Source organism: Bariatricus sp. TF06-38A (genome assembly GCF_027690675.1).
In the GTDB taxonomy this organism is placed as follows: Bacteria; Bacillota; Clostridia; order Lachnospirales; family Lachnospiraceae; genus Allocoprococcus; species Allocoprococcus comes.
The window spans coordinates 57,672-110,737 of the sequence record NZ_JAQFCE010000008.1 but is presented as its reverse complement, the minus strand read 5'-3'; the positions used below and the strand labels follow the sequence as shown (position 1 = coordinate 110,737).

Sequence of the window (53,066 nt, the reverse complement as noted above, 5' to 3'; positions counted from 1 at the left end):
CCTTACTGGCTGTAAGGGATATTAACCATAAATATATTGTAGTAGAATGGAGAATACAAAAAATGAACTTATTAGAAGAATTCAAAAAAAATCCCGGATTCGTCTATCGAATCGGGAATGATTACTATTATATAGGAAAATGGATCTGCAAGCCATGCACAGACGAAGCCGTTACAGACTGCCATGCCATGTATGAAATGTGCATCCAGGCAAAAGAACAGGCAAACGCAGCCCTTTATTTTCAGAAGCTGCGTGCCTACAGTGAATTTGCCCTGGACATTCCATACAATCCGGCAAAGATCCTTCAGTACCAGACCGCTCTTATCGAAGCACTTTCCGATGCTGATATCCAGTCTCTTACCGACCAACTTCGGCATTTTCACGATCAAGCATCTTAATCACATCCAGAAGTGTAGGATACACATACCGGCATAATCCTCTCACTTCTTCATCCGGCTGTGCAAGATCCGGGATCATCACCGGAATCATACCCGCAGCCGAAGCCGAGCGGATTCCTGCCGGTGCATCTTCAAGCGCAATACTATGTACCGGCTCGGTGCCGATCGCCTCGCACGCTTTGAGGTAAATTTCCGGATCCGGCTTTGCATGTTTCACCGAATCGCCAAAAACCCCGCCATCAAAATATTTCCACAAACCGACTTTCTCAAGAGATGCCTTTGCGTGGATCTCTCTGGAGGACGTCGCAAGTCCGACCTTGTATCCGTGTTCCTTCGCATAGATAAGAAGCTCCCTTGCTCCCTCTTTTACGCCGATCCCTTCTTTGTCACAAATGCCGTAATACTTCTCCCGTGTCTGCTCATTAAACTTGTCCATCGGAAAATCTTCGCCATATACACTTTTAAAATATGCTTCTCTGCGGACTACATTGAATCCCAGCGTATGATAAATATGCTCCCCGATCCGTCCGTATCCAAGCTTTTCTCCTGCATAATTCCAGGATCTCTGCACAACACGTTCCGAATCAAGGAGCAGTCCGTCCATATCAAATACCAGTGCTTCTACCTTCATCAGAATTCAATTCCCTTTCCGAGGGCATCTTTTAAATACGTGGTTACGTCTTCCAGTTTTTCCAGAATTTCTTCACGTTCTTCCCACTCTTCGCCGGTCATATCTTTGCTGACCAGTGCCTGCTTGACGTCTTTTAATTTCTTGATCAAATCTTCTGTCATAATAAATCCCCCTTTTCTTATCAATTACTGTTTTTCTATAAATTTATTTTACCGATATTGTCAGCAAATTTCAACAGTTCATCCGAAAATGTAAACAAATCTTAACATTCGCCGCTATAAAAAACTCTTAGCTAACTTCCATTTTTCTACTTCCATTATATAACAAATGTGCTATAATAATTCAGTATGTAAAAAAGTGTTATAATCATAAGGGGATTAAGAAATTGGATGACAACAAATTAGAAGCAAAACTGCTGAAGATTAAAGCGCTTGCCGAACGGGGAGAAGGTGGCGAGAAAGAGGCCGCCATCAAAATGTATCATAAGCTTCTGAAGAAGTATGATATTGATGAAAAAGCATTACAAAAAGACAAGCTCAGCAAGCACTGGTTTACATATGAGACAGATATCGAGGAAAATCTTCTGGTCCAGATTTTTTACATGGTGACCGGAGATCCCGAATATTTCCGCCGGACAAGCCGTACACGCGGAACCCAGTGCGGATGCATATGTACCGATTTTGAAAAAACTGAAATTCGTTTTTATTTTGAATTTTACAAAGATGCACTCAATCAGGAACTGGAAGCCTTTTTGATGGCTTTCAAATTAAAAAATCATCTGTTTCCGGATGAAAGTGCAAGATGCTTTGTTCCTGAGGAAGAGGAAGAGATATCAGAAATGCTGTTAAAAGCGCAGAAATTTGCAGAAGATATTGATAAGTCCAACCCGGTTCGCCGGATTGCATCTGCCGATCTTTCTGCTGATCCGGATGCACTGGAATCATAGGTATATACGCCGTTCTTTTGCGATATGCATTATAGCAAAAAAGCTGTTCTTAAAACAGGAGGGTATGACTCATATTAAATCATACCCTCCTGTTTTGATTTCTTGCGCTGTATCTGTGATAAAACTTATCTTCTGTACAATCTATAGCCTGCCGATACCGCCTTAACAACTCTTTTCCATCTGTCTGACCACCTAGGCAAGATCCCGAAGCCTTGCAATTTCTTCTTTATGCCCCGCATCATCCAGTGGCGTTTCCAGATAAAACGGCAGATCTTTTAATTTCGGGTGACGCATGACATTTAAAAGTGCCTCCATCCCGATCTCTCCGCCGCCGATCACCGCATGCCGGTCTTTTCTTGAACCAAATGGCATCATACTGTCATTTAAATGAATCGCTCTCAAAAGCTCAAGTCCAAGTACTTTGTCAAACTCTTCCAGCACCCCGTCCAGATCATTTACAATATCATATCCTGCTGCAAACACATGACAGGTATCCAGACAGATTCCGATCCGCTCCGGATGTGATACCCCGTCGCGGATTGCTTTCAGCTCTTCAAATCTCCAGCCAATCTCTGTTCCTTTTCCGCTCATTGTCTCAAGCAGAACCGTAATATTCTCTTTTCCGGTAATCGCCTGGTCAAGCCCCGCAATGATATTCTGAATTCCTGCTTCTGCGCCAATTCCGGTATGGCTTCCCGGATGAAACACCAGATTCTCAATCCCCAGTTTGTCCATCCGCGTCACATCTTCCCGGATTACCGTGCAGGCGAATTCATACACCTCCGGCTTCGCACTCGCCAGATTCATCGTATAAGGTGCATGCGCCAGAATCGCTCCAAAACCGGCCTCTCTCCTGATCCTCTGAAACTCCTCCGCTTCCTTCACCGTCGGATCCTTATAATTCGATCCCCGCGGATTCCTGCTGAAAATCTGCATCGTATCTGCATTCATCTTCACCACATTCTCTGCAGTCTTCACAATCCCTTTCGCAATCGACATATGTGTTCCTATTACCATATTTATTAGATCGCTCTCGTATACTTCTTCAGCCATTCTTTCTCTTCATCATTCAGATAAGGAGACACCTTCTCATATACAGTTGCATGATAAGTATTCAGACGTTCCTTGTCTTCTGCATTCATGATATCCGGATTGATCGCATCCAGGTCAAATGGCACATAAGTAATCGGTTCAAAATACAGGAATTCTCCATACTCATTCTTCTCGCCTTCACAGACAAGCAATTCATTTTCCAGACGCACACCGTGAGATCCTTCGATGTAGATTCCCGGTTCATCCGTAATGACCATACCTGGCTGGAATGCATCAGACTCACCGGCTCTGTAAGTATAACGGAAGCCTGCCGGTCCCTCGTGGATGTTCAGAAGATATCCAACCCCATGTCCTGTTCCGTGATTGAAGTCCAGTCCTCTGTCCCAAAACGGCTTTCTTGCCAGATAATCAAAGTTCATTCCGCAGCAGCCTTTCTTGAAGATCGGACTTGCAAGGTTCAGGTTACTGATCGCAACCAGTGTAAAATGATCTTTCATGATCTGTGAAACTTCTCCAAAAGCATATGTTCTGGTGATATCAGTAGATCCTTCGTAGAATCCTGCTCCTGTATCCGTCATCAGGAAAGTTCCCTCATGAAGCTCTACATTGGTCTCCGGTGAAGAAGAATAGTGTACGATCGCACTGTGCTCCCCGAATGCAGAGATCGGTCCGAAGCTTGGACGGATAAATCCACCCATCTCGGCACGGAACTCATCCAATTTGTCAGAAGCGCTCATCTCTGTGATCGTCTCTTTGCCAACATTTTCTTTCAGCCATTTCATAAATCTGACATGAGCCACGCTATCCTTGATCTCAGCGATACGGATATTTTCGACCTCTGTCGGATTCTTTACACATTTGAATAAGATCGCCGGATTTCTCTCTTCCACTTTCTTCACATTCTCCGGAATGTTCTTGTAAAGTGCAAAGTTCAGTCTTCCCGGATCTACCATCAGGACTTCTTCTGCTGCAACCTTCTTGATGTCCTCATAAATATCATTGTATGGGTGCAGAATAACCCCATCTGCTGCAAGATGTGCTTTGATCTCATCGCTTAATTTTTTCTCATTCACAAAAAGATCCACCTTGTCCATTCTGATCACTGCATAGGTCAGAACCAACGGAAAATATTCTACGTCATTTCCACGAATGTTCAGTGTCCAGCAGATGTCATCCAGTGTGGTAAGAACGTGTGCTGTCGCACCTGCTTCTTTCATTGCCGCACGTGTACGTGCAAGCTTGCTCTCCACAGTCTCTCCTGTGTATTTCTGTTCCAGTTCAAATACCGGCTCTTCTGAAAGAATCGGACGGTCTTCCCATACTTCATCGATCAGATCATATGCATAAACGACCTTTCCGTTCTTCTCAGATGCGATCTTCTCGTATTCTTCTCCTTCTGTTACAGAAACAACACGTCCATCAAATCCTACAGTTTCGCCTTCTGCCAGAGCTGTTTCCAAATATTCCCCAATCTTCGGAACGCCCGGCTGTCCCATCTTCATCAGTTCTACTGTTGTTCCCTCCAGCTGCTTTGCCGCCTGGATAAAGTATCTTCCGTCTGTCCACAGGCGTGCTTCTGTCTTCGAAACCACTGCTGTTCCTGCAGATCCCGTAAATCCGGTAATATACTCTCTTGCTTTAAAATGCTCCCCCACATATTCGCTCTGATGAAAATCTGCAGTCGGAATAATATAAATATCTATTCCCTTTTCCTGCATTTTTGCACGCAATTTTTCAAGTCTTTCCGGTATTGTAGACATTTTAAAAAACCTCCTTTAATTTTTCCATTCTCTGACCATTATAACCCGTAAACTTTTGAAAAGCAACCTAAGAAAAGGAGTCGGATTCGGCAAGAACATCATTTTCATTCAGATCCTGTGCACTGCCTGTAAGTCCGGCCGCAAGTACCGCTACACATCCGATTATCTTCACCTTTTTTGACATCTCCCATCACCTTTCGCAAATTTTCACAAATGGTAGTCTACCCGAAAAATTTGTTCTGTCTATGGGAAAAATGTGATTTTTCTTGAAATCAGGACTGATGCATTGCTGCATGCTCCTTTTCCAGTTCTTTAAAAAGTTCCGGCACAGTCCACTGACTGTTTGTGTCTGTCAGAACCGCTTTATAATCAATACGTTTCATACCCTTCTTTCGCATCATAAATAAAATCTGATCCAGATGGCTGCCTGTCACTCCGGCAAATACCATCATCTCATCTGCCAGCTCTTCACCCTCATAAATCCTGTCTGTCTCTGACGCTTCTTTCATTCCGGCAAGTACACCAACCGTCTGAAAATACTCTTCTTTTTTTATCAGCCGCACCCGAATCCTGAGTGACATACAGATCATCTGCAGCTCCTGCGCACGCTTCTTATCTTTTATATTAAATAATAATACTGTTTCTCTCATAAATTTCCTCGACTACTCCGCTTTTCTCAAACGGTTCTTTTTATGTTTATTCCACTCTCCGATTACCTCACTGACAGTTGATACCGTAACAAACGCACTCTGGTCTGTCTCATGGATAAATGCAAGAAGCTTTGCATATTCACTCTTTTCCAGAATTGTAACCACTTCTGTCTGTTCCTGATTGCCCAGTCCTCCGACTGCCGGATAAAGAGTCGCCCCTCTGTGCAGCTCATGTACAACAAACTGCTGGATCTCCGGATATTTCTTTGACAGGATACACACCCTCTTACGGATACTGAAACCATCGATAAAATTATCCAGAACAATCCCATAAAGATAAGTTCCCAGAAGGCTCACTACCAGTGTCTTTCTGTCGTAGACAAGGATAGACGTCGCAGCGGTCACAAATCCTGCGATCGTAAGACTCTTTCCAATTTCAAAATGCAAATATTTATTTAAAACTTTTGCAACAACATCAAGCCCACCAGAAGATGCATTGACATTAAACAAAATCGCCTGTCCGATGCTGATCACCAGAATATGGCACAGCATATTGATAAACATATCATCCGTGAGCGGCGGAACATCTGGTGTCACTGTTTCAAAAATACGCAGATAAACCGGGAGCATTAAAGATGTAATGACCGTCTTACCTCCGAATTCTTTTCCGACAAACACAATCCCTATGATCAGAAGTGCTACATTTAGAATCATCGTCATCGTCGAAACCTTCAGCAGAATAAAATTTGCCAGAACCATGACAAGTCCCGAAATACTTCCCACAACAAAGGAATTCGGCATCATCAGATAATACACTGATGCCGATACAATAAACATTCCTACCGTGATCGTTGCATACTCTTTCAATATGTTTTTTGCTTTGTTCTTCTCTTTCAATTTTCTTTCCTCTCTTTCATACCGGTGCCTCTTATTTCCCCAAATATGCGGCACACTATATTTCCCAACATAGCATGTTCATCATAACATACTTCTCATCAAACTTCTACGCTATGTTTCTCATTAAAAACATGAAATCTTCTTTCCATTTATAGTAGTTTCAATTATAATAAAGGAAGAGTGAAATTTTTAACAATTTAGAGAAGAGAGGGTTAATTATGAATGCTGATGGAAACGTAATCAAAATCAAACATGACGTACTGTTCGAAGTAGCAAAGCTTGCTTTTGCAGGTGAACTTGAAGAACAGCGTGATCACCTCCCGCTGAAGCTTATTCCGGGACCGACACCGCAGTTCCGCTGCTGTATCTACAAAGAGCGTGAGATCATCCGCCAGAGAATCCGCCTCGCAGAAGGCAAAGCTCCGGGACCGGAAGATGATGGCAATATCATTCAGGTTATTTCTTCTGCCTGCGAAGACTGTCCGATCTCCAGCTACACAGTAACAGAGAACTGTCAGAACTGTCTTGGAAAGGCATGTATCAATGCCTGTAAGTTTGGAGCAATTGAACCGGGACATTACCGTTCCCACATTGACGCATCCAAATGTAAAGAATGTGGTCAGTGCGCCAAAGCCTGTCCGTACAATGCCATTGCACATTTAAAACGTCCGTGTAAATTCAGTTGTCCGGTCGATGCGATCACCTACGACGAGCATGGCATTTCCATAATCGACAAAAACAAATGTATACGCTGCGGTAAATGTATCCACAGCTGTCCATTCGGTGCAATTGCTTCCAAAACATTTATTGTTCCGGTAATCAATGCTTTAAGAGAAGGCAAACACATCTACGCAATGGCTGCTCCTGCCACAGAAGGTCAGTTTGGTGCTGACATTACCATGGAAAGCTGGCGCAAAGCAATGAAAGAGCTCGGATTCGTAGATTTCTACGATGTAGGACTCGGTGGAGATATGACTGCTGCTTACGAAGCTGAAGAATGGGCCGAAGCTTACAAAGAAGGACAGAAAAAAGTAACCTCCTGCTGCCCTGCATTTGTAAATATGGTTCGCCTGCATTACCCACAGCTTGCTGACAATATTTCAACAACTGTTTCTCCGATGTGTGCAATTTCCCGTATGATCAAAGCACAGGATCCGGAAGCGATCACTGTATTTATCGGACCTTGCCTTGCTAAGAAATCTGAAGTTGTCGATCAGCAGATCGAAGGAAATGCAGATTATGTTCTTACATACAGCGAGATCCGTGCGATCATGAAAGCAAAAGACGTTGAACTCGAGGCCTGTCCGAACGACAACCAGACCGCTTCTACCTTCGGAAAACGCTTTGCAAATTCCGGTGGTGTAACAGCAGCTGTTCTGGAAAGTCTGAAAGAATCTGACAACTGCATCGATGCGAAAGTCTGTCGTGCAAATGGTTCTCAGGAATGTAAGAAAGCCCTCCTTCTCATGAAGGTTGGACGTCTTCCGGAAGACTTCATCGAAGGTATGGCATGTGACGGCGGATGTGTCGGCGGTCCAAGTTCATTCAATGACCAGATGACTTCCAAGAAGAACCGTGATGCCTTGATCTCTCAGGCTGACGATCGTGGAATTCTTGATAATCTGAAGAATTACGATATGGATAAGTTCTCTATGCATAGAGACTAAAATTATAAGGGCGTATGAAAAATGAGAAATCATTTTTCATACGCCCTTTTTAACAAAAATTCTTATTCAAATGCATCAAAAATCGTGCAGGCATCTATTTATTATCCCCTATACCACGGCAGCCTGTCCCGCAGCATCATCTTTTCCATCTGCTCCAGATTCTTATCAGAATGCTCAATCTCCCGCGAATACCGGTACACCAGCTCTACGATCTCTTCTGGTGTAAGCTCTCCTTCATTTTTTATCCACCGTGCTTTCCACAGCTCATAAATATGGAAAGTACTTATTACTGCCATCTGCACCTTCGCATAAATCCTTCCATCATAAACTGCGCCACAGAAATAAGTGAAAATGAAATACACCAGCAGCTGCTCTGCCTGGATCTGGATATTGCTCTCTTCCTTCGCCCACCGCTTAAAGTCAGACGAGATTCCTTTATACGCATCTGCTCCATGTGAATACAGAAGTTCTTCGCTCTCCATCAGAAGCATATCCCAGTCCTCACGTAGAAGTTCCAATTCATAAAGTTCCCGGAACATCTTATGCGCCATCTCCCATCTTTCCTGCACAGACGGCTTTTCTTCTTTCCAAAGTTTCCGTACAAACTTTCTGGCACTCTTTGTCTGATAACGTTCAATGACTTCCTCGCAGGAAAATAACTGTTCCCGGTTAAATCTGCCCTGCAGATCATGCGCCATTCCAAGAATCAGTCCCACTCTTATTTTTAATGAATGCTCCCGCTCCTGCAGAATTCCAAGCATTGCATCTCTCGCATCTACAAGCATAGAATACAGAAACGGATCAAATTCCTCGTATTCCTCTTCTCCTTCTTTTTCATAAGTAAGAAAACGGACCGGCTCTTTCTTCTCCATCAAAATCCTTGCCACCTCCGGACAGGATACCGACAGGGTAATCTCCCGTACATCCTCAAACTCCTCGACATGTCTCGGATACAGGCGGCAGGTTTTACACAGACTTTTCTCTCCGAGATTCGCATACATCTCACACAGATTACAGTCATTTAAAAATGCACATCTCTTTTCTTTATCCTGCCTGAAAATGCCACGGATCCAGTCCACGGATTTCAACATCGTAAACCGGAATTTTCCTTTCACATGCTTATATTTATTCAGTGATTTTTTGTCAATTACAATCTTCCACCCTGCACAACAGGTATCTTCACATTTGTCTGCTATGCAGGTGAACTCTTTATAATAATCCGGAATTGTATATTGCATTTATTTTTCTACCCCAACCTTCTTACAGATATCCGCCAGACAGCATCTGTCACAGTGCGGCTTCGTCCTTGCCGTACAAACTTCTCTTCCGTGGTACACCAGTCTGTGACAGAAATCGCTTCCTTCCTCCGGCGGAACCAGCTTCCAGAGTTCCATCTCTACTTTCTTCGGATCCTTAATCCCGTCTACCAGTCCAATACGGTTCACCAGACGGATACAATGGGTATCCGTTACGATCGCAGGCTCACCAAATACATCTCCCATGATCAGGTTCGCGCTCTTTCTCCCAACACCTGGCAGCTTTAAGATCGCATTAAAATCCTTCGGAATCTTTCCGCCATACTCATCCCGAAGCATCTTCATACAGGCACTGATATCCCGTGCCTTACTTTTCCCAAGCCCACAAGGACGTACAATCTCTTCGATATTATTTACATCTGCTTCTGCAAGTGCCTCTACTGTCGGATATTTTGCAAATAAACCTTCTACGACTACATTTACCCTTGCATCCGTACACTGTGCCGCAAGACGCACACTGACCAGAAGTTTCCATGCCTGATCATAATCCAGAGTACAGTCTGCATCCGGATATTCCTTTCTTAAGCGTTCTATTACTTCCAATGTTCTCTGTTTCTTTGTCATCTTTTTTATCCTTCTTTATCTCATATTTTGTATAGTAAGATAATTCATCTGCTTCATTAGTTTAAGATCTTCTTTGTTAAATGCAAGAAGATTCATAAGCTTTTCTTTATTTACAATTTCTTTTTCCGAAATCACTGCTTTAAAGGTCACCGGAAGCATCGTATAATTAGAGAGACCGGACACCAGTGCCAGCTGCTGTCCCGGATTCACCAGATTATTTACACAGGAGATCATGATATGTTCTGATTTCAGAGCCTGGTTATGAAGCATATAGGTTCCGATAAATCCTTCCTTTTCATACTCACCAGTATAAAGTCCGCCACATTCCCCCGGTTCTTTGACCTCACTTACATCATTAAACAAATGCACTTTATATTTGTTATTCTTTCCTTCCACCGCCTGCTGTTCAATCAAACTTTTGACAATTACTTTTCCAATCCCGTCATAGCTGTACATGTACAATTTTTCAATTGTCTCCGCATAAGTACATTCTTCCTCTTCCTCAGCAATCTCATCTCCGATAATTGCAAGAGGTGACACCTTAAAAATCTTAGACAATTCAAGAAATGTCGAAATATCCAATGAAATATCCCCTTTTTCGTATTTAGAAACTGTCGACACACTCTTATGCAGTCTTACAGCAAGTTCTTTCAGCGTCATATTATATGCCATCCGGTATTTTCTAATATTACGCCCTACCTTCTCATCTACATTCATACCAATTTTCTTTCCTTTAAATCAATTTTTTTATGATATGTGCATAAATTTTAACGCATTTCCCCAATTTTCTAGTATGCACCATATTTTTTCTCTTTTTTCAATAATAACACGTCTGATTTTTTCGTGTCAATAAAACGCACCTCTTTTGTCTTTTCTGATTTACCCGGATAAAATGATAGCATAAAAACACAAGCCACGGAGTCATCCGTATGACAAATATGTGGAAGGAGAATACAAATGAAAGTAGAAAAAAGGTTACTCAAATACATCGCAATCAAAACACCATGCGATGAAAACAGCGATACAGTTCCAACCTCTCAGTGTCAGTTTGATCTTGCAAGAATCCTTGCTGATGAACTGAAAGAACTCGGACTTGACAAGGTTGTTCTGGACGATAAATGCTTCGTTTATGGAATCCTTGCAGCAACACCAGGATATGAAAATAAGAAAAAGCTTGGACTTATCGCACATATGGATACTGTACCAGAATTTTGCGAGGCAGAAATCCATCCGGTCTGTACACCAGATTATGACGGATGTGATCTCGTTCTCGGAGACAGTGGACGGGTTCTTACAACCAAAGATTTCCCGCATCTGAAAGGATTAAAGGGACGTACACTCATCACTTCCGATGGAAATACCATCCTCGGAGTTGACGACAAAGCCGGTATTGCTGAGATCATGCAGCTTCTTGAGATCCTGATCACAGAAAAGATTCCACACGGACAGATCAGTGTCGCATTTACACCGGACGAAGAATGTGGCAGCGGCGCTGCACATTTTGATTTTGATACTTTTGACGCGGAGGTTGCCTATACGCTGGACGGGGACGGCGAAGGCGAGATCCAGTATCAGAACTTCAATGCATGCGAAGCAAAATTTGAGATCAATGGCAAAAATGTACATCCGGGTTCTGCAAAAGATGTGATGATCAATGCCGTTCTCATTGCCGCAGATATCAACAATATGCTCCCAAGATTCGAGATTCCGCGTCATACCGAACAGTATGAAGGATTCTACCATCTTCTGAGCATACACGGAGATGAAGGACATGCCGTATCCGAATACATCATCCGCGACCACGACAGCGCAAGCTTTGAAGCCCGCCGCAATACGCTCCGCCATATCGAAAAGATCTTAAATGAGCTCTGGGGCGAGGGTACAGTCACACTGACACTTACCGATGAATACCAGAACATGGAATGTATCATCAAAGATCACATGTATCTGATTGATTATGCTAGAGAGGCCTGTGCGAAAGCAAATGTTCCGGAGGATATTTCTCCAATCCGCGGAGGTACAGACGGCTGCAAGCTTTCCTTTAAAGGTCTTCCTTGCCCGAACCTTGGAACAGGCGGACACGGATATCACGGACCACTGGAGCACGTCACCATCGAAGGTATGGAAGCAGCTGTCCGTGTCATTGTAGAACTTGTAAAAATCTTTGCAAATGAGTAAATACCAAATAGGAAACGGAGATACTGATTATGAAAAAGAAAAAAATATCTTTCCCTTCTGCGCTCACTGTATTATTTATCGTCCTTATTTTCGCTGCAATTTTAACTGCAGTGGTACCGGCAGGGCTTTATTCCAAATTAACGTACAACGCAGACTATGATGTATTTGAAATCACAACACCGGAAGGTGAAGTGACAGAAATGGCTCCTACCCAGGAATCCTTGGACGAGCTGGGTGTTACCGGAAACTTAAATAAATTCCTTGATGGAAGTATCAGCAAACCGATCGCTGTTCCTGGAACCTACGAGAGAGTCGATCAGGAACCGCAGGGCGTATTTAAAATCCTCCTTGCAGCAATCAGTGGTGTTTACGATACCATTGATATCATCCTTTTTGTATTTATCCTCGGCGGATGTATCGGTGTCCTGAATTATATGGGTGCATTCAATGCGGCAATCGCGGCACTTTCCAAAGTCACCAAGGGCAAAGAATATATCCTGATCATCCTGATCACGATTATTATCGCAGCCGGTGGAACTACCTTCGGTCTTGCAGAAGAAACCATTGCACTTTACCCGATCCTTGTACCGGTATTCCTTGCAGCCGGATATGATGTTATGGTTTGTATCGCTGCAATTTACATGGGATCTTCTATCGGAACCATGTTCCCGACCATCAACCCGTTCTCTGTCGGAAACGCATCCAATGCAGCCGGAATCAGCCTTGCTGACGGTATGGGAATCCGTGGTGTTGCTCTGGTACTCGGCACTCTGATCACTTTGATCTACATCCTTCGCTATGCAAAGAAGGTAAAAGAAGATCCTACAAAATCAATCTGTTACGACCAGTATGAACATCATATGCAGAAATTCGGTCATCAGGGCGAGGTTCCTGAATTTACCGGAAAAATGAAGCTTTCCCTCCTCGTATTCGGCGTATCCTTCGGTGTGCTTGTATGGGGACTTGTAGCTCAGGGCTGGTGGTTCGACAACATGACTGCCCTCTTCCTTGCCTGCGCGATCCTGCTTGCATTTACTTCAGGAATCGGCGAAAAGAACTTTATGGATCAGTTTATCGGTGGTGCCGCTGACCTGATGGGCGTAGCTCTGGTAGTCGGTGTGGCACGTGGTATCAACATCATTCTGGAAGACGGTATGATTTCTGACACCATCCTGGAATTCTTCTCAGGTGCGATCAGTGGAATGAATCCGATCGTATTCATCATCTTGATGATGCTTGTATTTATCGTACTCGGATTCTTTATTTCCTCTTCCTCAGGGCTTGCAGTTCTGTCCATCCCGATCATGGCTCCGCTTGCCGACACCGTAGGTGTTTCAAGATCAGCAATCGTATCTGCTTATGCATACGGTCTTGGTCTGATTTCTTTCATCACACCAACCGGTCTGATCCTTGCATCCCTTGCGATGGTGGATGTTACTTATGATAAATGGCTGAAATTCATCATGCCGCTGATGGGTATGACTACCGTCTTCAGTGCGATCATGCTGATCATTCAGTTATATGTATAAGCTTCTTGCATAAGGAGGTAAACTCTTATGGATTTTGAAAAACAAATACAGACAGACCGTGAAAGTCTGATCCAGGATATTATGAAACTGGTGTCCATAGACAGCGTGGAAGCCGCACCGGATGCAGGAATGCCTTTCGGTGCAGGCGCTGCCAAAGCACTTGACTGCTTTCTCGAAACGGCAGAATCCATTGGTCTTAAAACAGAAAATTTTGATCACTATGCCGGACACGCAGATTATGGGGATCAGGAAGAAACTCTCGGAATCCTCGGTCATGTGGACGTGGTTCCATGCAGTGGCAGCTGGGTATGTGATCCGTTTAAACCGGAAATCATTGACGGAAAGCTGTATGGTCGTGGCGTACTTGATGATAAAGGTCCTCTTCTTGCCTGCCTCCATGCAGTCAAGATTTTAAAAGAAATGGGTGTGCCACTCAGCAAAAAAATCCGTTTTATTGTAGGTGCGAATGAAGAGACAGACTGGAAATGCATGGACTATTATTTCAACAAGAAAAAGATCCCTGCTCCACAGATGTCCTTCACACCGGATGCAGTATTCCCACTTATTTACGCTGAAAAAGGCGTCTTTCAGTATCAGCTTGTAACCGATGTCTCAGAGGATATCACTTTATCCGGTGGAAATGCATTTAACGCAGTCGCAGACCATGCTTCCGTCCTGCTTCCTCTCGAACTGGAAACCGTGATCCGCAAGAGCCTGCTCTCCTGGGAGACACAGACCAGATGCCATTTCACAGTAGAAAATGCGGGTGCATCCCTCCGGCTGACCGCAGAAGGTTTTGCCGCACACGCAGCACATCCTTCTACCGGAATCAATGCGATCAGCGGACTGATGTCAGCTTTATCTGAGCTTTCTCCGGAAAATGAGTTGGCAAGGATTGCCACATTTTACATGGAGCACATCGGTTTTGACCTGACCGGAAAGGGACTTGGAATCGATCTTACAGATGAGATCTCCGGCAGATTAAGTTTCAATGTCGGAAAGGTCGAAGTATGCGATCATAAGGTGATTTTCTCCATCGACAACCGTGTACCGGTTACTTACCGGTGCGCCCAGGTTCACGAGCTCATTCAGAAACAGCTTATCGGTTCCGGATTCCGTTTTGAGAACCCATATGCAACTGAATCTATCCACGTACCTGAGGATTCTTTCCTGGTTCAGACTCTGATGGAATCCTACCGCAATGTCACCGGTGATATGTCCGCAAAACCTCTGGTAGACGGTGCCTGCTCTTACGCAAGAGCACTGGATAACTGTGTCGCTTTCGGCGCACTCCTCCCAGACCAGCCTGATCTGATGCATCAGACAAATGAATGTCTGGAGCTGGATAAACTGGATCTCTGGATGAAGATTTATCTGGATGCAATCTACCGGCTTGCAAAATAAACAATAACGTATAACTAAGAGAGAATAACGTAATGCTTTTGTTATTTTTTACGTTATTCTCTCTTTTTTTGTTCATTTTTTGTTTATTATGTATATTTCCTATCCATTTCACATACAAATTCGATGACATCCCAGAACATTTATGGTATAATTTAGAAAATCTAATTACTTATTTGTTAACGCACAATATGAGGGGGATTTTACATGAAAAAATTATCACGTCATGAACTGATGCAATACGGAACGGCTATCATTTCGTTCCTTATTGTAATGACGTTCACACTTCTGATTTTTTTCTGGTTTGTACAACAGAGCGTTGATAAAAGTGTACAGAATGTTCTTCAAAAAAACACACTGCAGCAAAAGGATCACCTGGAACTGGTCCTGGAAAAAGAATATGAATTTCTGGAGAGTCCTGCTGCATACTTCGGAACAACTTCCGATCTGTTCAGCAACGATAATCTTCAGCTTCTTGCTGAACTGGCTTCTTCCAGCTCCTATCATCGGCTTATGCTTTTTTCTACAGACGGTATCGGGCGCTCCAGCGATGGAAAGAAGACCGATGCAAGTTCACGGAACTATTTTCAAAAGACATTGGAAGGCAGACGCGTCATTAGTTCTCCTCTGTCAAGCAGCGTAGACAACGAAACCCTTGTTGTCCTCACAGTTCCTGTTTATGACAAAGATCAGAATATTATCGGTGTCTTTGGAGGCTCCATCGATGTTACGGAACTGACTACCATGCTCTTTGAGGATCTGTATTCCGGTTCCGGCTACTCATTTATCACAGACTCGGATGGCAACATCATTTCCATTGAATCTACACACAACGAAATCCGAGAGAACTTTTTTACTTCTTCCTCTGACTGGGTATTTCAGACTTCGGAAGATGGCACTACCCTTCAGGAAGATTTTAAGCAAGGACACGCAAACTGCCGCAAGATTACAGCAGATTTATCACATGCACGCTATATTTCCTACCAGCCATTAAAGTACAACGGCTGGATGCTCTGCTATATCATTCCTGCTGTCGATGCCCGTCAACCCTTTGCTTTTATCAACAACTTTGAAATCATTCTGTTCGCCTTTTTTATCTGCAATGTGCTGCTTCTGATCTTCGCACTCTGGAAGATCAACCAGAAGAATCAGACTTTGCTTCTTCGCCAGGCGCATACAGATGCTCTGACCGGACTTCTGAACAAAGTTTATGCAGAACACACGATTTCCGAATGGCTGCGCGAAAAAGATTTTGAAGATTTACAGGCTTTAATGATGATCGATATGGATTATTTCAAGCAGATCAATGATACTTATGGACATGCAACCGGTGACCAGGTACTGAAAATATTTGCCGGATTTCTGAAAGAACAGTTCCGGACAACCGATATCATCGGTCGTGTCGGTGGTGACGAATTTATGATCCTGATGAAAAATGTACGTCTGGATTACAGTATCCATCTGCATTTGCAAAAGCTCTATACAAATCTTCAAAATATAAATATCCCGGAACTAAATGGCCAGAAACTTTCCTGCAGTATCGGCTGTGCTGTTGCTCCAACGGATGCTGAATCTTTCAGCCAGTTATACCGCCTTGCTGATCATGCTCTGTACACAGCTAAGCACAACGGACGTGGACGTTTTGTTATTTACCACGATATCAAGAACCAGCAGGAAACCGTTTTATCCTGATCAACGTCAGGAATTCTGGTATAGGTCAATATTCCTGTCATTTAATCTCAAAATTCCCGCCGGGCAGATCCTGTACCTGTCCGGCGGGAATTTCATTCTTCTTTATATCTCAGATATACCACCGGCACATCCAGTCATTTTTAATCATCGTAAGTATCCAAGAAATTGTGTCTTACACCTTTTGCCTTGTAACCGACAACCGTATCCAGATTGACATTTTCCACACTCTTGAAAATATTGCCCTCCACAAACGGGTTCGTCTTCTTAAGCTCTGCAATCAGTTTTTTGATTTCCATACGCTTTGACTGATTTTCTTCATTGTTGCAGGTTGTACAGGTATCGGTAAACTTACATGCACACTGGATAAAATGCAGATCATTGTAATCTCTCCATGCCTTGATGTCATCCTCACGGATCAGATACATCGGGCGGATCAGTTCCATCCCTTCAAAATTTGTACTGTGAAGCTTCGGCATCATAGTCTGCACCTGTGCACTGTAGAGCATTCCCATCAGGATCGTTTCGATCACATCATCATAATGATGTCCCAGTGCGATTTTGTTGCAGCCCATCTGCTGTGCAAAATTATAAAGATATCCACGTCTCATCCTTGCACAGATATAACACGGTGATTTTTCAATCTCAAATACCGATTCAAAAATATTGGATTCAAAGATCTGGATCGGAATCTTCATCTTCCTTGCATTTTCTTCAATGACCTTCCGGTTCTCCGGACTGTATCCCGGATCCATCACCAGGAACTTTACTTCAAAGTTAAATTTGTTGTGACGCTTTAATTCCTGGAAAAGCTTTGCCATCAGCATTGAATCTTTTCCACCGGAAATACATACTGCGATCCGGTCACCTTCTTTGACCAGTTCATATTCTCTGACAGCTTTTGTAAATTTGGACCAGATCTTCTTTTTGAACTTCTTGCGGATACTAAGCTCCACATGTTCACAGACATCATCTGCTTCCTTTTTCTTCATATCTGCCATCAGCCATCCAACATAACCGCCCTTCAGGCTGTATGCTTCATATCCCTGCTCCTGCAGTTCTTCTGCGATATCCCTGCTGATCTGTCCTCTGCTGCAGCAGATAATGATCTTCTTTTCCTTATCTTCCGGCGGATTCTCCATCAGTACATCTGCTGAGCTTGCCGTCGAATTCGGCAGGATTCCATGGGCGCGCTCAATCTCGCCACGGATATCAAAAAGCTCGTAGGATTCTGCAGGAAGCGCTTCCATTTCCTCGATTGTAATATCTATACTCATTGATTTTCTCCTTGTAAAAAGAATGTCCCCTGACACATAATCCTCTTTATTGAACAGAAAGTTCCATCTGGATTGTTGTCAAATAAAAAATGCGCATGTATCGGTACATATCATAGCATAATCTGTGCATCTGGTCAAAGGGAGATCCATCCGAAAATACTGGATTTCCGCTTATTTCCGCTTATCGCACAGCATTTTCAACACTTCTGACTGCCGCAATTCCTTTCGGAAATGTAGCTGCACATGATCGGAATGGATTTCAGAAAAGCATTTTTTCTGATCTGTGCCTTTGTCATAGTGTTTTCTCCTTAAAATTTTCTGTGCACATCGAAAAAGACGAAGGTTTCGAAAAACCTCCGTCCAAAATTCCTGTGTGTATAATATTTATTTGCCCTGAACTGCTGCAAATCCACCTTCAAGATCTGCGATGATATCATCGATATGTTCTGTACCGATAGAAAGACGGATTGTGTTCGGTTTGATTCCCTGATCAAGCAGTTCTTCTTCTGTCAGCTGAGAATGTGTTGTTGTTGCCGGATGGATAACAAGGCTCTTAACATCTGCAACATTTGCAAGCAGCGAAAAGATCTTCAGGTTGTCGATGAACTTGTGAGCTTCTTCCTGTCCGCCTTTGATCTCGAATGTGAAGATAGATGCTCCACCATTCGGGAAATATTTTTCATAAAGTGCATGATCCGGATGATTCGGCAGTGACGGATGGTTCACATGCTCTACCATTGGATGATTAGAGAGGTATTCTACTACTTTCTTTGTATTTTCTACATGACGGTCAATTCTAAGTGACAGTGTCTCTGTTCCCTGCAGAAGAAGGAATGCGTTAAATGGAGAAATTGTTGCTCCCATATCACGAAGAAGGATTGCACGGATGTAAGTTACAAATGCTGCCGGACCTGCTGCATCTACGAAAGATACTCCGTGGTAGCTTGGGTTTGCATCTGCGATTGCCGGGTATTTTCCACTTGCTTTCCAGTCAAATTTACCGGAATCTACGATGATTCCACCAAGAGTTGTTCCGTGTCCACCGATGAATTTGGTAGCAGAATGTACAACGATGTCTGCTCCGTGTTCGATCGGACGGATCAAATATGGTGTTCCGAATGTGTTGTCGATTACAAGCGGAAGTCCATGCTTGTGTGCAATTTCAGCGATTGCATCGATATCCGGGATATCACTGTTCGGATTACCAAGAGTTTCAAGATAGATGGCTCTTGTGTTATCCTGAATTGCATCTTCTACTTCTTTCAGGTTATGTGCATCTACAAATGTAGTTGTGATTCCGTAATGTGTCAGTGTGTGTTCAAGAAGGTTGAAGCTTCCACCGTAGATTGTCTTCTGCGCTACGATATGTCCGCCATCTGCTGCAAGTGCTTCGATGGTATATGTAATTGCAGCTGCTCCGGATGCTGTTGCAAGAGCTGCCACACCACCTTCAAGTGCTGCGATTCTCTTTTCAAATACGTCCTGTGTAGAGTTTGTCAGACGTCCGTAAATGTTACCTGCATCTGCAAGTCCGAATCTTGCTGCTGCATGTGCAGAGTTCTTAAATACATAAGATGTTGTCTGGTAAATCGGTACTGCTCTGGCATCAGATGCCGGATCTGGTTCTTCCTGTCCTACGTGAAGCTGAAGTGTTTCAAATTTATAATCGCTCATATTTTTCTACCTCTCTTTTCTACTGTCTGATGTATCGTGATCTCTATAGTGATCTTTCAAATTTGATAGTTGCATTATATCTACTTTTACCTACTTTGTCAATAGGTTAATAGGGAATTATTTTAAAAACATTTAATTTCAATATGTTTTATCTGTTTTTCTTCTATCAATATAAAAAAGACGCTTTTGGCGTCTTTTCTGTATAATAACATCCACTACTGTTCATCGGTGATCAGCCCGGCGATCAGTTCTGCTCCTGTCACAAGATCTTTGATTGTCGTATATTCATTTACCGAATGTGCCTGGTACATTCCATTTGACAACACCAGTCCAGGAATCCCGTTCTTCGCAAAGCTGTTGTTATCACTTCCGCCAAATGTCTCTACAAGATTTCCTGCAAGTCCCAGCTCTTTGCTTACTCTTTCAAACCGTTTTACCGGCACACTGTCTTTTGCTGTCTCATAAGCGATCAGATGAACTTCGCAAGTAAGTTCTGATTCAGCTCCGTGTTTTTCAGCCACCTTTTTGAAGGTATTTCCCACTTCTTCTACACAACGAGTCGCTTTTTCATGAGAATAGCTCCGGATTTCTCCCTTTACAATACATTTTTCCGGAACAATGTTCGTTCCGCTCCCACCTTCGATCAATCCGATATTGCAGGTTGTCTCTTCATCCACATGTCCCTGACTGATCTGCGTGATCGCTTCGGATGCAATAGCGATCGCATGAACGCCGTGCTCCGGATCAAATCCGGCGTGTGATGCCTTCCCGGTTACTACCACCTGATAAGAAATCAGAGACGGTGCTTTATATGCCGCGCTTCCAACCAGTCCGCTGATATCCAGTACATAGGCTTCTTTTGCACGAACCTTTGAAAAATCAAATACGCTGCTGCCCTTGATATAAAGCTCTTCTGCAATTGCAAAAAGAATCTCGATATCCCGGTGTGGTACTCCCGCTTCTTTTACACTGCGGATTCCTTCCAGAATCTCCACAAGTCCTGCCACATCATCAGCTCCAAGAACTGCTTTTCCTGCGGAACGGATCACACCGTCTTCTCCGATGATCCCTTTCTTGCCTTTGGACGGCTCAACCGTATCCATATGGCCGGACAAAAGGACCGGATCTCCCGGAAGATCTCCCGGAAGATATGCATATAAGTTTCCGGCATTTCCTCCGAAATGTTCTCCGGCATTGTCTTCCTCTACTTCAAAACCAAGTTCTTTTAATTTCACGATCAGCCGGTCTGCCATCTGACGCTCCCCAAAGCTTGGTGCATCGATCGCAGTCAGTTCCTGAAATTCATCGACTGCCCGCTGTTCATTTACCTTTATTTCACTCATTTCTGCCACTTCCTTATCTGCACGGTCATTTTCCATCTGCCGGCTATCTGTCCGGTAATACACCTTCGGTCACAGATATCTTCCGCTTTATACACAATTCTATTTGATTTACTTTAATACAGCTTCCAGATCTGCGATCAGATCCTCTGCTCCCTCAATTCCAACAGATAATCTCAGAATCCTGTCTGTAATTCCGTTCCGGTCAAGCTCTTCTCTGGAAAGATCCGCATGCGTCTGGGTAATCGGATAAGTGATCAGAGTCTCAGTTCCTCCGAGGCTTTCCGCAAACTGGATCAGTTTTACATTTTCCAGAATGTGATATGCTCTCTCTTTGGAATCTACTTCAAAGGTCAGGATCGAACCAAATCCTCTTGCCTGCTTTTTCATCAGTTCGTAGCCCGGATGTGATTCAAGTCCCGGATAAAGCACCCTTGTCACATACTCCTGCTTCTCCAGAAAATGTGCGATCTTCAGTGCATTTTCCTGTGCCCTGTCCATACGGACTCCAAGCGTCTTGATCCCTCTGAGGATCAGCCAGCTGTCCATCGGTGCAAGGGTTGCTCCTGTCGTCTTGATGATAAAACGGAGCTGTTCCTGAATGTCCTCGCGGTTTGTTATCAGAAAACCTGCAAGTGTGTCATTATGTCCACCCAGATATTTTGTCCCGCTATGCACAACAATGTCAGCACCAAGCTTCAGCGGATTCTGGAAATATGGTGATAAAAAGGTATTGTCCACGATCAGAAGAAGTTCATGTTTTTTTGCTATCTTTGAAAGTTCTTTCAGATCGGATACACGCATCATCGGATTGGTCGGTGTCTCTGCATAAATTGCTTTTGTGTTATCCTGGATATAATCCTCTACATCCACGCTGCTTAAATCCACGCTGGTAAATGTCAGTCCATTTTTCACATTAATGCTGTGGAACAGACGGACGCTTCCTCCATAAAGATCCTCATCAATGATGATGTGATCGCCCGGTTTGAAAATCTCCATCAGAGCTGTGATTGCTGCCATTCCTGTCGAAAATGCCAGTGCATCGATTCCTTCTTCCAGCGATGCTACGATCTTCTCAAGATGTTCTCTCGTCGGATTCTGTAATCTGGAATAGTCATAACCGCTTCCTCCGCCTACTCTGTCTCTTGCAAATGTTGCAGACTGATAGATTGGATAACTGATCGCCCCATATATTTCATCCTTATTATCGTCAGCCAAATGCTGACATCGTGTATCAATTCCGTACTTCATTCTTGTCTATCTCTCCTGTTTCTATAAATCAATGTCGCTATTTACTGTACAATATCTTTCTGCCAAAATCCAGTTTTCTTTTCATAAATTTACGCAAGTTCTTTCTCCGTCATCACACATTCAAACTCTCCGGAGCCGCTTACCTGTGAAAAATCTGCGGTATAGCCGAGCTTTTCATAGAATCCAAGTGCCGCTTTTCTGGAATTGATATAGATTTTTGTCACACCTTTTTCGCGCATCCAGTTTTCCGCCTCAATGATTCCTGCCTGTCCGTAATGTTTTCCCCTATAGGATTCCAGTGTTGCCACGCGCTCAATTTTTCCGGTATGTTCATCCAGATAATGCAGCCTGCAGGTGGATACCGGATAAATTCCGTCCATCACCAGAATATATTCATCTTCCGGTGTGTCATCTGAAAATTCTCCCTCAAGCGGGATCTTAAATCCCAGGCACATTGCCTGTGTCCGCACATAGTGTACCCCGGCTCTCTGCCATTCTTCTGTCACTCTGACTGCTTTCATCATTCATTCCCCGCTTTCTTTATTTTCCAGATAATTTTTCTCTTCCGTGTGGTGTCAGCCATAAGGATTCATCCGGTCCGTTCGGCACGATCGCAAACTCATTGGATGGGCAGCAATCGATATGATAATGCTTCTTGATCGCCGCAAAATTCGTTGTGTCGCCAAATCCCGGTGTCTGATACAAATCTCTTGCATATGCCCACAGATTCGGATAATCGCGGAGAAGCTTTTTATTCAGACGAAATACCGGATAATATGCACAGTCAAATCGTACCAGTGTCACATAAAGACGCACATCAGATTCAGTCAGTCTGTCACCAAATAAGTATCTCTGGTTTGCAAGCCTTTCTTCCAGCCAGTCCAGACGGTTAAATACCATATTGTAAGCACGGTCATAAGCCTTCTGTTTTCTTGCAAATCCGGCTTTATAGACACCATTATTTACCTCACGGAAAATGATATCATTCAGCTTATCGATCTCTTCTCTTAAATCTTCCGAATAAAGATCCGGTGCTCCCTCTTTGTGATAAGGCTTCCATGCCGTCTCAAAGTAAAGTGTCAAGTTGAAATAATCATTATTTACCACCTTACCGGACGGGATATCTACAAGTGCCGGTACGGTAAAGCGTCCGGTATAATCCGGATCTGCTGCAAGATATGCCTCACTGATATAGTGGATTCCAAGAACCGGATCCACATCTCCTTCGTCCAGTGTAAATGCCCAGTCGCTTCTCGGCACATCCGGTCTCTTCGGATCTGCTGTTCCGAGACTGATCACATCTTCAAGGCCAAGGAGCTTTCTTACAATCACGCTGCGGTGCGCCCACGGGCATACCGGTGCCCACAAAAGGCGATAACGCCCCGGCTCTACCGGAAGCTTACCTTCGCCCTCGCCAAACGGTGTTTCAAACTGATTCTTCTGACGGTTGAAATTTCCTTCACTGTCTACTTCTTTATTTACCCATTCTGTCGATGTATTTTCTCTCATAATCTTTTCCCTTTCCTACGCTGTCTGATTCTGTTTTTCCTGCTCTTGTCTGATGCTTCTTGGCGATACATATGGCTGTCTCTCATAATCGTTGTCACCAAAACGATAGCCTTCTTCCAGAAGTGCCACATTGTAGATTGCAGCCTGACACACGCCATCGGAAATTGCCCTCGCACAGCCGACTACCTGGTCTCCATCGTAAATAAATGCCGTCGCATAGCTGTTCTTAAATATTTTTTCTTCTGTAGCGGCATCAAAATGACTCAGTCCAAAATGGTCTAAAATATCTGCCACTGCCTGATAATCTACATTTTCCTTGTCTGTCACCAGTCTGATACTCATTTCTTTCGCTCCCTTCTTTTATCCTGTTGGAAAAAATCGACTGATCCCTCAGCCGATTTTGTTTTTCTCTTAAATTGAATAATCCGGTTCTTCCATCCGGTTGATCTTTGTAAAGAACTCTTTGACACGTTCGTTCTTTGGATTTCCAAACACTTCTCTCGGCGTTCCGTCTTCCAGGATCTTTCCTCCGTCCAGGAAGATCACTCTGGTTGCAACGTTTCGTACAAAGCTCATCTCATGGGACACCAGAAGCATTGTATATCCTTCATTTGCCGCTTTTTTGATCGTATCCAGAACTTCTCCGACAAGCTCCGGATCCAGTGCAGATGTCGGCTCATCCAGAAGCAAAAGCTTTGGCTCCATCGCAAGTGCTCTTGCGATTGCAACCCTCTGCTGCTGACCACCTGACATATGTCTCGGATAATGGTTTGCGTGATCCAGAAGACCTACATTTTTAAGCTGCTCTCTCGCAATCCTTTCTGCTTCCTCTTTTTTCATCTTCTTTACCACGATCAGCCCCTCCATTACATTCTGAAGCGCTGTCTTCTTTGAAAAAAGATTGAAATTCTGAAAAACCATGCCGGTCTTTTTCCGAAGCTCTGTCAAATCTTTGCCATGAATATGTGCAAGATCCTGTGTCTCACCGTCAATCGTTATGGTTCCGGTTTCCGGTTTTTCCAGTCTGTCCACACATCTTAAAAATGTGGATTTTCCTGTTCCAGAAGGTCCGATGATCGCTACGACATCTCCCTGATTGATGGTAAGGTCGATCCCATCAAGAACCTTATTATTTTTAAATGTTTTTGATATATTTTTGATTTCGATCATACCTTATTCCACCTCTGTATCTCTGATATCTAAAAGTGCCGGTGCATCTTCCGGTACCCGGAGCTTTTTCTCAAGATAGCTGATCACTCTCTCAAGTACGAAAGTAATTACCCAGTAAATAATTGCCAGTGAGATATACACTTCAAAGTAACGGTAATTTCTTCCCGCAAGAATCTTTCCTTCTGCGGTCATCTCCACTACGGAACAGACAAATGCAAGAGAAGTTCCTTTGATCAGTCCGATAAATGCATTTCCAAGGGATGGGAGTGCTACCACGGTTGCCTCCGGAAGGATGATCCTTATCAATGCCTGGAAATAATTCATTCCTAAAGCGCTTGCTGCCTCAACCTGTCCTTTATCTGCTGATTCAAGAGAGGCACGGATGATCTCTGCGTTAAATGCAGATTCATTGAGTGCCAGAGCAACGAATGCATATACGATTGGTGCGACTCCATTGACATTGTAGTTGGTTCCACATTTAAAATTGATATATTTCAGGAGCATCGGAATACCGAAATAAGTCACATATAACTGAACCAGGATCGGCGTTCCGCGGATAACCGAGATATAGATACTTACCAGCTGTTTCAGTACCGGTACCTTTTTAATCTTCACAAGTGCAAGGAGCAGTCCCAGGATGAGACTGGCGATCATTGCTGTGACAGCCAGTTCCATTGTGACCGGAAGATATTTTAAAAGTAGCGGTATCTGTGTAAATACCAGTTTTCCATCAAATAATTTACCCATTAGTTAATCGTCTCCTCGAACTTATCATCCTCCGGTGCGGCATCCTGACCATACCATTTTTTACTGATCTCAGTCAGGGTTCCGTCTTCCTTCAGCTCCTTCAGCGCTTTGTCTACCTGTTCTCTTAAATCTTTCTGATCCTGTGGGAAAATATAATATGCATAAGAGTTTTCTGCAATCATTTTTGCTTCATCTTCCGGAATATCATTTTTCTGCACATCATAGTTAAATTCTTCCATGTAAGAGTTGTACATTGCCAGATCGATGATCGTAAAATCCTGCGATCCGTCTGCTACATGCTGTAAAAATACAGATGTATCTGCATCCGAGTAAGTAATATTGATCGCTTTATCCGGATTCTTTTCATTCCATGCTTCTACTGCATTGGATACGCTGATTCCTGTACCACCTTCAAAAGAAAGTCCTGCTGCATCTTCAAATGATTTGATCTCTTTTCCACCTTTCTTTGTTACGAATACATAGCTGATCTTGTCATATGGATAAGAGTAAAGATAACTTGCTCCACGGTCTTCGTTGTAAGAGAAGTTGTTGACTCCGATCTGATAATTTCCACTGTTCAGTCCGGAAAGTACAGATCCAAAATCAGTCACTTCGTATTCCAGTTCATAATCCGGAAGTTTATCAAAAACTGCATTCAGTACATCCACATCGTATCCTGCCGGCTTGTCATCATCGCCTACATAGACATATGGTTTTGCGTTTGCTCCGGTTGCTGCTTTGATTACTGTCTTTCCACTGTCTGAAGAACTGTCCTTTGAAGCGCTTTCTGAAGAAGATCCGCATCCTGTAGCCAGGACTCCTGCTGCCAGTGTAACTGCTAAAATGCTTGCCAACTTTTTCATAATATTTTTCCTCGTCTTTCGTCTGTTATTTTTCTGCTTTAAATTTGTGTGCCGGATCTTTACTGAGTGATTCTCTTCCTGTCGGTGTCTTCCAGATGGTATCCCAGTCTGTTTCCTGCACCACGATATCATAGTATGTATTTTCCCAATACTCTTCATCTGCTTCATTTAGATCGACAGATGCCGCAAAATCCTTAAAATATGTGTTATGTCTGAATGCCGGGATCTGATACAGATCTCTTGCATATCCCCATAGATTCGGGTAATCTACCAGACGGTGTTTGCAAGGTCCGATATTTCTTGAATAAGACACATCCAGTCTTGCGATGGTTGTATAAAGACGGATATCACTGTCTGTCACATAATCTCCGAATAAGAATCTCTTGTCTGCAAGTCTTTCCTCCATTGCATCAAGCCCTGCGAAAAATGTCTCATATCCATCGGCAAATGCCTGTAAGGATTCAGCGAACTGCGCTCGATAAACAGCGTTGTTTACATTTTCAAAGAGCCATTTGTTCAGCTTATCGATCTCCGGTCTTAATTCTTCCGGGTAAAGGTCCGGCGCTCCCTTTTTGTGGAACGGTCTGAACGCTGTTTCCAGATGATTTGTAAGCCAGTGGTAATCATTATTTACCACTTTCTTTGTCTTATAATCTACAAATGCCGGAACGGTTGTACGTCCTGTGTATTCTTCATCCGCATTGTAGTAAAGCTCACTTAAGAACTGTGCGCCCGTTTCCGGATTGATATGATCCGGGGAATTTACAAATTCCCATCCAAGATTCTCTTCCCGGTCTGTCCAGTCTACGATCTCAACTTTCACTGCATCCTCAAGTCCGAGAAGCTCTCTTGCGATCGCTGCCCGATTGGACCAGTTGCATCCTTTTGCCCAGAAAAGAATATATCTGTCTTTTTCTACTGGATTTTTCCCTTCTCCAAAACCTTCCGTGAAGCGGTTTGGCTGACGATGGAAATTTCCATATTCATCAATTTCCTGTGCAGTTTCTCTCGGTCTTACTCTGATCTGTCTTCCATTTACATCTACATATTCAAAATCTGCCATAATTCGTTCCTCCTACTGTTCTTCTGCCTTAAATTTATTGCCCGGATCGCTGCTTAAATGTGCACGGTCATGCGGTGCACCCCAGTATGCATCAAAATTAATCTCATCCAGAAATCTTGCATTGAAAGATTCAAAAAATAATGCGCCGACCTTCTTGTTGTTTGGATTTGCGAAATCCTTAAAGTAGGTGTTGTTTCTGAATGCCGGAATCTGATACAGGTCTCTTGCATATCCCCACAGATTCGGATAATCGATCAGGCGGTGTTTGGTATGTCCAAGCTGCCAGGTGTAACGAATATCCAGTCTCGCCAGCGTCACATACAGTCTCACATCACTGTCTGTCACATAATCTCCAAAGAGAAATCTCTGATTTTCCAGACGCTTTTCCAGAATATCCATTGCTGCATAAAAAGAATTATAGGCATCCCAGTAAGCTTCCTTTGATCTTGCAAAGGTTGCTTTATAAACTCCATTATTAATGTTATCAAAGAGCCAGTCATTCATCTCATCGATATCTTTTCTGAGTTCTTCCGGATAAAGATCCGGTGCTCCTTTTTTGTGGAACGGTTTAAAATCTACTTCAAAATAATTGGTAAGCCAGGTGTAATCGTTATTTACAACTTTTCCTGTCTTTGTATCGATCAGAGCCGGTACCGTTGTTCTTCCTGTGTAATCATCATCTGCTTTGTAATAAGCTTCACTTAAGAACTGGATTCCAAGGACCGGATCGATATGATCTTTGTCGTATACGAATTCCCATCCAAGATTCTTCTCATGCTTTGCATGATCAACCATGTTGACACTAATTGCATCTTCCAGTCCAAGAAGTTCTCTTACGATCGAAGCTCTGTTAGACCAGTGGCAAAGCTTTGCCCATACCAGATGGTATCTGCCTTTTTCTACCGGATTTTTTCCTTCTCCAAATCCTTCTGTAAAATGATTTGGCTGGCGGACAAAATATCCATTCTCATCTATCTCCGATACAACTTCCTGCGGACGTACACGGATCTTTCTTCCATTTACTACTTCATAATCAAATTCTGCCATTATTTCTTCCTCCGTTCATATTTATCAGTACTGGTTATTTTGTATAACCTTTATTTCCTATCAATTTAGTTGGTATAATATCATCTATTACCTACTAAGTCAATAGGTTATTTTATTTTTTTGTTTTTTTCTTGAAACACATATAACCCTACGGTATAATAGGTAAAAAAGCACCAGGGTTCATAAACTCTCTGGTGCTGCTATTGTACATATAAAAAAATGGGGGAAAACTAATTATGATTTCTACAAAAGGACGTTACGCACTCCGCGTGATGATTGATCTCGCCCAGCATAAGGACGAAGAATATGTTCCGCTTAACGAGATCGCAATCCGCCAGGAAATTTCCGAAAAATACCTGGAAATTGTCCTGAAAATTCTTGTAAAGAAGAAACTCTTAAAAGGACGCCGTGGCAAAGGGGGCGGATACCAGCTTACCAGGGAACCTTCTGAATACACTATCGGCGAGATTCTTGAACTTGCGGAAGGCAATCTTGCTACAGTCGCCTGCCTGGTTCCAGGTGCCGAGGTCTGCAGCCGTGAAGAGCAGTGCATTACGCTTCCTTTGTGGAAGAAATTTGATGGAATGGTACATGATTTCTTCTACGAGATTACATTGGAAGATGTGTTAAACGGAAATATTTAAGGAGATTTTTTATGAATACTTCGAATTTTGAATGGCCAGTTGATAAAAAGCCACTGTATTCCCTGCTTTCAATCCGCCTCCGCGGTCTGATTGACGGAATCCCTCACCAGATCTCAAATCTGGCAAATGCATCGGCCCTTCTCGGTGATGCGCTTCTGAACATCAACTGGGTTGGTTTTTATCTGATGAGAGAAGGCAGGCTCGTCCTTGGTCCTTTCCAGGGCAAACCTGCCTGTATTGAAATTGAAATCGGTAAAGGTGTCTGCGGAACCGCTGTGGCAAACGATCAGGTTATGCTGGTAAAGGATGTCCACCAGTTCCCGGGACATATCGCCTGCGACAGCGCCTCTAATTCCGAGATCGTGATTCCGCTTCATAAAGGAAATGAAATCGTTGGCGTTCTGGATATCGACAGCCCTGTTCTCGCCCGTTTTGATGAAGAAGATCAGGAAGGGCTGGAACACTTTGTCAGAATCCTGGAATCTATTTTTGACAGATAAGCTGTTCTTCCAGATAGCTTACGATCACCTCAGCTGCATATCCATGTGACTTTTCCCCCGGATGCCGGAGAGAACCCACTTTTTTCTCCGTCGTATCCGGGAGTTCTAAAAATCCATAAATCTTTTCATAGCGTGATGGCACATTATGATCCGGATTATTATCACATCCTGACAAAACTCCCCATCCTCTCTGCGAAACAGCCCGGAATTCTACTATTTTCCACACTTGACATTTTCCTTTTCTGCTTATACATTATTACATTAGCAAAACTATTTTTATTTGGAGAGATTAAGATGAATGAATTATTAAAAAAGATCCACCTAAAAGATGCTTCCGCATTTACACATAGTGGAAAATTCCACGCAGATGATGTATTTTCCTCTGCATTGTTATTATATTTAAATCCGGAAATTACAATCCTTCGCGGCAATAAAGTACCCGAAGACTTTGACGGCATCATATTCGACATTGGGCGCGGCAGATATGACCATCACCAGAAAGACAGCCGCATCCGTGAAAATGGCATCCCTTACGCGGCATTCGGCCTTCTCTGGGAAGAACTTGGTACCGAAATCCTGGGGGAAGAGCTTGCTGCTAAGTTTGACGAAGCTTTTGTCCAGCCACTGGATAATAATGATAATACCGGTGAAAAAAATGAACTGGCTTCACTGATTGGAAGCTTCAATCCTTCCTGGGACGAAGATGGCGGAACCGATGAAGCCTTCTTCCGTGCAGTCAGTGTTGCCGGAATGATCCTTAACAATAAATTTGCCCGTTACCTTGGAAATGAACGTGCTGACAAGCGGATCGAAGAAATTCTCGAAACACAAAATCCTGAAGCTGATTCCCGTATTCTGGTCCTTCCTGAATTCATTCCATGCCAGAAACGTCTTTCCGAAACAGATATCGCTTTCGTTATTTTTCCATCCAACCGCGGTGGTTACTGTATCCAGCCTCAGAAAAAAGAATATTCCCTGAATTATAAATGCAGTTTTCCATCTGAATGGCTCGGTCTGGAAAATGAAGAACTCCAGAAAGAAACCGGTCTTTCGAGTGCTTCTTTCTGTCACAAGGGCGGCTTTTTAATGACTACAGCTACTTTAGAAGATGCACGAAAAGCATGTCAGATCAGTCTGGATACCTTTACTGACGAGATTACCCTTGTAAATCTCAGTTCCGACACTTCTACAAACACACTTTTAATGAAGCTGCCAGAACTCACGCATGTAAAAATTATCCACAAACCTCTGCCTGATCTCCCTGCTTTAGATATCAATGGAATTTATGCTGAGGTAGAAATGGAAAAAACAGAGTGGAAAAAATATATCAAAGATCTGGTAAAAGATCTGCTGAAAACGAAACCGGAAGCTGTCTATGTCGATGGAGATATGTTTTCTCTTTACCCGGTCGTGCATCAGCTTCGCAAAAAGCATATCCCGGTTCTTACTTCTGTTACAAAAGACGGTGAAAAACTTATTATCCGTATCCCATCCGGTTCCTGATTTTTTATTATCCGGAATTTGATGATCTGAAAGTGTCAAAAAGAATGTGCCATAACACATTCTTTTTGACAAATGAGAGCTTAATTATCCCAGTATAATTTTCGCTTTTTATCATCCAGCCCATCCACAAACCTTCTTTTGAATACAAGGAATTCTTCCAGATCCATCAGGATATGGTACAGCATCGCACGGCTCTCAAATTCCTCTCTGGTCTTTGGAAGTGAATTGTTCCTGATAATCGCAAAAAGTTCATGTAGTTCATCCAACTGAGCTGATGGAACTGTATGTTCCTTCACACATACCAGCATATCAAACACATAACTCGAAATGATCATTGCCTCATCTGGCATATGTCTGATTTTCTTCATCTCATAATGTAAGTTATGGATCACGTTGCACTGCTTCATACGCATTTCAAAATAATCGATATAGTATCCCGGATGTGACTGAAACGTATTATCCTGATATTCATAGGCATCCTGGATAAAGCCCTGAACCTCTTTTTCCAACGCACAGATATCATCCCATACATTTCTCTGCATTTCCTTATTCGCCAGATATGCCGAGATCTCTCCAAGTATCATCTGCAGACGTTCTTCCGTATATCGCATATTTTCGACCAACGCCTTGCGCTGACTTCCATAATCATAAAACAAGTTCAGGACCAGTGCCATCGTAATTCCGATCAATACCAGCATAAATTCATTTGCAATAAAATCAACTTCAAAATCTCTGACTTCCAGAAAATGCATTCCGATCAGTGCATTTACAGAAATCGTCGCTCCCCATCCGATCATCTCTGCGATAATAACCACAAAAAAAACATAAATACCATATGCCATCCATTCTGATTCTACTGCCGAGAATATAATAAGCGCCATAAGTACTGAAATTATAAATGTTACAACCCTCGCTAGCGATAATTTAACAGTTTTCCACTTTGTAGTCACCATCGTAAGAAGTGCAACACTCCCTGCCGCCAGTGAATACTTCAGTCCAAACAGATTGGCTATGTAAATCGCCAGACTGCTTCCTATCGCAATTTTTAGTGCCTGCATCCCAATCTTTTTACTTTTCATTGTTCCTCCTAAAATTTCATGCGTATATCCACACAAATTCTGTACACTGCTGCATCATCCAGATCTTCCTATTGTTTTTGCTGTTACTTTCCATGCATGACAAGTATTTTTTCAATAAGCTCTGGATTATCTTCGCCATCAACCGTACCATCAAAAATCATGAGTACTTTTTCGTTTTTCACATCATAATAGTATTGTATATCATTAGCTGTGTTCCTTTTTTCGTCTGCCACTTTGATGCATACACAGTCATATATAATGCATTCGGAACCGACTGATCATAGCTGAACCATACACATCCATGTCACGCTCATATTACAAATATCCAAAATAATCCCTGTAATCATTATTATACCGATTAACAGACTAATAAACCACCTTTTTTTATCTTTACTCTCCTATAATGGTCTCATAAATTTAGACACTTTTTCGGACGGATTATAATGAATCTGATATACTAAAATCAGTATGGAAGAAAGAATTTTTGAATAATGCAGCCGTTGTATTCGACGATAAGCGTGAAGAAAATCTCAAAGAAAAACTCGCCGAAGAACGAAAAGAAAAAGCTGCATATACTCTGTATTGGGAGAGACAAAATCGGACATGATTTTAGAAGTTTTTTGAAATTATTTTTTGAAGTGCAAAAAGACATAAAAAAGATGCCAGGATTTCTCCTGACACCATAGTGACTGAACCAATATTCATGAGCTTTCATTTTATCATCTCCCCTTGTTTATTTAAATATGCAACTTTTGATGAAATATACAAACTTGAAGTTAGCGATTTCTTTTTCCGGTATTCTCTGTCCCACGGATTTCCTCATGATAGAAATAATCTACGATCACCGGATGCCCCTGCGGGACTCTGCCATAAGGCATTTCATTATCCACAAAGGCACAATCATACTTCTTAGCCATTTTCTCAGCTTTTACTTCAAGTGCTTCAAAGTAGCTGCGGTTATGCTTGTTATAGATCTCGTCGTAAAGTGGTACAAGATCAGGATATTTTCCGGCGATATAATCCATAATTGTCTTTTTGAAACCGCCTCGAAGATTGAGATTTTCGAGCCAGAACAGATCGCACTGATCCTTTACCCGCTCAAAGATTGCTTCAAAATCCGTGATACCGGGGAATACCGGGGATACGAAACAGACTGTACGGATACCTGCTTTATATACCTGCTTCATAGCAGCGATACGGCGCTCAATGCTCGAAGCAGAGTCCATATCGTTCTTGAAATTTTCATCTAATGTGTTGATCGACCATGAAACGGTTACACGTCCAAGCTTCTTCAGCAGATCAATATCCCGTACCACAAGATCCGACTTTGTGCAGATCAGAATATCTGCGTCACTGCCGATCAGCTGCTCCAGAAGTTTTCTGGTATTCCCGAATTGCTCCTCCTGTGGATTGTAGCCATCTGTCACAGAACCGATGACCACCCGCTGTCCGGCATATTTCTTCGGATTTTTAATTTCCGGCCAATGCTTCACATCAAGGAAAGTGCCCCATTCCTCCTTGTGCCCGGTAAAGCGCTTCATAAAAGAAGCATAGCAATACTTGCAGGCATGTGTACAGCCCACATAGGGATTGACCGAGTAACCGCCTACCGGCAGACTAGACTTAGTCATGATGTTCTTTGTTTCCACCTCACGAATGAGGATACCATTTATTACTTCTGCCATGATTTCTGTACCTCTAACACTTTATTAGGATCTTTGCAAATACCGCGTCTCTCCATTCCGGCTTCCATCCGGAGAGATCGCTCATGCCGGTAAGAAGAAAGTTCTGCGGACGTTTCTTTTCCATCATCTTGAGCTTACCCGGAAAGAATTCAGGGTCAGCGAAGTCATCAATCATATGCCAGCGTTTCACGTTGTTGCGGGCATAGCAATATGCACACCCCACTGTGCAGCCAATGACAATATTCATGTTCTGAATCTGATCTTTGATACCACTACTCATGACTTCTGCCACTCCTCAAGATTCTTTCTGATGCGGTCGAGGCATTCCTCAAACCGGGTAATTTCTTCCTTTGAAAAACCTTTGTAGTAAATACTGCCCATCTCATCAGATACAGAATCGTACTCGCCCTTTAAGGCATGTGCTTTCTCAGTCAGAAACAGGAGTGTTTTCCTTTTGTCCGTTTCAGACTGAACCCGGCTTATCAGCCCTTGATTTTCCATTCTTTCCAGCATCGTAGTAAGAGATGTTATCGCTAATCCGCATTTAGTCGAGAGTGACCTGATTGAGATACCATCCTCCTGCCACAGCACATAAAGAATACGTCCCTGGGCTCCATTAAACGCATCAATATTCTTTTCACTGAGAATCTTCTCGAAAATCCGGTCTCCAAGCTGTTTTATTTTGGTGACAAGAAATCCTCCATTCATTTCCATACAAAAGCTCCTATATAGTAGTTTATTAAAAACATACTATATAGGAGCTTTATTGTCAACAGTTTATATGTCTTAATAGGTAAATTCCGTTTTTTTTAATTCTCCAAACTTGAATTGTTCAAGCTTTTCAAATACTAACGTACTTAATTCTGTTCAATAATTGATTTATAGTAGTTACCAAAGTCAGCAAGTGAATTAACAATTGGAAGCATTTTTGTTCCGAGTTCCGTTAAGCCGTATTCAACTCTCGGTGGCTGCTCATGGTAATCGTGGCGATATGCCAGCCCATCACTCATCATTTGTCTTAAACTATCTGTCAAAACCTTTTGTGAAATACCATCTATACTTCGTTGTAGCTCATTGAATCTCCATGGACGCTCTTTCAAGTTACGCAAAATCAGCAGTTTCCATTTTCCTCCGATAAGAGATACTGCTGTTGCAACTGGGCATTCCGGTAATTCTTCTTTTGCTCGCATAATTCTCACCTCCGAGTCTATTGTAACACATTCATTTTTGAGTGTACAGTTACAAAAAGGTGCGTACTTGTTTTTGTATGTGTCTCACACTATACTAATACCAAGCAACCAGAAACTACAAATTAACTATGGAGGTTATTATGGCAAATTACACAAAAACAACTATTGGAAAGGAAAACCGAATTGAGCTGCATGAAAAGTTGTCTTTAACAGGTGCAGAAATCAGTTTAAACGAACTACCTGCAGGAGCAAATGTCCCATTTGTTCATTCTCATAAAGAAAATGAAGAAATCTATGGAATTCTTTCAGGTAACGGCAAAGCCATAATTGACGGAGAAGAAATTAGCCTTTCAACTGGAGACTGGCTAAAAATCGCACCTACTGCAAAGCGTCAGTTTTTTGCATCCGATATTTCTGGAATTACTTATATCTGCATTCAGGTAAAAGAAAATTCTCTGGAACATTTTACAGCAGAGGATGCCGTAATCGGCTAATTAAAAGTATTTATTTACAAAAATGCACAGTTCACGATAAGCTAAGAACTGTGCATTTCTTTTTGTTCAATATTACGTTTTCTCAATTTTTCAAACAAAAAATTATCAGTGATTATCTTTTAGAAAACAGCCAACTACAGCGACGCCAAATCCAAAAACACCTAGGACATATCCCCAAAAATTATTTGTTGTCACAGCAATTCCTAAAGGTATTATTGCAATCCCCAATAACTCAATCTTAATTCCTTTCATCGCAAATACCTTCGTTACAAACTTGAATTTGACTTGCCTATTTTCTTAAAATCTCATGTGGAGCTTCTATTTCATTTGCCAAGGTATGCTCTGTTAATTCTGACATCAATTTCAATTTTTTATTAATCAATGGTCGCATACAATTAGGAACATGTTCCTGATGCGCTCTGTGGATTGCTACACATTCCTTACAGTTTCCATGATAACGACAGGCTTTCAGGCAAGGACAGTGATCTTTGTCTTTATACTCCTTACGAAATTCCGCTGCAAATTCTTCTTGCAGTCTCAGCCCCTCGACACGGTTTCCCTTATGAAATTCTACCATTGCATCCAGTTCTTTCTGGTTCCCTTCAATCTTCATGCTATTATAGCGCCTCCATTTCAACTATTCCTCATTTTCTGATAAATTCCGATTGAGATTTCACCTGTTTTAAGAAATTTAATAACTGTTATATTTTATTATTAAATTCTTCGCAACCCCTTGAAAACACTGGATTTGTCGCAGGTGAGCTTTCCCTTATTATTTCCCTTGTGTTATATCGTCCCATCAGTGTTTATGCACTCTGATAAGGGCAAATACAAGGGCAAGAAAAATCTATAAGACAGTATAACACAAAATAAAAGTGACATGGTGAACTGATTGAAATGCTTCTTAATTTTTGCTACTACTGATTGATTAAATGATAAGGAGATGGGATACGATGAGAACAATATTTGCAGAATACAATCCACAGTGCAACAGCATTGATGTATATACTAATACGGGCTATATACTCCGTATTGATTGTTGGGAAGCAGAAAAAAATTTAAGAACCACACCTGGATCTGATTGTGCTTTGACATCGCTTGCAATCGATGAGCCATTAGAATATGCAAGGTTATATCTTGATGGGAATTTACAGATGTGGGTAGATGCTGAAGATTCATTAGAGTTATGATTATTCCAATCAAAATCTACTAGAATTTATTAAAAATTAGCTTCATAATTTTAAAAGGACAGCCCTATTGCTATGAGGCTGTCCTTAAAAATACAATAGATAAACCTAGATTATTCTTGCTACTATCTGATTGTTAAATTTTCTGTATTCCATATTGCAAATCTCCCTTTTCGCAATATTTTATTAGTATGAATGCCAGAATCGCTGAAAAAACACGTGCCAATACCGTACTCCACCATATCATAATCTGTCCACCAAATAAAGGTGGTAAAACAAGCATAAATATCAGCATCAATACTGGTTCAATGAATGTAAGAATGTATGACAATCCACTTTTTTCAGTAGCATAAAATCCAGCTGTCGCTATTCTGGTAATCGCAACAAATGGTAATGACACTAAAAATATAGGTACAATTTTAGAAATCTCAATACTTACTTCATAAGAAGCTCCGAAAACCCCTCCAATATTTGCTCTGTTTACATACATGATAATTCCACCACAAACAGCAAGAATTATTGCAAAAATGTATGCCATTCTCTGAACTCCTCTCAGGCTTTCTTGATCCTTCTCACCATAAAAACGGCTCATTAAAGGTTGACTTCCATCACCTACGCCCTGCAATATGAGATATATGATACAGATAATATAGGATACACATGCATAAGTTGCAATAGCTTTTTCTCCCCCATAAGAAGCGGAGAATCGGTTTATAAACACCAATGAAATATTAGGAGTCAATGCTAGCCCAAATGGTGCAAGACCTACTCTGAATATAGCGCCACACATTTCTTTTACATTTTTTAAGGATACATACACATAAAACTTTTTATTATATAATGCGTATATGATTGCAATTGCTGCAGTCACACCCTGTCCGGCTATTGTAGCTGTGGCTGCACCTTTCATGCCCATTTCATATATCCATACAAAGATAAAATCCAGAACAATATTGGTTATGAATCCACCAACCATCGCAAACATTGACCAGAAAGAGTTTCCATAATTTCTAATGAATGGCATCATTCCAGTTCCAAGAATCTGCAATATTGCTCCAAGTGCTATAATTTTGATATAATCTGTCGCATTTGTTAATATAATTCCATCTGCTCCAAGCAATCCTAAAATTTTAGACGAAAAGGAGTAAATAATTATGGTACTGATAACACTTACTATTACAAGAAGCCACCAGCTTGTAGCAATAAATTCTTCTGCCCGTTTTCCTTTCTTTTCTGCTGCATTAATTGAGTAATAAACAGCTCCTCCCATACCAATTCCTGTTCCAAGAGCCTGAATCAAAGCCTCAATCGGATATGCAATATTAATAGCCGAAAGTCCAGCATCTCCTATGGTATTGCCTACAAAATATCCATCCACTATCGCATATATTCCTGATAATGCAAATGCTATAATAGATGGAATAACATATTTAAAAAATAATGATTTATGATTCATTTTTCTTACAATCTCCTTCCTTGAAAAGTCTGATAAACAGCTCTGTATTATCATTAAGACTTTCTATATTCTCTAATCCCATTTTTTCGATTACATATATTTCTTTTGAGTGCAGTTTTTCTATGATATCTTTCGTATATTCCATTCCTGATTCTGTGAGGCATATCAGCTTATTTCTCTTGTCTGAATCATCAGATACCATATTGATGTATCCTTTTTTCTGAAAATCTTTTAGTATCGTATTTACCGTTTGCTTAGGTATATTCCATTTTTCACTTATCATTTTCTGCGTGCATCTTCCATTACTTTCATAAAATGAATGCAAAGCAAAAACTCCATTTGAAGACAGTCCCTGATCCTTTGACCATTCCTCATACATTGCTGTACATTCTTTCCATAAAGCATAATATCGTTGCAACTGTATTATCATATTATTATCTTTTCTCATCTTTTTCCTCCTTAAATTAGTACGAATCCAGACTTTTATATTATAGTCCGAATTCGTACTAATTGTCAAGATTTATTTATATACTTTTTCTTTATATAAACAATCAATAGTCCCTTACTAAGGACAGGAAGATTATGAAATTTCCCTGTCCTCTTTTAATAATATCCTCGTTCTTCCATCCAGTCTTTCACATAACATCTGATTCCAATATAAATAATATGCGACAGTAATAGCAATACAATAAGATTTATCGGATTAGCGTTTTTAATCCATTCTCCAAAGTAAATTACAACAGCTGTACTCGTTATCGCTACCACGATACTGATGATATCCCAACAATATTTCCGGTAGATTTTTCCTACCTGATAACCAATCCCGATTATCAGCCACCCGGTTATTACGAATAAAATTGCCATGACAGTACCGGCAATCAGCCAGTACACAATCCCGGAAAGAATACTGTTAGGTATTCCACTGCTTAACTGTCCGAAAGAGTCTGCACCTGTCACAAACTCCCGAAATAAACTTCCCATTCCTTTTCCTAACGCACCGAAAAAGACGATACAGTCGTTAAGGAAAACCGGCGAAAGAATCGCAGTAAACAGTGTTGTTGTTATGCTGTACCATGCCAGTAGAAACAAGATACTTTCATAACCAATCGTCATATTTTTATATTTCTTTTCTAACTGGCTTTTACGGCTATCGCATTTTTCTTTTGCTTTCCGGTAAGCAGTACGGTCACATTTTTCACATTTCTCATAAGGCACTTTTTTCTCAACAGCTACCTCTACCGTCTTTTGGTGTGTCTGTGCATAAAGTTTTTCCTGCTCTGCTTTTTCATACTTAAATTTCCATGCCACGGCTTCTGCGTCGGCTCTTTTCCTGCTGTCTGTCTCGCTGGTCAATCGTTCCTCTGTTTGCCTTAATCTTGTCCGCAATGCTTCGATATTCTCGGCTCTGTTTTCGCTGTTCAATTTCTCGTTCAAGGTCAGCGATTCGCTTAGCTGCCTGTTTAGTTCCTGGATTGTCTGGTCTTTCTGATCCAGTTCGTCCTGCATCTGTTCGGTCATCAGCAGAAGTTCTTCCACCTGCCCGACGTTCTCTAAGTTTCTGCATTCGCTCATCGATCTCCCTCGCTTTCTCTATCTGCTGTTTAAGGTCAGCAATTCGCTGTTCTGTTTCTGCAATAAGCTGTTCTCGTTGTTCAGCTTCTGCGTTAATTCCTGCCATTGCTGATTCTCGTTTTCCAACTGTTCGATTCTGGTTTTCTGTTGCTCGATCTGTGAGAGCAGTTCTTCTGTATCTGGCAAAAGATTTAGCAGCCTGGATAATTCGCTGTTTAAGCTTTTTAAACTCTGGTTCTGCTCCTGAAAAGACAGGAGCTGCCTGTCCCGTTCCTGCAATTCCTGTACCATCTCTGCCATAAGATTCTGCTGTTCCTCGATCTGGTTTATCATTGTCTCCATCATGGGAATGACTTCCCGGCTTTCTTCTAATGTCACGCAATCGCTCCTTCCATTGTGTTAATGCACTGGATACTTTTCCAAAAGAAATCTGTATTTTATCCAGCAGTGCATTTTGTCTTTTTATGATCTGGTTTTCCTCTACTTTCCATGAAGTAGAGGATGTCTGTCCGTTTTGAAATTTCTCGTCAATTTTTCTGGCATCTGCGCCCTCATGGATCGTCGGTATCTCTAATTTTCCCTGCCTTGCATAAGAACGGTGGTCAATGTGATTTTCCGTTTTCAAATGTGCATTACAGACGTTTGCCCATTCGCTCCGCCATAGCTCACAATTTTTCGGATTGTTCCACCCGGTAGCATCGGTTAATACACGTTTCCACTGTTTGCGGTTCCTTGTCCCGACTTTCTGGACTCCATTTTCATCAAGTACGGGGATTCGGATTCCATGACGGTCAGGGTTCTTTTTATCCTGCCACCAGTCCGGATGGGATTCATCCACCACAATATTTCCATTTTCATCTCTGACAAACTCCCAATCCTTGATTTCTTTGTTACCCCATGAGTGGTCTGAATTGAATGGTCGCATCGTCACCAGTAAATGCACATGGGGATTACCATCTCCTTTATCGTGGATACTCCAATCCGCACACATTCCCTTATCTACAAAGGTCTTTTGAATATATTCAGTTGTATAATCAATCTGTTCCTGTCGGCTCCATTCTTTCGGAAGTGAGAACTCAAATGACCTGCCGAGTTGTGCATCTGAACTTTTTTCTATCCTCAAGACTTCATTCCATAAACGCTGCTTCTGAAAAGTAAGTTTGAATTTTTCCAGTGCAGCATTTTGGTTATCTGCCCTTTTATATCGGACAGATTTCTGGAACCGTCTGATATTTTCAGCAGGTACATTCTGCCATTCCTGTGGTGCATTTTCACACATCAGCAGGCTGGTATAAACGACTTCTTTTTTTGAAGTATAGTAGCTGATCCTGCCTGTTTCTTCATTTTTCATCACATCGCCATTGAGATAAGCAGACGCCGATATGATGGATTTTCCTTTGCTGCGTCCAACAATCTTTACTGTATAATGAAAAATCGCCATGCTCCGTTTCCCCCATTCTGCCGTATCCGGCTTTGATTTCCGGCAGGTAACGTTTTTCCTAAAAGAAAATGGTATCTGCCGGAGCACCCTCTGCGTAAGAGTGCCCTGTGCATAACAGCCTGCATGGAATGTGCCCCTCTGGCGAAGAGTGCCTCCTGCGGCATGAGCAGGTCTGGCTGAAAGCCCCGCCGACGGAACGAGCCCGGCAAGCGTAAGCGCAGACCGGTTGCCACCTGTGGCAAACTTATACGGACGACCTCTGGTTGTCCATAAGTGCGCCCTTCATGAAAAAGCAATGAAGGGAATGGAAAACCCACTCCCTCCGGCATTACACTTCCTCCGTATTTGCAACTGGCTCTTTCTGCATTGCCTTTGAGAAAAACTTTCCGTTTGCTTCCTGCCTTTTTAAGAAGCCGATCAGCTTCGGGATATCTTCTTCCTCAATCGCAGAACCCAGCACTGATTCCACCGCACCGCCAATCTGGCAGAGCCTGTGTGTCCGCTTTTTGGTTTCCACATCTTTCTGACGTTTCTTCAGTTCCCGTTTCTGTGTTGCATACTGTTTTGCTTTCTCAAGGCTTTCCTGTTCTTTCTTTTCCAACTGGAGCATACGCTCCTCATAACTCTTTGTTGATCTTGCCATAAATATCATCGTCCTTTCTTTTTCTTCCAAACATAAGTTTCCTGTTGTCTGTCAGACGAAGTACATGGTATAATCTGTTTGCGTGTAGGTATATCATGACTCCGGTCTGATAGAACCTTTGGCGGTTTCTTCGGGAACCGCTTTTTTAAGTTGAACCGTTTCTTGTGACTGCTTTCACATTTCCCTTATCCCTCAAGTCCCTGCCCTCGTTGGCTTCCATAAAAAGTTCCAGCATATCCGTTTTGATCAGCACTTTCCTCCCGACCTTTAATACCGGAAGTTTCTTCCACTCCACCAGTTTTCTCAGGGTGTTCCTGCCGATTCCCGTATAATCAGCAGCTTCCTCAATAGATAAGGCAATCTTTCTTTGTGTCATATGACCACCTCCTCTTTAGTTGCATTATGCAATTTCATTTGTGCTGTCAGTATAGCGTGTTTATATTGCTTTGTCAAGCATTATGAAATTATGTTTCTTTTTCTTAAATTGCATATTGCAATATATTTTGTTGCGTGGTATAGTAATGACATACCGAAAAAGGAGGCACATCAGCATGAAAGATAAAGAACTACGCAAGCTGATCGGCAGCAGGGCAAAACAGCGCCGTCTCGAATTAAATCTGACACAGCCTTATGTCGCAGAGAAGATGGGAGTTACCGCTTCCACAATCCTGCGTTATGAGAATGGTTCGATTGACAATACCAAAAAGATGGTACTGGAAGGTCTTTCGGAAGCACTTCATGTATCGATTGAATGGCTCAAAGGGGAAACCGATGAATATGAAACTGATATTACGGATAAGAAAGAATTACTGATTCGTGATGCGATGAGTGATATTCTCAAACAGTTACCGCTCGACCTCAATAAAACAGAAGACGCATTTTCCAAAGACTTACTGCTGTTAATGTTAAAGCAATATGAACTGTTTCTGGATTCGTTTCAGTTCGCCTGTAAAAATTACAAGGGCAGTACCAAAGATGCGGACATTGCCAAAGTAATGGGCTTTGAATCGAAAGATGAATATAACGAGATCATGTTTCTCAGGGAGATCACACATACTGTCAACGCATTTAACGATATGGCAGATGTGATAAGACTCTATTCTAAGAAACCGGAAACAGCAGAACAAAGACTTGCCAATCTTTTATCCGAAGTTATGTATGAGGATTCTGAATCGGTATAGTAAGACAACCGGAGTTGTGATATACTTACACGCAAGAAGCATTTCAACAGTTCCGATTGTCTGATATCGAAAGGAGACATACGATTATGGCAAAAGGATCTGTTAGAAAAAAAGGAAAAAAATGGTACTATCGCTTCTATGTAGAAGATGCAAGCGGTAAAATGGTTCAGAAAGAATATGCTGGAACCGAAAGTAAAAGTGAGACGGAAAAACTTCTCCGCAAAGCACTGGAAGATTACGAAAATAAGAAGTTTGTCGCAAAGGCAGACAGCCTTACGGTAGGAGAGCTTCTGGATATGTGGGCGGAAGAAGAACTGAAAACCGGGACACTCAGCAACGGCACAGTGGAAAATTATCTTGGTGCAATCCGCTGTATCAAAAAACACCCGATTGCAGACCGCAAACTGAAAACAGTTACTGCCGAACATTTACAGGCATTTCTTGATCTGCTTACATTCGGTGGTGAGTTTCCAGACGGGAAAGTAAGAAAGGGATACAGCAAAGATTATATACATTCTTTTTCCGCAGTGTTACAGCAGTCATTCCGTTTTGCAGTATTTCCAAAACAACTAATCAGTTTCAATCCGATGCAATATATCAAACTGAAACGACAGGCAGAGGAAGTTGACCTCTTTTCCGATGATGAAGTGGAAGAAGGCACACAGCCGATTTCACACGAGGATTACGAGCGACTTATCAAGTATCTGGAAAAGAAAAACCCACCTGCCATTCTGCCGATTCAGATTGCGTATTATGCCGGGCTCCGTATCGGAGAAACCTGTGGTCTTACATGGCAGGACATTAACCTTGAGGAACAATGCCTGACCATAAAACGCAGTATCCGCTACGACGGCATAAAACACAAAAACATTATCGGACCAACGAAACGGAAGAAAGTAAGGATTGTTGATTTTGGCGATACTCTGACTGAAATATTAAAAGCTGCCAGAAAGGAACAACTCAAAAACCGGATGCAGTATGGCGAATTATATCACCGCAATTACTACAAAGAAGTTCATGTGAAAAACAGAGTCTATTATGAATACTATCATCTTGCCGGAACACAGGAAGTCCCGGCAGATTACAAAGAAATCTCCTTTGTCTGCTTAAGACCGGATGGCTCTTTGGAACTGCCGAGTACACTCAGCATTGTATGCAGATCAGTGTCAAAAAAACTGGAAGGATTTGAAGATTTCCATTTCCACCAGTTACGTCACACCTACACCAGCAATCTGCTTTCCAATGGGGCTGCACCGAAAGATGTACAGGAACTGTTAGGACACTCTGATGTCAGTACCACAATGAATATTTACGCTCACTCAACAAGAAAAGCAAAGCGGGATTCCGCAAGACTTCTTGATAAAGTAGTGAGCAATGCTTAACTAAAAATTTCCCTTATTTCCCTTGCGGATTCCGCATAAGGGCAAAAATAAGGGAAAATACATATCATTTCACTATCTAAGAGGCTGTAAGCCTTGAAAAATAAGGAAAGTTCAGGAAATCTCTCCACAAATTCCGATTTCATGATATCATTTCTAATACAGATTTTACCGCATTTTTCAGGTTCAGTCCATTTTTTAATCCCAGTCGGTAGAAAAACTCTTCTGTTTCTGCTCCACTGCTAAAAATTGCATTACAGTATTCCGTAATCACTTCTTCCTGTTCTGGTGATAACGTTTCCAGTAATTCCTGGTATTTCTTATCAATCTCACTTACCGGCTCTTTATCCTGATTTAACTTCCATTCTGAATATGCTTTCCCCATATGCTCTGTAATTGTCAGATTCACAAATTCCTGCACTTCCTCTGATATGGTACTCGTAGATTCCTGTTTATCTTTCTTTTTATCATTTGATTTTTCAAGTGTCGTGTCATCAATATAGCGAATGATTTCTCGAATATTTGACTTCATCGACTGCAAATATCCCTTGATCAACACTGCAAGTTTTCTTGCTTCAGACGCTTCTGTTTCAGGATTCGACAAATATAATTCTTCCATCATCTATTTTTACCTTTCTATGTATAGCATACTCAAAAGTTTTCCACCATCATCCCAGGATAAAATCCTGTAATCCACATTTCACGACCTCAAGCACTGCAACTATCCCCATACCGATATGCGGAAGGAGTACAAACACTACTGTCGTAATTGAAAAAGCAAAACAGTCCAGATATATTGAAACATTCTATAATACAGTCTGTATTCATAGTCATTGTGGATATTTGTCTCCAAATGAATATGAGGAACAATATCTGAAAAACTTGGAAACGGACGTAACAAACTTAGCGAGTTAACAATTACAAAAAATGGGAAATTGGTTACATTTAATTTGTACTTTTTCTTGACATAGGACCAGTTATGGCATAGACCAAAAAATCACTCGATAAAAAGGAGGGGATCCTGATGTTGATCCTCTATGCCATTTATGTTGTATATATCTGTATACGATAAATATGAAAATTGATTCACTGATGTGATAAAATTCTACCTTTATATTGGAAACAGGAAACAGAAAAATCGCTTGCCGGCAGATAAATTTCTGCCGGCAAGCGATTTTTATTTTTTCAATTAAAATCCTGTCAATCTGAAAAACATCAATTCATTTGCTGATCCGTCGTCTCGTTCCTGTGTCAGCATAATTAACAGAGAGCCGTCATCTAAAAGCTGCATATCTTCCAGCCATGGATAACTGACACCAAATATGTCCTCTGTAGAAATTGCACCTACGTGCGTTCCATCTTTTGCCCAAAATTGTATTTCACGCATATTTCCATCTGCAGCCACAAAACCATTTTCTGTTTCCGCCATGCCTGTAATGGAACCGAGCTTGTCCGGAGAACTGATATCTTCTCCACCTAATTTCAAAAGCTGATTGCCATCATAATCATAGACAACAATTTTTGTGCCTTCATCTTCCACAGCCATGGAGCCGGCAACCATAATATGACTATTCGTGATCTGTACGTCATCTATCATAGAAAACAGTCCCTTGCGTTCTTCATCTTTATTTAATCCGGTCAGTATCCACGGTTCTGCCGTCAGGTTACCGCCTTGATTCGCAATCTTCTGAGTATCACTGTTCACCCAGAAACTGATTCCCCATTCTCCGGATGGATGCATATTCAGATCTCCGTCTACTGTTGTCTGAAGTGCCTTTTTCCCATCTTTTACGCCAATTACATCTCCAATTCCAGGCGAAAGATATAACATTCCACTGCTGTCCCCAGACAAATATTCAAAATCATCGTCTAATTCCATCGAAGATACGAATTCAAGTCCACTTTCTGAATATTCATAAGTATCCAGTTTGTTCTCCAGCAAATGGAACACTTGATTGCCCTGTTTTACAAACTGATGATCCATAATCTGCATAACTCCCTGTGCTTCTTTAAATGGGATATATTTCGGAACGATTGTATAAGAACCTACCATCTGCTCTGCCAATACAGGTTCAACAGGCTCTCCCTCCCATGGCCATGGTGCGCCTTTATTTCCTTCATCCTCTAATTTCAGCACAATTCCTTCTAACAATTCTTTGTCAGAATCATCTATTTCCTGTCCTCTTACTCTGATATCATAGGATGTGCCAGACTGTTCATAACGATACATATACGTTTTTTCTATGGAATTACTTTCCGGCATTGCTGTATATTCTGCATTTCCTATTGTTACAGTGTCCATTTTTCCTTCAGCATATGCCTCTAAATCCACTCCAAAGGCAATTAAACTCTTTCGATATGTATATGAATCCTCCTTGGTCGCTTCTATAGAAATGACATTCTCGGATCCATCTACTGTATCTCCATCAAAAAATCTAACGTAAGAATATTCTTCATCTTTCTTCATATTCTCTTTATCGTAGTTCCATGCCTTCGGATAATACACTGTAAATAAACTTAATTTAAGACTTTCTCTGTCTTTAAATTCTGTTTCTTCCTGCTCTGCTTTTTCCGATTTTTTCTTCTCCGGATTCTTTTTTTGTCCACATGCCGCTATCATCATCATGCATATCATGATACACAGCACACACCATAGTTTCTTTTTCATGGCGTCTTCCCTCCTTTCATGATTTCCACATCCTTTTCAGTTATTCACTGTCACTTTTTACACAGTGGAATGTGTAGTAGTCATCATCATCACTGTAGTCTACTTTCAAAGTACCATCGTCATTTATCATCACTGTAAGAGATGGATTTTCTGATTCAATCGAACAATATCCCAGTGCAACTGACCATGGGAAAGTCCCAATCTCCTCCCCTTTATAAATAACTGTTACATTACGGTCACTTTTGAAATCAAGACGCAGTGCATCATTGATGTTGTCTACTCCTTCCATAGAAGTCTGAGGTCCGTCTCCTAAAAGTTCTTCCACGCTTTCTGCAGCCCACTCACCTATGACTGCATTTTCCTCCTCTGTCAGATAGAGTGCCGGATCCATTGCATCCGTTCCATCCTTTGCAAAAATCACCTTTACTCCCATCTCGAGCATATTATCAAAAGAAATAATATCTTTTCCGATGATTCCCACCATCTCTTCTCCTTCGATGCTCAAGATAAACTGATTATCTTCGACAGACCATTTTCCATTCCCGGTAGTGTCTCCAACTGAAAAGGAAACTTTTCCGTTGTTTTTTACTTCAAATTCAAAAGCACCTCCGAAAGTTTCATCTATACTGACAGACATTCCCATCATCTGAGCGGACACCGCTACCCATTTTCCTTCATACGGGTTCTTCTCTCCTGTTTTTCCGGAGCCTCCACAACCAATCAGCGCTATCATACTGATAATAAGCACCAGTCCAAATAACAAATTCAACTTCTTTCTCATAATCTTCTCCCCTTTCAATTACTTCTTATCTGCAAAAAAAGGAGTCAGCAATTCTGCCACCTTACTGATTGGCATTGTCTGCAAGATCACCTTTCCCGGTCCTTTCACAACGGTATTAAAAATGCCTTCTCCTCCAATCAGCATATTTTTTACTCCTTTTACAGCTACAACATCCATAGTGCAGGTTTCTTCCATTGCCGCTAAGTACCCCGTACTGATCAAAATTTCCTGTCCTGCACTCAAATCATACTCCACTGCATATCCATCAATTTCTACAAACGCGGTTCCATTTCCGCTCAATCTCTGCATAATGAAACCTTCTCCTCCAAATATGCCTTTCCCTAATTTTTTCTGAAAATGCATGGACAGTTCTACGCCTTCTTCTGAAGCAAGGAATGCACTCTTCTGCACGATCATGGAGTGACCGTTGCTAATCTCCAATGCTTTGATCGCTCCCGGAAAACTTGATGCAAATGCAATCATTCCGTCTGCACCTTCTGCGGTATATCTGTTTTGAAACGCAGAATCACCAGACATCAGTCTGCCGAACATTTTCTTCATTCCGCCTCCGGAAATCGTCTCCATTTTCATGTTCGGGCTCATCCAGCTCATACTTCCGCTTTCTGTGATCATAGATTCTCCTGCTGATAATTCACATACAACAACTGGTAAATTTCCTCCTAAAATCTCATATTTTTTCATAACAAAGTTCTCCTTTCTTTTTCATTTTTCTTTTTTGTTTTCATCCTACAACAGTACCTTTTTCATTAAGCTTTGTAGCACATTGCACACACATATCCAGATCATCACAGATTAAAAAGCAATGGTCACATACAAGACGCTTACATATCGGACAAATATTAAAGATCTCTTTCGCCTGATTCAATGCTTTTTGAAATGCTAAATTCTTTTCCCGTTCATAAAGTGTATCATAAATAATCTTCCGATTTTCATTTTCCGGTTTTTTCCCCGCTCTGGAAAAACGAATTGGTGTACTTTTCCATACTGTTTTACATTCCATGCAGCATAGTGAAAAGCAAAACTCATCCGGCGTAGAACAATCTATTAAATCCTTTTTCGTAATATATTCCACATTTTTAACCTCCTTGTTAACCTCTTTGCTCTATCACCATCCTATTCTCTGTTCTCCCTCCTTACCCATTGCCTTTATTTTTTTCTCTGATCGGGCGGCCACCATTTCGTAATAAAAGCGTAGCAGATTCAGAAAGCAAATACTATGGTCGCCATTCGTATATTATGCTTATTCACCAAAATACGAACGATTAGTATACTATATATAGCGTTTTATCCTTATCTCTCCGCTATATATACGCAATATCTTTTTGTGAAAATATAAAAGAGATCTATCGGCAAACAAAAAAAAGACCCTAGCATCATTTCTGATGCTAAGATCTTGATTGGTCATCTTAACTTAATGACATTGCTGTAAAGACTCTTTTTCGTTTACTCAGTTCTGCTATATGTCAGCTTATCTAACTGATTACATTTTCGAAATAACTCAATATACAGCATTAATTCCTCTCTGACAGTTATCCCCAGTTTTCGATTCATATTTGTATTATGCTTTCTCGCTGTTCCAATACTGATATAAAGCAAAGAAGCAATCTCCTGTATCGTGTATCCATCAACATAATACTGAAGAACCATCCTCTCTGACGGAGTCAGAGTTTCCACGCGCAAAGCAAACGCCTTGAGCATTTCTTCTATATTCGGAGGAATGCCTCCATTTTCCAGTTTCTCCGTATTCCTTTTTTTCTGCATAAAATCAACCAGTGCATCCACTTCTGAAATGCCTGATAAGTTTTCGTCCGTCAGCGTATCCTCCTGCAGTGCTTTTAAACTCCGAAGAATCGGCTTCACAAAACGATGGGACATACCGACAGAAACAACCAATAATAAAATCAGGAACAACAACGTACCGATGATCCAGTCCCTTCGATTGTCCGCTGTTAATTTTTCATAATTCGCTTCTGATATTAATGTCAGTACCGCAAGCGGCATACCATTACAACTCTTCAATCCAAGCAATTCATGCCTGCCTATATAATTCCCGAAAGCGGTAGAATATGTATTATAATATTTTCCTTTCTTCACTGTCATCGTTCCTGATGGTGAAAGATACGTTTCTTTTGTATCTCCGAACATCGCCTTATCCAGATAGATGTTTCCTTTTTTGTCCACAGGAGCCAGTACTGTCACTATATTCCCACAGGAACCTTCCACCATAGGATAAGACAGCCTGAAATACAGATTACTCATCTCCATACCGCACAAACCGCGTACTTTTCCGGTACTGTCTAAAACCGGGACATATAAAAGCTGCACATCCTCCCATGTATCACTCAGCTCCAGCCGGTCTGTCCACAGGCAGCTCTCTACCAGCCGGTTTCCATCAAACTGCATAATCTGTTCATACCCCGACAATGCGGACGTATCAAATTCTAAATTCCAACGGTTATGGAGCTGTACCTGCTCTGCTCTTGCAATATCAGCATTTCCCCTGAAAAAAGCTACGTGCTGTTTGCTTGTATTTACTGCCTTTAAATCAGACAGGCGCAGGTAGATTCCCATGCGTGATGTATCTGCATATTCCGTCTTCGTATTTACCGTTGCATCCAATACAACAAAAACTCCACTGCAATATTTCACATCCAATGCAGATTTTAAGGAGGGATACAGCGCAGCCTCTAAATCCATGATCAGCTGAGGATTATCATTCAAATTTGAAAATGTCTTTCCATTGTCTGTCAGGCATTGGTTCAATTCTTTTGTAATATCTTCCGATAAAGAAATACTTCTCGCCATCATAATATCAGTCTGCTCTGTCATAGTTGACAACGTATTTTTCTGCTGGGCAGACAACATTTCCCGTACTTTAAAATCCATTCCCGGAAGGACTCCCAAAATACTGAGTAATAGAACTGTCACTAAAAAAAGTGTTAAAATCACCACGCACCAATAAACAATCAGTCTTTGCTGCATACGGATGCTTTGTCTCTTTATTCCTTTTATAATCTTCCAAAAATTTATTTTCTTTTCTCCCATATGTCAGCCACCTCTTTTTGCCGATCCGGCAGACATTATTGTGTGTATGCTGCTTTGAAATCCTCTAATGTCTCTGAAACAAGTTTATCCATATCTTCCGGATGTTCCTGCCACTCCAACCGCTTTACTGACAGGGTTTGCCTGATAAGTTCTTCAAACTTTGTTTCCAGATCCAGATAGGAATCCAATTTCGGAGCAGTATAAAATGTATAGTTCTCCTGCGTCTTTAAAAAAGCCTGATACAGGGATACATACATCGGATCACTTAACTTCTCGATCGCCTCCGGAAGGTAAACATCGAAAGCTTCCTGCTTTACCGGCATATATCCAAGACTGGTCACAAATTCCACATTCTTTTGGGCCTCCGTCAGCCATTTAAGAAACGTAATACAGGCTTTTTCTTTTTCCGGTGTAGATTTTACCGTACAAATACCGGCCCCCCGCTGCATGACCATCGTTTCTCCCCTGGCAAATACGGGACATGGCATGGAAACAATCTCTACTTTTTCCGATGTATTATCCGCATACGTAACTTCGTCTGAATAATACAACACGCTGGCTGACGAAGCCACCGATACAATCGAATCTCCCGTTCGCAAAGGTTCCGTTGCATAACCGCTGCGAAGCCATACTCCTCCGGACAGTGCCGCTTTTGCATAAGGTTCCCATACTGTTTGAAATTCCGGTCCGAAAGCCAGATTTTCTCCCTTAAAGAAATTTTCACCCAGAGATTCTACACCTACCTGAAAATAGTTAAAATGATAATCATGAACGAAAAAATTCTTTCCATCATCAGGAATGTCCGGCGTCTGGTTATCTGTCCATGCAGCATATTGTTCTGCCATTGCGAAGAGTCCTTCCCATGTTTTTAAATCTTCCATCTTCGCTCCTGTTTCTTTCGCGAAACGATCAAATGCTGTTTTATTGATAAACATAACTTCCGTTGATTTTGCTACCGGCAAAATGGAAAGTCTTTCATGAATGACACCTTCTTCCAAAAAAGCCGGAATGAATTCGTTCAGTTCTTCTTCTGTAAAATAATCATAATAATCTACAAGTTCCGTATCATCCGGCATCGCCAGAACTGTTTTAGGATAGGAAACAAACATATCCGGCAGTTTAGAGGCTCCCGGATCTCCAAATGCGGATGCCAGTACATTTTCATGTATCGTATTCGTATTTGTAACACTGCCAACCTGTACTCGGATATTTTCCTCTTTTCCAATCGTTTCATTAAATTCATCAATCAGATCGTTTAATGGCGATTCTGTCTGTCCGCCATATACATGCCACAATGTAACGGTTACCGGATCTTCTTTTTTCTTCTGCCCACACCCTGTAAAAACTATAACCGCAATCATTACCAAGAACAGGCAGCTTCTTCTCATAATATATCTCATATTATTTATCTCCTTTCCAGACAGTGTCTTATAAACAATCTGACATCTCAACGAAGAAAAGAACCATCGGATTGAGACACTTTCACATAGTATATGATATCGGTTTTCAGAGTCTTAAGCACTCCCCATATGGGTAGTAAAATGCTATTTTTAAAATCCATTTATAATCAGATTTTTCTTTGTAACAGCTACCGCCAATTTCGTTTTGGAATCAAAATTCGTTTTCTGCAACATATTTTTGATATGCCATTTTACAGTTTCCGGTGATATACACAAGCTCTCTGCAATTTTTTTATAGGATTCTCCTTCCACCACTAATCGCAGAACTGCTAATTCTCCCGGTGTAAAATCACAGCTTTTCGCCGTTCCGATCATCACAACCGGCGGAGCATCCGGATACACGTTCTCCCCTTTCATCGTACGATCCATAACCTCCAACAGTTCTTCTTTACCGGCATCTTTATACCAAAAACTTTCTACTCCCGCTTTGCGCGCCCTGTCAATAAAACTGCACTCTACTAAAGAAGTCACGATAATTACTTTTATCTGGGGCATTGTCTTTTTAATCTTCTCCGCT

Annotated in this window: 58 protein-coding genes and 1 pseudogene (1 of these 59 only partly in view); 15 read left to right on the top strand and 44 right to left on the bottom strand. The window is 41.7% G+C overall.

Going from position 1 to position 53,066, the window contains the following annotated elements:
• Positions 1–398 (top strand): hypothetical protein (locus PG418_RS08730; protein WP_498837299.1); only part of this gene is annotated, 398 nt, incomplete at its 5' end.
• Here PG418_RS08730 and PG418_RS08725 read toward each other — a convergent pair.
• Both PG418_RS08725 and PG418_RS08720 read right to left on the bottom strand, forming a co-directional pair.
• Positions 358–1,029, bottom strand: coding sequence for an HAD family hydrolase (locus PG418_RS08725; RefSeq protein WP_195488904.1), 672 nt, complete (start codon positions 1,027–1,029; stop codon positions 358–360). The two genes, PG418_RS08730 and PG418_RS08725, sit on opposite strands and share 41 nt — an antisense overlap.
• Complete coding sequence (locus tag PG418_RS08720) at positions 1,029–1,190, bottom strand: hypothetical protein (RefSeq protein WP_008369991.1); 162 nt, start codon at positions 1,188–1,190, stop codon at positions 1,029–1,031. Before PG418_RS08720 ends, PG418_RS08725 begins: the two co-directional genes overlap by 1 nt.
• A 224-nt stretch (positions 1,191–1,414) precedes the next feature.
• Between PG418_RS08720 and PG418_RS08715 the strand changes: the two genes are divergently transcribed.
• Positions 1,415–1,975 carry a hypothetical protein gene (locus PG418_RS08715; protein WP_022220216.1) on the top strand — a complete coding sequence of 187 codons (561 nt, stop codon included), beginning with the start codon at positions 1,415–1,417 and terminating at the stop codon, positions 1,973–1,975.
• A 192-nt stretch (positions 1,976–2,167) separates the two neighbouring features.
• On the opposite strand, the gene PG418_RS08710 is transcribed toward PG418_RS08715, so the two are convergent.
• The 4 genes from PG418_RS08710 to PG418_RS08695 form a co-directional block, all read right to left on the bottom strand.
• Positions 2,168–3,028, bottom strand: coding sequence for a deoxyribonuclease IV (locus PG418_RS08710; protein WP_195488905.1), 861 nt, complete (start codon positions 3,026–3,028; stop codon positions 2,168–2,170).
• Entirely contained in the window at positions 2,998–4,788 is a 1,791-nt protein-coding gene (locus PG418_RS08705; RefSeq protein ID WP_008369981.1) for an aminopeptidase P family N-terminal domain-containing protein, read from the bottom strand. Before PG418_RS08705 ends, PG418_RS08710 begins: the two co-directional genes overlap by 31 nt.
• Positions 4,789–5,060: 272 nt before the next feature.
• The gene (locus PG418_RS08700; protein ID WP_055156200.1) at positions 5,061–5,438 is read right to left on the bottom strand and encodes a DUF3783 domain-containing protein; all 378 of its coding nucleotides are present in this window, start codon (positions 5,436–5,438) and stop codon (positions 5,061–5,063) included.
• A 12-nt stretch (positions 5,439–5,450) separates the two neighbouring features.
• Positions 5,451–6,335, bottom strand: coding sequence for a YitT family protein (locus tag PG418_RS08695; RefSeq protein WP_498837298.1), 885 nt, complete (start codon positions 6,333–6,335; stop codon positions 5,451–5,453).
• A 218-nt stretch (positions 6,336–6,553) separates the two neighbouring features.
• Between PG418_RS08695 and PG418_RS08690 the strand changes: the two genes are divergently transcribed.
• Entirely contained in the window at positions 6,554–8,002 is a 1,449-nt protein-coding gene (locus PG418_RS08690; protein ID WP_055261193.1) for a 4Fe-4S dicluster domain-containing protein, read from the top strand.
• A 101-nt stretch (positions 8,003–8,103) separates the two neighbouring features.
• On the opposite strand, the gene fliB is transcribed toward PG418_RS08690, so the two are convergent.
• The 3 genes from fliB to PG418_RS08675 are packed head-to-tail and all read right to left on the bottom strand — an operon-like array spanning position 8,104 to position 10,599.
• Complete coding sequence (gene fliB / locus PG418_RS08685; RefSeq protein ID WP_195488735.1) at positions 8,104–9,240, bottom strand: flagellin lysine-N-methylase; 1,137 nt, start codon at positions 9,238–9,240, stop codon at positions 8,104–8,106.
• Positions 9,241–9,882 (bottom strand): endonuclease III domain-containing protein, encoded by a 642-nt coding sequence (locus tag PG418_RS08680; protein ID WP_055156204.1) that lies wholly within the window; start codon positions 9,880–9,882, stop codon positions 9,241–9,243.
• Positions 9,883–9,897: 15 nt separating this feature from the next.
• Positions 9,898–10,599 (bottom strand): helix-turn-helix domain-containing protein, encoded by a 702-nt coding sequence (locus PG418_RS08675; RefSeq protein WP_008369969.1) that lies wholly within the window; start codon positions 10,597–10,599, stop codon positions 9,898–9,900.
• Positions 10,600–10,839: 240 nt separating this feature from the next.
• On the opposite strand from PG418_RS08675, the gene pepT reads away from it, so the two are divergent.
• The 4 genes from pepT to PG418_RS08655 all read left to right on the top strand — a co-directional run bounded on the left by pepT (position 10,840) and on the right by PG418_RS08655 (position 16,682).
• Positions 10,840–12,060, top strand: a complete 1,221-nt coding sequence (pepT, locus tag PG418_RS08670) for a peptidase T (RefSeq protein WP_055156207.1) — start codon at positions 10,840–10,842, stop codon at positions 12,058–12,060.
• 29 nt (positions 12,061–12,089) lie between these two features.
• Complete coding sequence (locus tag PG418_RS08665) at positions 12,090–13,589, top strand: YfcC family protein (protein WP_498837297.1); 1,500 nt, start codon at positions 12,090–12,092, stop codon at positions 13,587–13,589.
• A 27-nt stretch (positions 13,590–13,616) separates the two neighbouring features.
• On the top strand, positions 13,617–14,993 hold the full coding sequence (gene pepV / locus PG418_RS08660) for a dipeptidase PepV (RefSeq protein WP_498837296.1): 1,377 nt from the start codon (positions 13,617–13,619) through the stop codon (positions 14,991–14,993).
• 204 nt (positions 14,994–15,197) lie between these two features.
• Positions 15,198–16,682: a sensor domain-containing diguanylate cyclase gene (locus PG418_RS08655; RefSeq protein ID WP_498837295.1), complete on the top strand. Its 1,485-nt coding sequence runs from the start codon at positions 15,198–15,200 to the stop codon at positions 16,680–16,682.
• 140 nt (positions 16,683–16,822) lie between these two features.
• Here the strand turns inward: PG418_RS08655 and PG418_RS08650 are convergent, their stop codons facing one another.
• The 12 genes from PG418_RS08650 to PG418_RS08595 all read right to left on the bottom strand — a co-directional run bounded on the left by PG418_RS08650 (position 16,823) and on the right by PG418_RS08595 (position 28,620).
• Positions 16,823–17,956, bottom strand: coding sequence for a PP-loop family protein (locus PG418_RS08650; protein WP_008369954.1), 1,134 nt, complete (start codon positions 17,954–17,956; stop codon positions 16,823–16,825).
• Between the two features lie 384 nt (positions 17,957–18,340).
• Positions 18,341–19,630 (bottom strand): O-acetylhomoserine aminocarboxypropyltransferase/cysteine synthase family protein, encoded by a 1,290-nt coding sequence (locus tag PG418_RS08645; RefSeq protein ID WP_008369949.1) that lies wholly within the window; start codon positions 19,628–19,630, stop codon positions 18,341–18,343.
• A 215-nt stretch (positions 19,631–19,845) separates the two neighbouring features.
• Complete coding sequence (locus PG418_RS08640; protein ID WP_498837294.1) at positions 19,846–20,973, bottom strand: M20/M25/M40 family metallo-hydrolase; 1,128 nt, start codon at positions 20,971–20,973, stop codon at positions 19,846–19,848.
• A gap of 108 nt (positions 20,974–21,081) precedes the next feature.
• Positions 21,082–22,221 (bottom strand): trans-sulfuration enzyme family protein, encoded by a 1,140-nt coding sequence (locus PG418_RS08635; protein ID WP_498837293.1) that lies wholly within the window; start codon positions 22,219–22,221, stop codon positions 21,082–21,084.
• Positions 22,222–22,310: 89 nt separating this feature from the next.
• Positions 22,311–22,745 carry a GNAT family N-acetyltransferase gene (locus tag PG418_RS08630; RefSeq protein WP_008369942.1) on the bottom strand — a complete coding sequence of 145 codons (435 nt, stop codon included), beginning with the start codon at positions 22,743–22,745 and terminating at the stop codon, positions 22,311–22,313.
• Between the two features lie 16 nt (positions 22,746–22,761).
• On the bottom strand, positions 22,762–23,730 hold the full coding sequence (locus tag PG418_RS08625; protein WP_498837292.1) for a glutathione S-transferase family protein: 969 nt from the start codon (positions 23,728–23,730) through the stop codon (positions 22,762–22,764).
• A gap of 15 nt (positions 23,731–23,745) precedes the next feature.
• Positions 23,746–24,072, bottom strand: coding sequence for a hypothetical protein (locus PG418_RS08620; RefSeq protein ID WP_173690247.1), 327 nt, complete (start codon positions 24,070–24,072; stop codon positions 23,746–23,748).
• A gap of 69 nt (positions 24,073–24,141) precedes the next feature.
• Positions 24,142–24,900, bottom strand: coding sequence for an amino acid ABC transporter ATP-binding protein (locus tag PG418_RS08615; RefSeq protein WP_055249387.1), 759 nt, complete (start codon positions 24,898–24,900; stop codon positions 24,142–24,144).
• Between the two features lie 3 nt (positions 24,901–24,903).
• On the bottom strand, positions 24,904–25,647 hold the full coding sequence (locus tag PG418_RS08610; RefSeq protein ID WP_498837291.1) for an amino acid ABC transporter permease: 744 nt from the start codon (positions 25,645–25,647) through the stop codon (positions 24,904–24,906).
• Positions 25,647–26,510 (bottom strand): transporter substrate-binding domain-containing protein, encoded by an 864-nt coding sequence (locus tag PG418_RS08605; protein ID WP_227120778.1) that lies wholly within the window; start codon positions 26,508–26,510, stop codon positions 25,647–25,649. Before PG418_RS08605 ends, PG418_RS08610 begins: the two co-directional genes overlap by 1 nt.
• 25 nt (positions 26,511–26,535) lie before the next feature.
• Positions 26,536–27,573, bottom strand: a complete 1,038-nt coding sequence (locus PG418_RS08600) for a glutathione S-transferase C-terminal domain-containing protein (protein ID WP_008369934.1) — start codon at positions 27,571–27,573, stop codon at positions 26,536–26,538.
• 12 nt (positions 27,574–27,585) lie between these two features.
• Positions 27,586–28,620, bottom strand: a complete 1,035-nt coding sequence (locus PG418_RS08595) for a glutathione S-transferase C-terminal domain-containing protein (protein WP_055249392.1) — start codon at positions 28,618–28,620, stop codon at positions 27,586–27,588.
• A gap of 236 nt (positions 28,621–28,856) precedes the next feature.
• Between PG418_RS08595 and PG418_RS08590 the strand changes: the two genes are divergently transcribed.
• Positions 28,857–29,264 (top strand): RrF2 family transcriptional regulator, encoded by a 408-nt coding sequence (locus PG418_RS08590; protein WP_055158591.1) that lies wholly within the window; start codon positions 28,857–28,859, stop codon positions 29,262–29,264.
• Positions 29,265–29,275: 11 nt separating this feature from the next.
• Positions 29,276–29,764: a free L-methionine (R)-S-oxide reductase MsrC gene (locus tag PG418_RS08585; RefSeq protein ID WP_055158593.1), complete on the top strand. Its 489-nt coding sequence runs from the start codon at positions 29,276–29,278 to the stop codon at positions 29,762–29,764.
• Here PG418_RS08585 and PG418_RS08580 read toward each other — a convergent pair.
• The gene (locus tag PG418_RS08580) at positions 29,748–29,990 is read right to left on the bottom strand and encodes a hypothetical protein (RefSeq protein WP_195368338.1); all 243 of its coding nucleotides are present in this window, start codon (positions 29,988–29,990) and stop codon (positions 29,748–29,750) included. The genes PG418_RS08585 and PG418_RS08580 overlap by 17 nt on opposite strands.
• A 68-nt stretch (positions 29,991–30,058) precedes the next feature.
• Between PG418_RS08580 and PG418_RS08575 the strand changes: the two genes are divergently transcribed.
• Positions 30,059–31,267: an MYG1 family protein gene (locus PG418_RS08575; protein WP_498837290.1), complete on the top strand. Its 1,209-nt coding sequence runs from the start codon at positions 30,059–30,061 to the stop codon at positions 31,265–31,267.
• A gap of 80 nt (positions 31,268–31,347) precedes the next feature.
• Here PG418_RS08575 and PG418_RS08570 read toward each other — a convergent pair whose 3' ends face one another.
• Together PG418_RS08570 and PG418_RS08565 are read right to left on the bottom strand one after the other, a co-directional pair.
• Positions 31,348–32,346, bottom strand: a complete 999-nt coding sequence (locus PG418_RS08570; RefSeq protein WP_498837289.1) for an aromatic acid exporter family protein — start codon at positions 32,344–32,346, stop codon at positions 31,348–31,350.
• 83 nt (positions 32,347–32,429) lie between these two features.
• Positions 32,430–32,579: a hypothetical protein gene (locus tag PG418_RS08565; RefSeq protein ID WP_498837288.1), complete on the bottom strand. Its 150-nt coding sequence runs from the start codon at positions 32,577–32,579 to the stop codon at positions 32,430–32,432.
• A 251-nt stretch (positions 32,580–32,830) separates the two neighbouring features.
• Between PG418_RS08565 and PG418_RS08560 the strand changes: the two genes are divergently transcribed.
• Positions 32,831–32,953 carry a hypothetical protein gene (locus tag PG418_RS08560; protein WP_256170940.1) on the top strand — a complete coding sequence of 41 codons (123 nt, stop codon included), beginning with the start codon at positions 32,831–32,833 and terminating at the stop codon, positions 32,951–32,953.
• A gap of 169 nt (positions 32,954–33,122) precedes the next feature.
• On the opposite strand, the gene PG418_RS08555 is transcribed toward PG418_RS08560, so the two are convergent.
• From PG418_RS08555 to PG418_RS08540, 4 genes and pseudogenes are all read right to left on the bottom strand, one after another.
• Complete coding sequence (locus PG418_RS08555) at positions 33,123–34,031, bottom strand: radical SAM mobile pair protein B (RefSeq protein WP_173690796.1); 909 nt, start codon at positions 34,029–34,031, stop codon at positions 33,123–33,125.
• A 28-nt stretch (positions 34,032–34,059) separates the two neighbouring features.
• Positions 34,060–34,311: pseudogene (locus PG418_RS08550) on the bottom strand (radical SAM mobile pair protein A); the annotation flags it as partial.
• Positions 34,308–34,745, bottom strand: coding sequence for a radical SAM mobile pair system MarR family transcriptional regulator (locus PG418_RS08545; RefSeq protein ID WP_055156121.1), 438 nt, complete (start codon positions 34,743–34,745; stop codon positions 34,308–34,310). The pseudogene PG418_RS08550 and the gene PG418_RS08545, both read right to left, overlap by 4 nt.
• Before the next feature lie 143 nt (positions 34,746–34,888).
• Positions 34,889–35,221 carry a winged helix-turn-helix transcriptional regulator gene (locus PG418_RS08540; RefSeq protein WP_008373705.1) on the bottom strand — a complete coding sequence of 111 codons (333 nt, stop codon included), beginning with the start codon at positions 35,219–35,221 and terminating at the stop codon, positions 34,889–34,891.
• Between the two features lie 140 nt (positions 35,222–35,361).
• Here PG418_RS08540 and PG418_RS08535 point away from each other — a divergent pair, with 140 nt between their 5' ends.
• On the top strand, positions 35,362–35,715 hold the full coding sequence (locus PG418_RS08535; RefSeq protein ID WP_020993869.1) for a cupin domain-containing protein: 354 nt from the start codon (positions 35,362–35,364) through the stop codon (positions 35,713–35,715).
• Positions 35,716–35,820: 105 nt separating this feature from the next.
• Here PG418_RS08535 and PG418_RS08530 read toward each other — a convergent pair whose 3' ends face one another.
• Complete coding sequence (locus tag PG418_RS08530) at positions 35,821–35,967, bottom strand: hypothetical protein (RefSeq protein WP_498837287.1); 147 nt, start codon at positions 35,965–35,967, stop codon at positions 35,821–35,823.
• Between the two features lie 37 nt (positions 35,968–36,004).
• The gene (locus PG418_RS08525) at positions 36,005–36,328 is read right to left on the bottom strand and encodes a hypothetical protein (RefSeq protein ID WP_004613237.1); all 324 of its coding nucleotides are present in this window, start codon (positions 36,326–36,328) and stop codon (positions 36,005–36,007) included.
• A gap of 340 nt (positions 36,329–36,668) precedes the next feature.
• On the opposite strand from PG418_RS08525, the gene PG418_RS08520 reads away from it, so the two are divergent.
• Positions 36,669–36,905: a DUF6061 family protein gene (locus PG418_RS08520; RefSeq protein WP_002578301.1), complete on the top strand. Its 237-nt coding sequence runs from the start codon at positions 36,669–36,671 to the stop codon at positions 36,903–36,905.
• A gap of 133 nt (positions 36,906–37,038) precedes the next feature.
• Here the strand turns inward: PG418_RS08520 and PG418_RS08515 are convergent, their stop codons facing one another.
• The 6 genes from PG418_RS08515 to PG418_RS08490 all read right to left on the bottom strand — a co-directional run bounded on the left by PG418_RS08515 (position 37,039) and on the right by PG418_RS08490 (position 42,390).
• Complete coding sequence (locus PG418_RS08515; RefSeq protein ID WP_002595210.1) at positions 37,039–38,358, bottom strand: MATE family efflux transporter; 1,320 nt, start codon at positions 38,356–38,358, stop codon at positions 37,039–37,041.
• On the bottom strand, positions 38,348–38,806 hold the full coding sequence (locus tag PG418_RS08510) for a MarR family transcriptional regulator (RefSeq protein WP_009243743.1): 459 nt from the start codon (positions 38,804–38,806) through the stop codon (positions 38,348–38,350). Before PG418_RS08510 ends, PG418_RS08515 begins: the two co-directional genes overlap by 11 nt.
• Positions 38,807–38,961: 155 nt before the next feature.
• Positions 38,962–39,711 (bottom strand): DUF6040 family protein, encoded by a 750-nt coding sequence (locus tag PG418_RS08505; protein ID WP_009243742.1) that lies wholly within the window; start codon positions 39,709–39,711, stop codon positions 38,962–38,964.
• Positions 39,650–41,371 (bottom strand): MobA/MobL family protein, encoded by a 1,722-nt coding sequence (locus tag PG418_RS08500; RefSeq protein WP_117535163.1) that lies wholly within the window; start codon positions 41,369–41,371, stop codon positions 39,650–39,652. Before PG418_RS08500 ends, PG418_RS08505 begins: the two co-directional genes overlap by 62 nt.
• Before the next feature lie 328 nt (positions 41,372–41,699).
• A complete protein-coding gene (locus PG418_RS08495; protein ID WP_108817247.1) occupies positions 41,700–42,014 on the bottom strand; it encodes a relaxasome subunit MobC in 315 nt (104 codons plus the stop codon).
• A gap of 145 nt (positions 42,015–42,159) precedes the next feature.
• A complete protein-coding gene (locus PG418_RS08490) occupies positions 42,160–42,390 on the bottom strand; it encodes a helix-turn-helix domain-containing protein (protein ID WP_002578307.1) in 231 nt (76 codons plus the stop codon).
• Positions 42,391–42,565: 175 nt separating this feature from the next.
• Between PG418_RS08490 and PG418_RS08485 the strand changes: the two genes are divergently transcribed.
• Positions 42,566–43,195 carry a helix-turn-helix domain-containing protein gene (locus tag PG418_RS08485; RefSeq protein ID WP_108817232.1) on the top strand — a complete coding sequence of 210 codons (630 nt, stop codon included), beginning with the start codon at positions 42,566–42,568 and terminating at the stop codon, positions 43,193–43,195.
• Between the two features lie 86 nt (positions 43,196–43,281).
• A complete protein-coding gene (locus PG418_RS08480; protein ID WP_108817231.1) occupies positions 43,282–44,577 on the top strand; it encodes a tyrosine-type recombinase/integrase in 1,296 nt (431 codons plus the stop codon).
• 139 nt (positions 44,578–44,716) lie between these two features.
• Here PG418_RS08480 and PG418_RS08475 read toward each other — a convergent pair whose 3' ends face one another.
• From PG418_RS08475 to PG418_RS08440, 8 genes are all read right to left on the bottom strand, one after another.
• Complete coding sequence (locus PG418_RS08475; protein ID WP_498837286.1) at positions 44,717–45,196, bottom strand: hypothetical protein; 480 nt, start codon at positions 45,194–45,196, stop codon at positions 44,717–44,719.
• A gap of 567 nt (positions 45,197–45,763) precedes the next feature.
• Positions 45,764–47,242, bottom strand: coding sequence for a hypothetical protein (locus PG418_RS08470; RefSeq protein WP_498837285.1), 1,479 nt, complete (start codon positions 47,240–47,242; stop codon positions 45,764–45,766).
• Between the two features lie 40 nt (positions 47,243–47,282).
• The gene (locus tag PG418_RS08465; RefSeq protein ID WP_044999162.1) at positions 47,283–48,023 is read right to left on the bottom strand and encodes a hypothetical protein; all 741 of its coding nucleotides are present in this window, start codon (positions 48,021–48,023) and stop codon (positions 47,283–47,285) included.
• Positions 48,024–48,041: 18 nt separating this feature from the next.
• A complete protein-coding gene (locus tag PG418_RS08460; protein ID WP_055248349.1) occupies positions 48,042–48,725 on the bottom strand; it encodes a TIGR00266 family protein in 684 nt (227 codons plus the stop codon).
• A 40-nt stretch (positions 48,726–48,765) separates the two neighbouring features.
• Positions 48,766–49,116, bottom strand: coding sequence for a hypothetical protein (locus tag PG418_RS08455; RefSeq protein WP_055156125.1), 351 nt, complete (start codon positions 49,114–49,116; stop codon positions 48,766–48,768).
• Positions 49,117–49,487: 371 nt separating this feature from the next.
• Positions 49,488–50,930: a helix-turn-helix transcriptional regulator gene (locus tag PG418_RS08450; RefSeq protein WP_195412686.1), complete on the bottom strand. Its 1,443-nt coding sequence runs from the start codon at positions 50,928–50,930 to the stop codon at positions 49,488–49,490.
• A 194-nt stretch (positions 50,931–51,124) separates the two neighbouring features.
• A complete protein-coding gene (locus PG418_RS08445) occupies positions 51,125–52,489 on the bottom strand; it encodes an extracellular solute-binding protein (RefSeq protein ID WP_330376258.1) in 1,365 nt (454 codons plus the stop codon).
• 150 nt (positions 52,490–52,639) lie between these two features.
• Positions 52,640–53,066, bottom strand: partial view of a response regulator transcription factor gene (locus PG418_RS08440; RefSeq protein ID WP_055248353.1) — the 3' portion only. It continues 197 nt past the right edge of the window; only the last 427 of its 624 coding nucleotides appear in the window; its start codon lies beyond the right edge, outside the window — the gene reads right to left on this strand; its stop codon occupies positions 52,640–52,642.

Excerpts from the sequence above, each read along its gene's own strand:
- PG418_RS08710 (WP_195488905.1), bottom strand. The coding sequence starts at position 3,028 with ATGGCTGAAGAAGTATACGAGAGCGATCTAATAAATATGGTAATAGGA.
- PG418_RS08495 (WP_108817247.1), bottom strand. The coding sequence starts at position 42,014 with ATGGCAAGATCAACAAAGAGTTATGAGGAGCGTATGCTCCAGTTGGAA.
- PG418_RS08640 (WP_498837294.1), bottom strand. The coding sequence starts at position 20,973 with ATGAGTGAAATAAAGGTAAATGAACAGCGGGCAGTCGATGAATTTCAG.
- PG418_RS08585 (WP_055158593.1), top strand. The coding sequence starts at position 29,276 with ATGAATACTTCGAATTTTGAATGGCCAGTTGATAAAAAGCCACTGTAT.
- PG418_RS08700 (WP_055156200.1), bottom strand. The coding sequence starts at position 5,438 with ATGAGAGAAACAGTATTATTATTTAATATAAAAGATAAGAAGCGTGCG.
- PG418_RS08525 (WP_004613237.1), bottom strand. The coding sequence starts at position 36,328 with ATGAAGATTGAAGGGAACCAGAAAGAACTGGATGCAATGGTAGAATTT.
- PG418_RS08445 (WP_330376258.1), bottom strand. The coding sequence starts at position 52,489 with ATGAGATATATTATGAGAAGAAGCTGCCTGTTCTTGGTAATGATTGCG.
- PG418_RS08490 (WP_002578307.1), bottom strand. The coding sequence starts at position 42,390 with ATGACACAAAGAAAGATTGCCTTATCTATTGAGGAAGCTGCTGATTAT.
- PG418_RS08665 (WP_498837297.1), top strand. The coding sequence starts at position 12,090 with ATGAAAAAGAAAAAAATATCTTTCCCTTCTGCGCTCACTGTATTATTT.
- PG418_RS08590 (WP_055158591.1), top strand. The coding sequence starts at position 28,857 with ATGATTTCTACAAAAGGACGTTACGCACTCCGCGTGATGATTGATCTC.
- PG418_RS08500 (WP_117535163.1), bottom strand. The coding sequence starts at position 41,371 with ATGGCGATTTTTCATTATACAGTAAAGATTGTTGGACGCAGCAAAGGA.
- PG418_RS08610 (WP_498837291.1), bottom strand. The coding sequence starts at position 25,647 with ATGGGTAAATTATTTGATGGAAAACTGGTATTTACACAGATACCGCTA.
- PG418_RS08555 (WP_173690796.1), bottom strand. The coding sequence starts at position 34,031 with ATGGCAGAAGTAATAAATGGTATCCTCATTCGTGAGGTGGAAACAAAG.
- fliB (WP_195488735.1), bottom strand. The coding sequence starts at position 9,240 with ATGCAATATACAATTCCGGATTATTATAAAGAGTTCACCTGCATAGCA.
- PG418_RS08465 (WP_044999162.1), bottom strand. The coding sequence starts at position 48,023 with ATGAGAAAGAAGTTGAATTTGTTATTTGGACTGGTGCTTATTATCAGT.
- PG418_RS08520 (WP_002578301.1), top strand. The coding sequence starts at position 36,669 with ATGAGAACAATATTTGCAGAATACAATCCACAGTGCAACAGCATTGAT.
- PG418_RS08620 (WP_173690247.1), bottom strand. The coding sequence starts at position 24,072 with ATGAGTATCAGACTGGTGACAGACAAGGAAAATGTAGATTATCAGGCA.
- PG418_RS08575 (WP_498837290.1), top strand. The coding sequence starts at position 30,059 with ATGAATGAATTATTAAAAAAGATCCACCTAAAAGATGCTTCCGCATTT.
- PG418_RS08630 (WP_008369942.1), bottom strand. The coding sequence starts at position 22,745 with ATGATGAAAGCAGTCAGAGTGACAGAAGAATGGCAGAGAGCCGGGGTA.
- PG418_RS08595 (WP_055249392.1), bottom strand. The coding sequence starts at position 28,620 with ATGGCAGAATTTGATTATGAAGTAGTAAATGGAAGAAAGATCCGTGTA.
- PG418_RS08470 (WP_498837285.1), bottom strand. The coding sequence starts at position 47,242 with ATGAAAAAGAAACTATGGTGTGTGCTGTGTATCATGATATGCATGATG.
- PG418_RS08690 (WP_055261193.1), top strand. The coding sequence starts at position 6,554 with ATGAATGCTGATGGAAACGTAATCAAAATCAAACATGACGTACTGTTC.
- PG418_RS08635 (WP_498837293.1), bottom strand. The coding sequence starts at position 22,221 with ATGAAGTACGGAATTGATACACGATGTCAGCATTTGGCTGACGATAAT.
- PG418_RS08485 (WP_108817232.1), top strand. The coding sequence starts at position 42,566 with ATGAAAGATAAAGAACTACGCAAGCTGATCGGCAGCAGGGCAAAACAG.
- PG418_RS08570 (WP_498837289.1), bottom strand. The coding sequence starts at position 32,346 with ATGAAAAGTAAAAAGATTGGGATGCAGGCACTAAAAATTGCGATAGGA.
- PG418_RS08705 (WP_008369981.1), bottom strand. The coding sequence starts at position 4,788 with ATGTCTACAATACCGGAAAGACTTGAAAAATTGCGTGCAAAAATGCAG.
- pepV (WP_498837296.1), top strand. The coding sequence starts at position 13,617 with ATGGATTTTGAAAAACAAATACAGACAGACCGTGAAAGTCTGATCCAG.
- PG418_RS08460 (WP_055248349.1), bottom strand. The coding sequence starts at position 48,725 with ATGAAAAAATATGAGATTTTAGGAGGAAATTTACCAGTTGTTGTATGT.
- PG418_RS08680 (WP_055156204.1), bottom strand. The coding sequence starts at position 9,882 with ATGACAAAGAAACAGAGAACATTGGAAGTAATAGAACGCTTAAGAAAG.
- PG418_RS08480 (WP_108817231.1), top strand. The coding sequence starts at position 43,282 with ATGGCAAAAGGATCTGTTAGAAAAAAAGGAAAAAAATGGTACTATCGC.
- PG418_RS08510 (WP_009243743.1), bottom strand. The coding sequence starts at position 38,806 with ATGAGAAAAGATAATAATATGATAATACAGTTGCAACGATATTATGCT.
- PG418_RS08625 (WP_498837292.1), bottom strand. The coding sequence starts at position 23,730 with ATGAGAGAAAATACATCGACAGAATGGGTAAATAAAGAAGTAGACAGT.
- pepT (WP_055156207.1), top strand. The coding sequence starts at position 10,840 with ATGAAAGTAGAAAAAAGGTTACTCAAATACATCGCAATCAAAACACCA.
- PG418_RS08600 (WP_008369934.1), bottom strand. The coding sequence starts at position 27,573 with ATGGCAGATTTTGAATATGTAGATGTAAATGGAAGACAGATCAGAGTA.
- PG418_RS08720 (WP_008369991.1), bottom strand. The coding sequence starts at position 1,190 with ATGACAGAAGATTTGATCAAGAAATTAAAAGACGTCAAGCAGGCACTG.
- PG418_RS08675 (WP_008369969.1), bottom strand. The coding sequence starts at position 10,599 with ATGAATGTAGATGAGAAGGTAGGGCGTAATATTAGAAAATACCGGATG.
- PG418_RS08540 (WP_008373705.1), bottom strand. The coding sequence starts at position 35,221 with ATGCGAGCAAAAGAAGAATTACCGGAATGCCCAGTTGCAACAGCAGTA.
- PG418_RS08535 (WP_020993869.1), top strand. The coding sequence starts at position 35,362 with ATGGCAAATTACACAAAAACAACTATTGGAAAGGAAAACCGAATTGAG.
- PG418_RS08530 (WP_498837287.1), bottom strand. The coding sequence starts at position 35,967 with ATGAAAGGAATTAAGATTGAGTTATTGGGGATTGCAATAATACCTTTA.
- PG418_RS08475 (WP_498837286.1), bottom strand. The coding sequence starts at position 45,196 with ATGATGGAAGAATTATATTTGTCGAATCCTGAAACAGAAGCGTCTGAA.
- PG418_RS08545 (WP_055156121.1), bottom strand. The coding sequence starts at position 34,745 with ATGGAAATGAATGGAGGATTTCTTGTCACCAAAATAAAACAGCTTGGA.
- PG418_RS08615 (WP_055249387.1), bottom strand. The coding sequence starts at position 24,900 with ATGATCGAAATCAAAAATATATCAAAAACATTTAAAAATAATAAGGTT.
- PG418_RS08605 (WP_227120778.1), bottom strand. The coding sequence starts at position 26,510 with ATGAAAAAGTTGGCAAGCATTTTAGCAGTTACACTGGCAGCAGGAGTC.
- PG418_RS08650 (WP_008369954.1), bottom strand. The coding sequence starts at position 17,956 with ATGAGTATAGATATTACAATCGAGGAAATGGAAGCGCTTCCTGCAGAA.
- PG418_RS08450 (WP_195412686.1), bottom strand. The coding sequence starts at position 50,930 with ATGGATTTTAAAGTACGGGAAATGTTGTCTGCCCAGCAGAAAAATACG.
- PG418_RS08725 (WP_195488904.1), bottom strand. The coding sequence starts at position 1,029 with ATGAAGGTAGAAGCACTGGTATTTGATATGGACGGACTGCTCCTTGAT.
- PG418_RS08515 (WP_002595210.1), bottom strand. The coding sequence starts at position 38,358 with ATGAATCATAAATCATTATTTTTTAAATATGTTATTCCATCTATTATA.
- PG418_RS08655 (WP_498837295.1), top strand. The coding sequence starts at position 15,198 with ATGAAAAAATTATCACGTCATGAACTGATGCAATACGGAACGGCTATC.
- PG418_RS08645 (WP_008369949.1), bottom strand. The coding sequence starts at position 19,630 with ATGAGCGATTATAAATTTGAAACACTTCAGCTTCACGTAGGACAGGAA.